42 protein-coding genes and 2 pseudogenes are annotated in these 43,551 nt (G+C 38.3%); 15 read left to right on the plus strand and 29 right to left on the minus strand.

Going from position 1 to position 43,551, the window contains the following annotated elements:
* Positions 1-182 precede the first annotated feature (182 nt).
* The 6 genes from VB713_RS23745 to VB713_RS23770 form a co-directional block, all read right to left on the minus strand.
* Positions 183-482, minus strand: coding sequence for a type II toxin-antitoxin system RelE/ParE family toxin (locus VB713_RS23745; RefSeq protein WP_323314006.1), 300 nt, complete (start codon positions 480-482; stop codon positions 183-185).
* Positions 482-706: an addiction module protein gene (locus tag VB713_RS23750; protein WP_323313968.1), complete on the minus strand. Its 225-nt coding sequence runs from the start codon at positions 704-706 to the stop codon at positions 482-484. The genes VB713_RS23745 and VB713_RS23750 overlap by 1 nt, the downstream gene beginning before the upstream one ends.
* A 301-nt stretch (positions 707-1,007) precedes the next feature.
* Positions 1,008-1,316, minus strand: coding sequence for a hypothetical protein (locus VB713_RS23755; protein WP_323313969.1), 309 nt, complete (start codon positions 1,314-1,316; stop codon positions 1,008-1,010).
* 159 nt (positions 1,317-1,475) lie between these two features.
* Positions 1,476-1,733: a DUF2281 domain-containing protein gene (locus tag VB713_RS23760; protein ID WP_323313970.1), complete on the minus strand. Its 258-nt coding sequence runs from the start codon at positions 1,731-1,733 to the stop codon at positions 1,476-1,478.
* Between the two features lie 7 nt (positions 1,734-1,740).
* Positions 1,741-2,343 carry a Uma2 family endonuclease gene (locus VB713_RS23765; protein ID WP_323314007.1) on the minus strand — a complete coding sequence of 201 codons (603 nt, stop codon included), beginning with the start codon at positions 2,341-2,343 and terminating at the stop codon, positions 1,741-1,743.
* Positions 2,344-2,755: 412 nt separating this feature from the next.
* Positions 2,756-3,871: a ferrochelatase gene (locus VB713_RS23770; protein ID WP_323313971.1), complete on the minus strand. Its 1,116-nt coding sequence runs from the start codon at positions 3,869-3,871 to the stop codon at positions 2,756-2,758.
* 129 nt (positions 3,872-4,000) lie between these two features.
* On the opposite strand from VB713_RS23770, the gene VB713_RS23775 reads away from it, so the two are divergent.
* From VB713_RS23775 to VB713_RS23795, 5 genes are all read left to right on the plus strand, one after another.
* A complete protein-coding gene (locus VB713_RS23775; protein WP_323313972.1) occupies positions 4,001-4,657 on the plus strand; it encodes a hypothetical protein in 657 nt (218 codons plus the stop codon).
* Positions 4,658-4,751: 94 nt separating this feature from the next.
* Complete coding sequence (locus tag VB713_RS23780; RefSeq protein WP_323313973.1) at positions 4,752-6,014, plus strand: MFS transporter; 1,263 nt, start codon at positions 4,752-4,754, stop codon at positions 6,012-6,014.
* Between the two features lie 134 nt (positions 6,015-6,148).
* Positions 6,149-8,065, plus strand: a complete 1,917-nt coding sequence (ilvB, locus tag VB713_RS23785) for a biosynthetic-type acetolactate synthase large subunit (RefSeq protein WP_323313974.1) — start codon at positions 6,149-6,151, stop codon at positions 8,063-8,065.
* 224 nt (positions 8,066-8,289) lie between these two features.
* Positions 8,290-8,757, plus strand: coding sequence for a hypothetical protein (locus tag VB713_RS23790; protein ID WP_323313975.1), 468 nt, complete (start codon positions 8,290-8,292; stop codon positions 8,755-8,757).
* A 230-nt stretch (positions 8,758-8,987) separates the two neighbouring features.
* Complete coding sequence (locus tag VB713_RS23795) at positions 8,988-9,353, plus strand: VOC family protein (protein WP_323313976.1); 366 nt, start codon at positions 8,988-8,990, stop codon at positions 9,351-9,353.
* Between the two features lie 19 nt (positions 9,354-9,372).
* Here the strand turns inward: VB713_RS23795 and VB713_RS23800 are convergent, their stop codons facing one another.
* The 3 genes from VB713_RS23800 to VB713_RS23810 form a co-directional block, all read right to left on the minus strand.
* A complete protein-coding gene (locus VB713_RS23800; protein ID WP_323313977.1) occupies positions 9,373-10,659 on the minus strand; it encodes a hypothetical protein in 1,287 nt (428 codons plus the stop codon).
* A gap of 428 nt (positions 10,660-11,087) precedes the next feature.
* Positions 11,088-12,350, minus strand: a complete 1,263-nt coding sequence (locus VB713_RS23805) for a proton extrusion protein PcxA (RefSeq protein WP_323313978.1) — start codon at positions 12,348-12,350, stop codon at positions 11,088-11,090.
* A gap of 239 nt (positions 12,351-12,589) precedes the next feature.
* A complete protein-coding gene (locus tag VB713_RS23810) occupies positions 12,590-13,681 on the minus strand; it encodes a DNA polymerase beta superfamily protein (protein ID WP_323313979.1) in 1,092 nt (363 codons plus the stop codon).
* A 513-nt stretch (positions 13,682-14,194) separates the two neighbouring features.
* Between VB713_RS23810 and rplU the strand changes: the two genes are divergently transcribed.
* The 3 genes from rplU (at position 14,195) to VB713_RS23825 (ending at position 16,229) form a co-directional block, all read left to right on the plus strand.
* The gene (gene rplU, locus VB713_RS23815; protein ID WP_323313980.1) at positions 14,195-14,605 is read left to right on the plus strand and encodes a 50S ribosomal protein L21; all 411 of its coding nucleotides are present in this window, start codon (positions 14,195-14,197) and stop codon (positions 14,603-14,605) included.
* A 31-nt stretch (positions 14,606-14,636) separates the two neighbouring features.
* Positions 14,637-14,915 carry a 50S ribosomal protein L27 gene (rpmA, locus tag VB713_RS23820; protein ID WP_323313981.1) on the plus strand — a complete coding sequence of 93 codons (279 nt, stop codon included), beginning with the start codon at positions 14,637-14,639 and terminating at the stop codon, positions 14,913-14,915.
* A gap of 261 nt (positions 14,916-15,176) precedes the next feature.
* Positions 15,177-16,229 (plus strand): retropepsin-like aspartic protease, encoded by a 1,053-nt coding sequence (locus tag VB713_RS23825; RefSeq protein WP_323313982.1) that lies wholly within the window; start codon positions 15,177-15,179, stop codon positions 16,227-16,229.
* Here VB713_RS23825 and trpD read toward each other — a convergent pair.
* The 3 genes from trpD to VB713_RS23840 form a co-directional block, all read right to left on the minus strand.
* Positions 16,159-17,211: an anthranilate phosphoribosyltransferase gene (gene trpD, locus VB713_RS23830; protein ID WP_323313983.1), complete on the minus strand. Its 1,053-nt coding sequence runs from the start codon at positions 17,209-17,211 to the stop codon at positions 16,159-16,161. The two genes, VB713_RS23825 and trpD, sit on opposite strands and share 71 nt — an antisense overlap.
* A 97-nt stretch (positions 17,212-17,308) precedes the next feature.
* Entirely contained in the window at positions 17,309-18,439 is a 1,131-nt protein-coding gene (locus VB713_RS23835) for an aldo/keto reductase (RefSeq protein ID WP_323314008.1), read from the minus strand.
* A 222-nt stretch (positions 18,440-18,661) separates the two neighbouring features.
* Positions 18,662-19,159, minus strand: a complete 498-nt coding sequence (locus VB713_RS23840; protein WP_015213953.1) for a bifunctional nuclease family protein — start codon at positions 19,157-19,159, stop codon at positions 18,662-18,664.
* A gap of 536 nt (positions 19,160-19,695) precedes the next feature.
* On the opposite strand from VB713_RS23840, the gene VB713_RS23845 reads away from it, so the two are divergent.
* On the plus strand, positions 19,696-20,352 hold the full coding sequence (locus VB713_RS23845) for a riboflavin synthase (protein ID WP_323313984.1): 657 nt from the start codon (positions 19,696-19,698) through the stop codon (positions 20,350-20,352).
* 464 nt (positions 20,353-20,816) lie between these two features.
* Here VB713_RS23845 and VB713_RS23850 read toward each other — a convergent pair whose 3' ends face one another.
* Together VB713_RS23850 and VB713_RS23855 are read right to left on the minus strand one after the other, a co-directional pair.
* Positions 20,817-22,424 carry a peptidoglycan DD-metalloendopeptidase family protein gene (locus tag VB713_RS23850; protein ID WP_323313985.1) on the minus strand — a complete coding sequence of 536 codons (1,608 nt, stop codon included), beginning with the start codon at positions 22,422-22,424 and terminating at the stop codon, positions 20,817-20,819.
* A 38-nt stretch (positions 22,425-22,462) separates the two neighbouring features.
* The gene (locus VB713_RS23855; protein ID WP_323313986.1) at positions 22,463-23,287 is read right to left on the minus strand and encodes a biotin--[acetyl-CoA-carboxylase] ligase; all 825 of its coding nucleotides are present in this window, start codon (positions 23,285-23,287) and stop codon (positions 22,463-22,465) included.
* Between the two features lie 65 nt (positions 23,288-23,352).
* On the opposite strand from VB713_RS23855, the gene pgeF reads away from it, so the two are divergent.
* Positions 23,353-24,150, plus strand: a complete 798-nt coding sequence (pgeF, locus tag VB713_RS23860) for a peptidoglycan editing factor PgeF (RefSeq protein WP_323313987.1) — start codon at positions 23,353-23,355, stop codon at positions 24,148-24,150.
* A 144-nt stretch (positions 24,151-24,294) separates the two neighbouring features.
* Positions 24,295-26,133, plus strand: a complete 1,839-nt coding sequence (locus VB713_RS23865) for a c-type heme family protein (RefSeq protein WP_323313988.1) — start codon at positions 24,295-24,297, stop codon at positions 26,131-26,133.
* Between the two features lie 142 nt (positions 26,134-26,275).
* On the opposite strand, the gene VB713_RS23870 is transcribed toward VB713_RS23865, so the two are convergent.
* The 15 genes from VB713_RS23870 to VB713_RS23940 form a co-directional block, all read right to left on the minus strand.
* Complete coding sequence (locus VB713_RS23870; protein ID WP_323313989.1) at positions 26,276-27,709, minus strand: bifunctional orotidine-5'-phosphate decarboxylase/orotate phosphoribosyltransferase; 1,434 nt, start codon at positions 27,707-27,709, stop codon at positions 26,276-26,278.
* Positions 27,710-27,798: 89 nt separating this feature from the next.
* Complete coding sequence (locus VB713_RS23875) at positions 27,799-28,539, minus strand: molybdopterin-dependent oxidoreductase (RefSeq protein ID WP_323313990.1); 741 nt, start codon at positions 28,537-28,539, stop codon at positions 27,799-27,801.
* Positions 28,540-28,562: 23 nt separating this feature from the next.
* On the minus strand, positions 28,563-29,156 hold the full coding sequence (locus VB713_RS23880; RefSeq protein ID WP_323313991.1) for a cytochrome b/b6 domain-containing protein: 594 nt from the start codon (positions 29,154-29,156) through the stop codon (positions 28,563-28,565).
* A 466-nt stretch (positions 29,157-29,622) separates the two neighbouring features.
* Positions 29,623-30,414: a hydrogenase nickel incorporation protein HypB gene (hypB, locus tag VB713_RS23885; protein WP_323313992.1), complete on the minus strand. Its 792-nt coding sequence runs from the start codon at positions 30,412-30,414 to the stop codon at positions 29,623-29,625.
* The gene (hypA, locus tag VB713_RS23890; protein ID WP_323313993.1) at positions 30,405-30,746 is read right to left on the minus strand and encodes a hydrogenase maturation nickel metallochaperone HypA; all 342 of its coding nucleotides are present in this window, start codon (positions 30,744-30,746) and stop codon (positions 30,405-30,407) included. The genes hypB and hypA overlap by 10 nt, the downstream gene beginning before the upstream one ends.
* 48 nt (positions 30,747-30,794) lie before the next feature.
* Positions 30,795-31,898 (minus strand): hydrogenase expression/formation protein HypE, encoded by a 1,104-nt coding sequence (gene hypE, locus VB713_RS23895; protein WP_323313994.1) that lies wholly within the window; start codon positions 31,896-31,898, stop codon positions 30,795-30,797.
* 72 nt (positions 31,899-31,970) lie between these two features.
* Positions 31,971-32,186 carry a 4-oxalocrotonate tautomerase family protein gene (locus VB713_RS23900; RefSeq protein WP_323313995.1) on the minus strand — a complete coding sequence of 72 codons (216 nt, stop codon included), beginning with the start codon at positions 32,184-32,186 and terminating at the stop codon, positions 31,971-31,973.
* A gap of 28 nt (positions 32,187-32,214) precedes the next feature.
* Positions 32,215-33,384, minus strand: coding sequence for a hydrogenase formation protein HypD (gene hypD, locus VB713_RS23905; protein WP_323313996.1), 1,170 nt, complete (start codon positions 33,382-33,384; stop codon positions 32,215-32,217).
* A 48-nt stretch (positions 33,385-33,432) separates the two neighbouring features.
* Positions 33,433-33,681, minus strand: a complete 249-nt coding sequence (locus VB713_RS23910) for a HypC/HybG/HupF family hydrogenase formation chaperone (protein WP_323313997.1) — start codon at positions 33,679-33,681, stop codon at positions 33,433-33,435.
* Positions 33,672-36,035 (minus strand): carbamoyltransferase HypF, encoded by a 2,364-nt coding sequence (hypF, locus tag VB713_RS23915; RefSeq protein ID WP_323313998.1) that lies wholly within the window; start codon positions 36,033-36,035, stop codon positions 33,672-33,674. The genes VB713_RS23910 and hypF overlap by 10 nt, the downstream gene beginning before the upstream one ends.
* 39 nt (positions 36,036-36,074) lie before the next feature.
* Positions 36,075-37,232 (minus strand): hypothetical protein, encoded by a 1,158-nt coding sequence (locus tag VB713_RS23920; protein ID WP_323313999.1) that lies wholly within the window; start codon positions 37,230-37,232, stop codon positions 36,075-36,077.
* Positions 37,233-37,365: 133 nt separating this feature from the next.
* A complete protein-coding gene (locus tag VB713_RS23925) occupies positions 37,366-38,208 on the minus strand; it encodes a NifU family protein (RefSeq protein WP_323314000.1) in 843 nt (280 codons plus the stop codon).
* A gap of 168 nt (positions 38,209-38,376) precedes the next feature.
* Complete coding sequence (locus tag VB713_RS23930) at positions 38,377-38,601, minus strand: hypothetical protein (RefSeq protein ID WP_323314001.1); 225 nt, start codon at positions 38,599-38,601, stop codon at positions 38,377-38,379.
* Between the two features lie 8 nt (positions 38,602-38,609).
* On the minus strand, positions 38,610-38,873 hold the full coding sequence (locus tag VB713_RS23935) for a hypothetical protein (RefSeq protein WP_323314002.1): 264 nt from the start codon (positions 38,871-38,873) through the stop codon (positions 38,610-38,612).
* A 12-nt stretch (positions 38,874-38,885) separates the two neighbouring features.
* Positions 38,886-39,866 (minus strand): hypothetical protein, encoded by a 981-nt coding sequence (locus VB713_RS23940; protein ID WP_323314003.1) that lies wholly within the window; start codon positions 39,864-39,866, stop codon positions 38,886-38,888.
* 924 nt (positions 39,867-40,790) lie between these two features.
* Here VB713_RS23940 and VB713_RS23945 point away from each other — a divergent pair.
* From VB713_RS23945 to VB713_RS23960, 4 genes and pseudogenes are all read left to right on the plus strand, one after another.
* Positions 40,791-41,753 carry a hydrogenase small subunit gene (locus VB713_RS23945; RefSeq protein ID WP_323314004.1) on the plus strand — a complete coding sequence of 321 codons (963 nt, stop codon included), beginning with the start codon at positions 40,791-40,793 and terminating at the stop codon, positions 41,751-41,753.
* Between the two features lie 95 nt (positions 41,754-41,848).
* Positions 41,849-42,358: pseudogene (locus VB713_RS23950) on the plus strand (nickel-dependent hydrogenase large subunit); the annotation flags it as partial.
* Positions 42,359-42,791: 433 nt separating this feature from the next.
* Positions 42,792-43,202: a hypothetical protein gene (locus VB713_RS23955; protein ID WP_323314005.1), complete on the plus strand. Its 411-nt coding sequence runs from the start codon at positions 42,792-42,794 to the stop codon at positions 43,200-43,202.
* A gap of 144 nt (positions 43,203-43,346) precedes the next feature.
* Positions 43,347-43,551, plus strand: a pseudogene (locus VB713_RS23960) (ATP-binding protein); the annotation flags it as partial.

Consider the following 43,551-nt stretch of genomic DNA (forward strand, 5'->3'; position numbering starts at 1 on the left):
TCAACCCAACCTACCATATAATAACTTTTGAGCCTTAACCGAGCAGTATTGGAACAACCGGGAATTATCAAGTTTCTCAGTAATCCCATTGTCGCAGCTAAATGGTTGGGCAATCGGAAGTAATAATTTATAATAATGTAGGGTGGGTAATGCTCACTCTACACGCTAATAATCAACTAAACTCATTTCTCAATTTTTCTATCTATCCAATAATTTGGCTTTCGTTGAAGGTGCATTACAGCTAAAATTTGAATTTTTTCACCATAAACTCTGTACACAATGCCATAAGGAAATCCATCAATATGGCAACGTCTAGCATTTTGGATCATTGGTGTCCAAGCATCGGGAAAATTAACTATGCGGTTAAGTGTTCTTTCCACCGCATCAAGAAAAGTATTGCCAAGTTTAGAACTAATGTTATCGTAATATAAAGTCGCTTCTTCAAGTTCTATTTGTGCATAAGGATCAAATTCAATTAACATCACCGATTCCTTAGTCTTTGTAATACTTCATCGGCTGGAATTAACGCGATTTCACCTTCATCTATTGCCTGTATGCGATTTGCAATTTCTGTTTCCCAAGCAGCTTCAACTTCAGGATTAATTTCATCAAGACTTTTGAGAAGATGTTCAGCAAGCATCGCTCTGTATAGAGGAGGTAAGGTTAATACTGCTCCAAAAATTTCGTCGTAAGTAACGTTAGCCATACAGAAAACTCCTTACAGAGTACGGTGATCGCATTTTAGCATAAATGCGCTTAACCCACCCTACAGGTTGAGAGTGAAAATCGCTTTTAAAACATCCAGGACTTCCAAATAAAAAGGGTGCGGCTCTTTTAGGAAGAATTGCGAGGAGATCAAACAACCATTGCTATTGGTGGCTATGTACGAAAGAGCCAAAAATGAGCGATCGCACTTTACCACTTTTCAAAGTGATTTGACTTTACAGGCCAGTTCAACCATTTCAGGATATGTATTTATACGCCCACAATATTGTCCAATTTCTTGACTAACCAAATTCAAACACACCACTAACTTGATTGATTGTATCATCAAAAAACTTTATTCTCATACGAGAATTACATATTATTTGCTCATATTCAAGTGATATTTCTTTGGCGTAATTTGGGAAAGCATTTTGAATATAATTAGATGATTCGACTATAAAAAGTGAGAGGTATGGCAAAATTTCAAAAATCAGTATAGGTGCTGATTTTTGTTTTATCAAGCGGAATATGAATTCAAAATAAAAATTAGCTTCACTTTTAATCAAGTTAATTTCAAAATCTATCGCTGCCGAATTATAACTACTGGACATAAACTTTATTTTCTAGTATTAAAAATCTGTTAATGTTGCTCTATTCAATCGTCTTCTGCTTCCAACACCTGCTCTTTTATAATTTTTAAAAGCTTATATTTTTCTTATAAACTTAAAAATGTAATTCCTTCAATTAACGATTCAAAAATAGCTGGTAGTCTAACCATTTTTATCATTTTCTCCTGTTCTTAATTCTGTCAAAACACCATCCAATTCAAGTGGCTCATCAAAATCTTCCGGTAGTGGTAAAACAAATATTCCCTTCATTGTTCCAGCAACACGACGCTTCTTTGTCGGTTCTTCTTGGGTAGAGTCTTTAGCGTGCTTATCTATCAAAAATTCAATGTAATGAAGTACCTCTGTCTGAAGAGACTCAGGGAGTTCTTCTAATTTTTCTAAAATAACTGGCTGTATCATTATATTTTCAACTCCAAACTTCGGTTAAATCCAACACAAACCCAGGTAAAATATCTTCCCCAGACAAAGTTACAGGATGATCCAAAATTTCCACATCTTTACCTGGACGATAAATTTCTACTCGTTGATTTTTGCGGTCAATCAACCAACCTAAACAAGCACCATTTTCTATATATTCTCTCATTTTGGCTTGCAACTTTTCGAGAGAATCAGTTTTAGAACGTAATTCCAACACAAAATCAGGACAAATAGGTGCAAAAGTTTCCTGCTGTTCTAAACTGAGAGCATCCCATCTTTCTTGACGTACCCAAGAAGCATCAGGAGAGCGGTCAGCACCATTAGGAAGATGAAAACCAGTTGAAGAGTTAAATGCTTTACCCAATTTGGTTTGACGGTTCCACAACCAAAGCTGGCCTTCCATATCCAGGTTTTTGTTTCCAGTATCGCTTCCCGTTGGTGGCATAATAATTAACTCTCCTGTAGCAGTTCGTTCTAATTGTAAATCTCGGTTAGCAAGTGCTAAATCAACAAACTGCTCATGGGAGATTTTCAACGTTATTGTAGTAGGGATATTCACAGCCATAGCTGGAGATACATTAGCTTGTGTCATCATTCCCTCCTGAAACTGGTACTTGTCTTGTAGTTATACTAAAAACGGGTTAAAAGTGTCATTCTGAACGAAGTGTTCGCGTAGCGTGCCGTAGGCTCTAGAATCTCCGAGATACTTCCCTGCACTACGTTACGGTCAGTATGACATAAGTTCAAGTTTGACCCGTTTGCAGTATAGTTCCAGATTAACATCCAAACTTGAGACAAGAAACACGAGCTAATCCTTAACATATCTCGTTTCCAGTCTCCGACCAGGAATTCTATCACAAAACGAAGGTAGAGCCTTCTATAATTCATTCCCATACAGAGTATGGGAACGAGAAATCATAAATGTAGGGGTTTAGCACTGCTAAACCCCTACCTGCTTGTTACATCACTAATAAATTGGATGATTTATTTTTTGTCAGAGATGTTTAATGGTGATGATGATGGTGAGTTATTGCCAATTCACGATTGACTTCCGTACCTTCCGCTTCCATTAATGTGGCAATATGAGTATTTGCCCATTCAGCAGCCATTGCTAAAAATTGAGGATGATCATTTACACAAGCCATTTGTAAATAATCAACACCAGAATACTGTTTTTCTAAATCATGAATGATGTGATGAACATCTAACAGTGTTTCATGGTTTTCTGTAGCAAAGCCAATAGGCATGAAGATGATTACCTTTGCACCCAATAAAATTAGATTTTGGGCTGCTTGGGTAGCATTTGGCTGAGTCCATTCAATTAGCGGTGTGTCGTGGTTGAGCCAACCTACAGAAATTAAAGGATATCTGTTAATTAACTCATTTCTGACCAATTCGTAAAGCGCTTGACTTTCATCAATTCCTGATGTGAATCCTTTGGCTTTGTGAGGACAACCGTGATTCATCAACACAATACCGATTTGGGAAGGTAGGTAAGCTGATGCTAGATTAGCTTGAATTTTCTCTTCAACCAAATGCGCCAATAAATGAATATATTCCGGTTCGTTGTAAAAGGAAGGAATATATCTTTGTGCTTTTACCCAGTGTTCATCACCATCAGCTAATTCAACCAGAGCATTGTTAACTTGCTCAATGGCAATACCACTAGTAAAGATGGAATCTACTACTAAGAGTGGGTAAATGAGAATTTTGCTAAAGCCTTGCTTTTTAATTTCGGCTAAAACTTGATTTGGCAGAAAAGGAGCGCAAAAGTTAAAGGCTTTGAAAACTTGGACACCACTGCCCCATTTGTGTTGTAATTCGTGTTCAATACCAGCGCGTTGCTGTTCAAAGATGGCATTGTGTGGGGAGATAAAATCGTGGTGAGTATGTCCCCATTCATGACGATCAAATAACGCCAACAGTTTTGCTAGGGGGGGATAAATCCAGGTGGGAACGGGAGCGAATTTTGCTGTAAGTAGATTTAAAGCTTGTTCGTTATAGTTAGCAAAATCTTCGTAGCTTTCGACTTCGCCATAGCCCATAAGTAACACGGCTACACGGTCTTGGCTGGGTAGATGCTCGTGGGTATGTTGCAGTTTTTCTGGAGTTGCAACCACAATTAAATCCTCAATATAACCAAAATGGAAATAGCGAACTAGGAAAATACTAGATCGTTCATCTTATTTGTAGCATAATATCCTACCCAGGGGGATAGGATAGGCATAAAACATCTGCCTTCTCTGGTTATGAGCATCATTATTATTTGTCCTGGAATCCATGCACCAGAATTAACGGAAAGCTTTATCAGAGGATTATTAAATTTAGCGCCTAGTGACTTGATGACGCTGGATATTCTCAATGCAGAGAAAATACTAGTTTTCCCAGGGCAGGGTATTTTAGCTTTATCAGCATTTCATATTTTACAGTTTTTGTGCGATCGCACTAACTTGTCAGTCCGCTTACAACAAACCAAAGATGACCTCTGGCATGATAAGTTAAAATCCCCTGTTATATTTATCAGCTATAGTGCTGGTGTGGTTGGTGCCATTATTGCGGCGACAAAGTGGCAAATGTTGGGCGGTACAGTCAAAGCCTTTATTGCCATAGATGGATGGGGCGTGCCACTATGGGGTAATTTTCCAATTCATCGAATGAGTCATGATTATTTCACCCATTGGAGTTCTGCTATTTTAGGTACTGGGGAAGATAATTTCTACGCTGAACCAGCAGTTGACCATTTATCAATGTGGCACTCCCCCCAAACAGTACAAGGCAAATGGGTAGACCGGTCAATAGGTTTGTCTTTACCCCAAAATTACCTAAATGCTGCTGAATTTTTGCATTTGTTGTTAAAAAGTTACGAAGAGAAGAGTCCGGACGACAAAGTTAGCAACCAGGAGTGAGAATTAGTAAGGACAATAGAAATAAATCAATATTTTTGCTGATCCTGCTGCCCTTTACTTCATCTACCATAGTTTATATTCCTACACATAGTTAATGTTTCCCACTGAACCTACTGCTGTTAATCACGGCTTTGGCACACTGTTAAAAAACAGGGGTTTTATGCTCCTGTGGATTGGACAACTAGTTTCTCAGTTGGCAGATAAGGTATTTTTTGTCTTGATGATTGCCTTGCTGGAGAACTACCCACCGCCACCGGGGTTAGCGGAAAACTCGATGTACTCAACTCTCATGGTGGCATTTACAATTCCAGCAATTTTGTTCGGTTCTGCTGGTGGTATTCTTGTTGACCGCCTACCAAAAAAGTTGGTTATGGTTGGCTCGGATGTGGTGCGAGGGCTTTTAACATTATTGATTCCCTTTTTGCCCAGAGAATTCCTGATTTTGTTAATTCTCACTTTTGCCATTTCTTGTGTAACACAGTTTTTTGCACCAGCGGAGCAAGCCGCAATTCCTCAATTGGTAGAACGAGAGAATTTACTGGCTGCCAATGCCCTATTTAGTACTACTATGATGGGTGCTTTAATTGTTGGCTTTGCGATAGGTGAACCAATATTAAGTTTGGCCAAAAGCTATCTAGGAAAAAACTTTGGTCAGGAAATTGTCGTTGGGGCATTATATTTACTATCTGCTGCAATTATGCAGCCTATCAATTTTAAAGAACATCAAGCAATTGAGGCGCATTTGGCGGGAACTCATGTTTGGAATGAATTTACAGATAGTTTGCGCTACATCAAGAAAAACCGTCTAGTTTTGAATGCTATGCTGCAACTAATGACCTTGTATTGCGTATTTGCAGCGTTAACAGTACTAACGATTAGATTAGCCGCAGACTTTGGCTTAAAGGAAAAACAGTTTGGTTTCTTCTTAGCTGCTGCTGGAGTCGGGATGGTGATAGGAGCAGGTATTTTGGGTCATTGGAGTGATAAATTACATCACAAACCTCTACCCTTGATTGGATTTTTGATGATGGCCTTGGTTTTAGGGGTGGTTACTTTTACCCACAGCCTCATCCTGGCACTGGGACTTTGTGCATTGTTAGGTATAGGTGCGTCTCTGATTGGCGTACCAATGCAAACTTTGATTCAACAGCAAACACCACCAACTATGCACGGTAAGGTTTTTGGCTTTCAAAACCATGTTGTGAATATTGCGCTTTCCCTACCTTTAGCTATCACTGGCCCATTAACTGATATTTTAGGATTGCGAGTTGTGCTAATGGTTATGAGTTTTGTAGTTGCGCTGATTGGTGTTTGGGCTTGGAAAAATACTCGCCGAGTCTTGCAAGATGTGATTTAAAGATTGTAGAATCATAATCCAGTCTTATGCTCATAGATGGAGATTATCTCAGCATTTTCTGGAATTTTTAAATTAGAATGAAATTTTAAATACAGAATTTAAGCGTTAATTTTAGCTATATTTTGAGGTTAACCGTGCGTTCACAAAGTATCTCCGCAGGAGAATCGCCTTCTCAAATCAGTCTGCCACAATCGGAAAATCACAAGCAATCCCCCATCTCTAATTCGTCAGTTGTCACTCCAAAACGGGCATCTGGCGGTTTTGCTTTGTTAGATAGTCTCGTCCGTCATGGCGTTGAGTATATTTTTGGTTATCCCGGTGGAGCAATTTTACCGATTTATGATGACCTGTATAAAGTAGAAGAAACTGGCCGAGTTAAACATATCCTCGTTAGACACGAACAAGGCGCTTCCCATGCCGCTGATGGTTATGCCCGTGCGACTGGTAAAGTGGGAATATGTTTTGGTACTTCTGGACCAGGGGCAACAAACCTAGTTACAGGCATTGCTACAGCCTACATGGATTCCATTCCCATGATTGTGGTGACAGGACAAGTAGCACGGGCTTATATTGGCACAGATGCTTTCCAAGAAACAGATATTTATGGAATCACTCTGCCCATTGTCAAGCATTCTTATGTAGTGCGTGACCCGAAGGATATGGCACGAATCGTGGCGGAAGCGTTCCACATCGCTAGTACTGGTAGACCGGGGCCTGTTTTGATCGATGTCCCCAAAGACGTGGCTTTAGAAGAATTTGATTATGTGCCTGTAGAACCAGGTACGGTGAAGTTACCTGGCTATCGTCCTACTGTGAAAGGCAATCCCCGACAGATTAATGGGGCGATTCAGTTGATTAGAGAAAGTCGCCGACCGTTGTTGTATGTTGGTGGTGGTGCGATCGCATCTAATGCCCACGCAGAAGTCAAACAACTGGCAGAATTATTTAATATCCCCGTCACTACAACTTTGATGGGTATCGGTGCATTTGATGAACATCATCCCCTCTCCTTGGGAATGTTGGGAATGCACGGAACCGCTTACGCTAACTTTGCGGTGACAGATTGCGATTTGCTGATTTGTGTCGGGGCTAGATTTGATGACCGGGTGACAGGTAAGTTAGATGAATTTGCCTCCCATGCGAAGGTTATTCACATCGACATTGACCCGGCTGAAGTAGGTAAAAACCGTGTGCCTGAAGTCCCTATTGTTGGTGATGTTAAGCACGTTCTCACGGATTTGTTACGCCGATGTCAAAACTCAACAAACAAAATTCCACCTCATCAAAATCAAGAATGGTTAAATTTAATTAACCGTTGGAAACAAGATTATCCTTTGGTTGTACCTCATTATCCTGACAGCATTTCCCCCCAAGAAGTAATTGTCGAAGTTGGTAGTCAAGCCCCCCATGCTTTCTACACTACAGATGTGGGACAACATCAAATGTGGGCAGCGCAATTCCTCAAGAATGGCCCCAGACGTTGGATTTCTAGCGCCGGTTTAGGAACAATGGGTTTTGGTGTGCCTGCGGCTATGGGTGTAAAAGTGGCATTCCCTGATGAAGAAGTGATTTGTATCAGTGGTGATGCTAGTTTCCAAATGTGTTTACAGGAATTGGGAACCCTTGCACAGTACGGCATAAACGTCAAAACTGTGATTTTAAATAATGGCTGGCAAGGAATGGTGCGTCAGTGGCAACAAGCCTTTTATGGTGAGCGTTATTCCTGCTCAAATATGGAAGTAGGAATGCCAGATATTGAATTTTTGGCTAAAGCTTATGGGATCAAGGGGATGGTGATTAGCGATCGCGCTCAATTATCCGATAAGATCGCAGAAATGTTAGCGCATAACGGCCCGGTAATCGTTAATGTCCATGTCACCAGAGATGAAAACTGTTATCCAATGGTAGCTCCTGGCAAAAGTAACGCCCAGATGTTCGGTTTACCTAAGCCCACACCCACAGCCGTCATTGAGCCAGTTTTTTGCAGTCACTGTGGAACAAAAAACCCACCCAGTCATAATTTCTGCGCTGAATGTGGAAATAAGTTGTAGTTAGACTCTGTGGGGGTTAAGCATTATGCTTAACCCCTAGTGCCGAATTGGTGTTGGTGGTTGCCGTATGACTCCTACGTCGTCACGCAAGCTATAGGCATAGGTGATAGATAATTCTCCACCTGCACCCTATAGGCTAGATGTATGAAAAAAAGTAACAGTCTCTGTGATTTTCTGCAATGATTTGGGAATCTTTATAAGTTAGATCAATCCAAAGGATCATCATGTCTAAAAGTCAGTTGCTCAACACCCCCAGCAGCACTTCAGTCAAGCTAGAACCAGAAGTAGCACTTGCTATCATTGGACTTTTTTCAGCCGCTGCTGATGGTGAAGGGATTATTTCCACCGAAGAATATCCATTACCGGAAATGTTTGATGGTATTGGAATGTTTGAAGATTACGCTGAGAAAGACTTTGAGAAGTTGACAACAAAAGTCAACACCGTGATTAAAGAAACAGAAGTAGGAAATTTGATTGCTGGTGCGATCGCATCTTTACCAGATAAAGATTACCGTGAAATTGCATACGTCACTGCGCTCTTAGTTGTAGGCATGGACGAAGAAACACTCGACGCAGAGCAAGAGTATCTCTTTGAACTTCAGGAAATATTGAAAATTTCCGATGAACGTGCAGAAGAACTAATAGATGAAGTCTTCGAGGAATATGAAGACGAAGAGGAAGAGGAGGAATAATAATTCTTGGTCTATCTAAATTTCTAGTATTACCAACTCTCAGCAGGTTATTTGCTTTGTCATTGTCAGCTAAATAAGTTTATATATATAGCTCATGGGTAGCATTTTTTAGGCTATCGTGGGCTTTTTGCGTGTCTAGCAAAGTGCTGAGTCCTGACATTGCACCCAACGCAAAAACGCTATATTTGATTTAAACGCTATTACCATCCAAATCAAAAGCGGAGGATGAGATGACCATTACTCTCAATCACACCATAGTACCAGCACAGAATAAAGAAGCCGCAGCAAGTTTCTTTGCAGAAATATTTGGACTAAAAGTTGAATCTTCTATTAGTCACTTTGCGGCTGTTCATGTTAACGACAAGCTGACCCTTGATTTTGCAGATAGAAAAGATTTTGAATCACATCACTATGCCTTCCATGTCACTGATGAGGAATTTGATACTATTTTCTCAAGGGTAAAACAGGCAGGTTTAGAATATAGTAGCGACCCTATGCACAAAAATAAAGGTCAGATTAACCATAGAAATGGAGGGCGTGGTTTTTATTTTTATGACATTGATGGTCATAATTTAGAACTGTTAACCCGTGCGTAAATATTTGGCTTGAAGCTTTCTACTTCTTCACCAAAATATATGCGGTAGCATAGGAGGGTAATTGCTGAATATGCTGCCCAAAATCTTTTTTATTCTCAAAAATACCAGCTAAAAAATCGAGTTGTCCCAGATTGGGTAAAAACGCTCCACCAGTATCTGCAAGTACTCCCATTTGTAGACGTTTTTTGCCACCTTGATTATATTCCATCACAATCACTCTTCCAAGACCAATATTCAAGACATCACCAGCAAAAGTAACACCTGGTTTGATAGATATTTTGGCATCTATCTTGTGTCCATAACCTTTAATTTCATCAACCTTTCTAAAATACCAATAACGCTTTTGTGATGTAGCTTTTAATCCTCTCACATAAGATATGCCATTGTTCCTATCTACATTAAAAAATGCTTTGGAACCATCTGTAAAATTAATGAGGATTGTTCCCTCCATCAAAGCTTCTTCTAAACCTTCACGGGTTAAATATGCTAGAGGCTCAACCTTACCAAATTCTTTACCACCAGGTTCATAAATACCTTTTAAAATATCCTGTTTGGTGTATTTAGTGTAGAAATTATCAGCGGCATAGTTATCTTTTAAACTATAAATTGGTATATTATATTTAGCTGTTTTTGTCCGAGAACCAGGATGAGTAAAAACGGCATATTTTGTAATTCTCAGTTGTTTTTGTTTGGGTTGTTCAGGATTATAAGCAGACCATTTGATGACTCGGAAGTTAGCATTGATAAAATTTGGATCTTCTAAACGAGTAGGGCGATGATTAGTAATATCCTCCTGTAAGACTACAATCATAAAATCCAAGGTTTTGAGAATGTCTTCTACTGTAACTCCTTGGCTTAATAACAATCCGTTTCGAGAAATATCTGGGTCTACTTGAGCATAATCTTGGTAATATTTTCTCGTATTAGTGAGAACCGTTAGTAAATCTGCCTGATTAAAATTAATTTTGGTAGTTGGTAACTTTCCTGGTTTTAAAACGTGTTTACCATTTACACTATATTTATATTTTTTCCATTCATCAATCACAGAATAGAAGATAGATGTAGCTTGTTTTTTTTGCCTAATATTTAAATCAGATATGGGCTGATTGCTTAAATTAATAGGTAGTGTTTCATTCCGAAGAACTTGAGTTTTAATATTCTTTTCAGGCTGAATGCTGCTTAAGTTAGATGTATTGCTTTGCTGAGGTTCTGGTTGTGCATATAGATGTTGATGAACCAAGCTAACTATTAAGAAACTAGCAATACCTGCTGTGATTTGGAATTTACGATTGCAGAAGATACTCATAAGCCTAAAAAGAAGTAAATTTCTAAATTTATCTGTATGTTGAAGGTAATGCTTAATAGTGCATTATACCTTTGTATTCTTAATTACTTTTGTCTGTGGCAGCAAAAGCAATTACCAATCCCAATTAGTAGCAGAAAATCTGAGAATTTGCACTAAATCTTTCTCTGGATTCATGAAAAATTGTTGATATCTGGATAAAATTGCTATAGCCTTTCCTTTGGGCGTGTTGTATTTAGAAAAAATTTCACTAATAGAAAATTAAGGCTTTTGAACCCACGTATCCCTTACGGGAATTTAGGAATAGGTAGGTTTTGTCTGTGTAGTCGCATACCTTTCGGGAAGCAAGCTATGCGCCAGTGTGCCGGAGGCATCTTTCTAATCGCCCAGTGAAGTATGAATGTAGACTTTTATTTGCAATACGAACTATATCATTCATCCATGTCTTTCAATGTAGCTAATGCTGAAGGAGATAAGCGACTGAGATAACGGAATATCCAGTATTTAAATATAGTATTTAAAATTACTGGAAATGTAGCGATAAAAAGAAAAATTCCGTTTCTAGTTGCTGATAAACCTAAATGTTTAGCTATTCCTTCCAAAAGAATTTCCCATCCATGTGGTGAGTGAAAACCAACGAACATATCTGTAAGCAAAATAATTAAAAAAGCCTTAGCACTGTCGCTTAACCCGTAGACAATTTCATCTATAAAAGACTGAACAAAAATAATATTTTTTTTATTAAAAGCAACAACTATAGCAAAGGAAATTAGTGATATTAAATCAGCAAAGACATTACTAATAGCACTGCTGCTTTGATTGCGAAAATCTTCTGCTACCTCAAAGGCTTTATTTTTAACCTGTGCTGCAATTTTTTCTGGTGAAATTTCTGGTGCTTGTTGTAATAGATTTTTAAATTTCAATAATTTTCCAAAATTATTTAATTCATGGAGTGCTTTTTCTTCCATTTCTGAATTCAGAAAAATTTGCACTGTATTTTCACCTCTAATGTGTTCCACAACAGGAATTACTAATAGTTGTTTAGAAAAATGATGAGTTAATAGCGGTATAATAATCAGCATTAATAAAAATTTGATTGATCTTCTTGTTCTATTTCTAGAAATCCGATAGTTTTTGACAAATTCTTCTTCCGCTTTTGGTGTAAATTCGTTAGTTATTTTACTAACTGTTTTACCAATTGAACTCGGTAATACACCAGTTTTTTCAGTAATGAATGGTGCTTTAATAATATCTAGATCAGATAAATTTGCATCGTTTTTAACTGTTTGGAAATTAACTTGTAGTTCTGGGGTATTTATTTCATTTTGTACGCTGTACTTAGATATGACTTCATCAATAAACTTAAGCTTTTCTAATAAATCTGCATCTGTAGTATTGAATAATTTAAGTCCCAATTTAAATTCTGCTAATCTCACTTTAATAATAGCTAAATTTCTATTCAGATTTCCTTGCCAGAAAGCCATCACATTTTCACTATACTTCCCTGATTCAGGCGCAATTTTTTTGCCACTAAATTGGTCAATTTCAATATTTTGAATCGCTTGAGCAGCTTGATAAGCTTCTAAGATAGCTCTTTCTGGAGTATTTAAAAACCAGCGATTAAATAAACGCCAGTATTCTGTCGTTTTTTGGCGAATTAATCTGATTTTTTGGATAAAATATGACTCTTTCATCGTAGATATTTTAAGACATGAACAAACTTTTATTTTAAATTATTATTGGCAATAGTTAGGAGCTAATTGCAGATTTTTTAACTATAGCAATCCTAAATGAAGAATGAACACATACAGCAGACTGCAAGTGGGCGTTGCATAAATGCAGGATGATTTCTATCACGCAGAGGCGCAGAGACGCGGAGAGGATAAAGAGTCGTTGTCTTTTTAGATATTTTTAGATATTATTACTCTATGCCCTATTGCCAACCTTGCATTTCAACTAATTCCATACACAAATCATTAATTTGCTCTAAATCAGGTTTATGAGGTAAAGTTGACTGGTCATAAAAACTATCCATTTGAGTAACTAAATTTTCAGCCATTTTCATTAACTGATCATAGGTATAATCTCCGCTGAGAATAGCTTTTAAATCATCAACATCACCAGCTATTTTTCTATCGACAATTACTTCTCCTTGCTGTAATATTTCCAAGCCGCTACGTAGTAGTCTAATACAGTGCATCCCATGTTTCAAGTCATAACCAGAATTTTTTTCCATTTCTGCTCTAGCCGGATTTCTATTTTCCTGCCAGGATAGATAAGCTTTCCATTCTCTTAACGCGATTTGATAACTTTGACTTTTTTGCAGCAACCGAATAAAATCTTTGCGGCTATTGGTTAAATTTTTTGTATATTCCAAAGCTTCATCTGCTAAGGTATATTGTTTCAATAACCCTTTAAAATCAACATCCGCTGTCAGTAATTTATATAATTGTTCAGATTCTTCTAGAAATTCAATTTTTCCTCTAATTAAGATATAAAGATATTCCAAAAAAGCATTTAGCTCATCTTTGCTCAATGGGTTTTCATCTTCTATGCCAAAATCAGAGGGTATGGGTTTCTTAGCTGGTGGATTTAACAACCACTTGCGATGGGTTTCCATTTTTTTAATTTGAGCAAAAGCATAACCAGAATAAGTATGTTTGACTTTTTTACTTAAAAATATTTGCCTGTTGTTAATTAAATGCTCGCCAATTTTTGTAATCATAGGATAGGTAGGCAACCAGAGTAATTCTAAAACATTGGGATTTGCTCCTGCGAGTAAATGCAAAACTTTTCTTAGTTCATAAATCACTGTATCTTGATTGCCATCTATAAACGGAAAAATGCCTGGTTCATCCCAACCTGTATCTTTTTGTTCTATACTATCGAATCCTAAATAGTAACGTTTAGGAGCAATAAATACTCCTCGATAGTCATAATCTGAATCGGGACGATTTAAGCCATAGCCGTGACTACCAGCTAAACCAACAAAAATAGTTCTTTGTTCAACTTCTATTCTTTTCATAAACCTTATTGCCTCTCAATACTTGTCGGTTAAGGCTAAAAAACGAAAATCCGTAGGTTGGGTTGAGGAACGAAACCCAACATTTACAGGCATTTGTTGGGTTTCACTTTGTTCAACCCAACCTACAAAAATTCTTAACCGAACAGTATTGTAGTGCCTCTACGGTTTATCTTAACCGAATCAGATTCTATGATAGAAGCTAAAAAAAATCCGAGCAACTCTAGCGGCTGCTCAGATGTATAAAAATTTTTTTCTGTCTGTGTCTGAGTTAACTACACAGGCACACTTCACCATTCCGGTGATGAGGTCAAATTTTGCAGACAAAATTTCTAATCATTAAGTTTCTTGACTTAATGGCATTGATTACAGTACAGTTTTAGATTGTCTGTCTAATTCCTGCTCGGATCAGGTAGACATTCTTAAAAAGCTGGCGAAAGCGATAAAAAGCTACAAATATTGTCTCTACAGGAGATAAAAGCCAGCTACCTGTACGGCAACTTCAAGGACAACTCGATGACTTACGCAATTATTGAAACTGGCGGTAAACAGATTAAAGTCGAAGCGGGTCGATTTTACGATATTGAACTGCTGAGTATCGAACCAGATGAAAAAGTTACAATAGACGCAGTATTACTGGTGCAGCACGAGGGTGAGGTCTCTATTGGACAGCCATTAGTGGCAGGTGCAACTGTAGAGGGGACGGTAATGCGACACTTTAGAGGTCGTAAAGTCCTGGTCTATAAAATGAAGCCGAAGAAGAAAACCCGCAAAAAACGCGGACATCGCCAGGAAATAACCAGACTTTTGATTAACTCCATTAACCTCAACGGTGCGGTTTTGGTGTATGAAGAAGCACCAACTACTGCGGAAACTCCCAATATTGTGGACAGCGCTCCTGCTGAAGAAGCTGTTGCTGCTGAATAATAAACAGAAGTAAATAAATTAAGAGGAAATTATGGCTCATAAGAAAGGAACGGGTAGTACACGTAACGGTCGTGACTCTAATGCTCAACGTCTGGGTGTAAAACGCTTTGGTGGTCAAGTTGTGCGTGCGGGCAACATTCTTATTCGTCAGCGCGGTACTAAAATTCACCCTGGTAATAATGTCGGTATTGGCAACGATGATACTCTGTTTGCTTTAGTTGATGGTGTAGTTACTTTTGAAAGAAAGGGCAAAACCCGGAAAAAGGTGAGCGTTTATCCAGTTGTTGCTGTTGAAGCAGTAGCAAGTTAAGTATTAGTTACTTAGTCATTAGTCAATGGTCATTAGTCAATAATTGATGATCATTGACAAAAACTTTGAGATTTAGAATTTTAGGTTTTTAAACTTGAGAGTATCAAGGGAAGGCCAAAAAATAAATTACCTACAAATTAGAGATGTTTGTTCAGGTGATTACTGAAATTAATTAAAAATTAAATAATTCCAGCTAGAGCATCTTTTTCTTTGGGAGGGGTACACTTGGAGAGAGCCAGGGCGGTTAACCTGAAAGTCATTATGCTTGAGTCTTTTTTATCCCGTGCAGCCCTTCTTTTTCTCTCCGGTAGTCTAGCGGTTGTGAGTGTTGCTTGTAGTGAAAACAAACAGATAACGGCGACCGATGGTGATAAGCAATCTGCGCCTATTGGTAATTTGGCAGCTGTACAGCCGCCTACCAGGAAGCCAATGCTGCTGCCAGCCAGCCCAAAACCACAGCGAACAGAAGAGTCAGTGACTGAACCTAGTGCTTTAGAATTGGCGCTGGATAAGGCTACTGGAGGGTTGAATATTAGTAAATCTGCTCAATCTTCAGATGATTGGAATTTGGTAGCGAGTCAGTTTCAGGATGCGATCGCTCTTTTGAAACAGGTACGACAAGACAGCCCCAATTTTCCCTTCGCGCAAAGACAAATTGCCGAATATCAACGTCAAGTTCAATTGGCCAAACAGAAAGCCAATCCTAGCAGCGTAGCATCTCCAGTTATACCCAGGCAAAAGGTTGTTGTTGTTGTTCCCCAACCAAAAGTAAAACGTTACTCAACTCCCTTCCCCACACAAGTGCAACCACTACCACCACCTCAGCCGATTTTCCCTTCATCGGAACTCCTCGCCCAAAATAACGAGGTGTTTATAGCACCTATTAAGCGGCGACTTGGTGGCACGCCCATTGTGGAAGTTACTTTTAATGGTAGACAGCGATTTGAGATGATCGTAGATACAGGGGCGAGTGGGACTGTGATTACTCAACAGGTAGCAAAAGCTTTGGGTATAGTACCAGTGGGGAAAGCTAGGGCTAATACCGTCAGTTCCAAATCTGTGGAATTTCCGGTTGGCTATCTGGATTCGATGGAAGTTGGCGGGGTGACGGTGAATAAAGTTCCAGTTGCGATCGCTGGTGTAGAACTAGAAACAGGACTGCTAGGACATGACTTTTTTGGCAACTACGACGTTACTATCAAACGCAATGTTGTCGAATTCCGTCCCCAACAACACTCAGAAATTAATCCCGCAGGAATTCAATTAACTGTACCAACTTTTTCCAGGGGCTACCGCTTTGTAAAATTTCCCTAGCTAAACTCACACCTTGAGCATGGTTAAGTAGAGGAACTGCACCAGCCACTTGTAAAGCTAAGGAAGCATTTAATGCCACAGCATCCTGTTGTGCTTGAGTTCCCTTTCCTTGCAATACGTCCTGGAGAATTTTGGCATTCTCTTGGACATCTCCACCCTTCAAGGCTGCTATTGGCGCAGGTGAGATCCCGATCTCTTGGGGATTAACAGTGGTTAAATGTACTTCACCATCTGATAATACTGCTAAATCAGTAATATCCCCTAAGCCCGCTTCATCTAATTTTTCTCGTCCATGCAGTACAATTGCCTGCTGTGTTCCCAACTGATTTAATGCTTGAGCGATCGTTTCTATCAGTTGGGAATCAAACACCCCAATCACCTGTCCAGTAGGACGCAGGGGATTTACCAAAGGACCAAGTAAATTAAACACAGTCCTTACCTTCAAACTTCTCCGCAACGGTGCAACCGCCTTTAGTGCTGGATGCCAACCGGGGGCAAATAAAAAGGTTATTCCCACCTCTTGCACTGCTGCTTGCACCTTGTCACTAGTAGCATTCAAATTAACACCCAATGCTTCTAAAACATCAGCACTTCCCGTCAAACTAGAGGCAGAACGACTACCGTGTTTCGCAACGGGTACACCAGCAGCAGCAGCCACAAAAGCCACCGCTGTAGAAATATTAAAAGTTGATGCCCCATCTCCACCAGTCCCACAGGTATCAATTAAAGTACCGAATACCGATTGCTGAGTACTGGGTACAGCAGAGAGAGATTTTAATACTTCAGCCATTCCTGTTAATTCTTCAGCAGAAACGCCTTTGAAGTGCAACGCCGTTAAAATTGCTCCCGATAACTCTGGGGGAATCGTTTCATTTATCCATCCTTGCATCAACCCTGCTGCTTGAGTGCGGGATAATGATTGACGGTCTAATAATTGTTGCAGCAAAATAGACCAATTCATAGGAACTGAGGAAGTAGTCATGACTTAGGTTTTCAGTTGATCGAACTGGGAGTTATCCTACCGAAAAATGGGTAGCTTTCGATTCTGATCAAGATTTTTGTTTTGTGCGATCGCTATATTAACCCCACAATCTTCTCCCTGCTTTTCCATTTAATCTCTCATGGGTATCTGCTAACAAAGCTGGAATATCTAAATTTTCAGGACATTTAGGCAAACAATCACCGCATTCTGTACAACGATTTCCCTTCATTCCTGGAAACCAATGACCGGCATTTTCAAACATTCCATAACGATATTTTCCATAATCGTTCATGTCATAAGCTACTGCCAAATTTCTCAATCTGAGAATTTCCGGAATATTGATATTTTCTGGACAAGGTAAACAAGCATAACACTGACTACATTTATCAGTATTTAAAATCTTTCTTTGTTGAGTTTCTAATTTTTTAAAAACATTAATTTCTGCTGATGTTAACTCACCAACATCATCAGCAAATCCTAAAGGTGTAATTAATTCTTCTGGAGTTGCCGCACCTAAACTCAAGGTTGTAATGCGGTTGTCACTCAACAAAAATCTATAGTTTAATTCTAAAGGTGTAAATGGTTGACAGAGTTCTTTTAAAGTTGAGGTTGGTGTATAAAGTCTTCCTCCTTTATCTGCTGGAGAAATAATAAAAACACCCATATCTTTTTTTGTAGCTAAATCAATAGCTGAAGCGTTGCGTTGGAAAAAATAATAATAATGTAAATTAATAAATTCAAACAAATCTGTATTAATTGCTGCCAGAATTATATCTAATGAAGCGTGGGTAGAAAAACCAACGTGTTTAACTCTGCCATCATTTACTGCTGCTTTTACAGACTGCATACAGCCGTTTTTAGATTGTACCCATTCTAGATGTTCTTGAGTATTTAAACCGTGGATACCCAAACAATCAAGATAATCTAAATTCAAGCGTTGTAATGATTCATCAATATACTGACCCATTGTGTCAGCGTCGGGAGTAGGGGGAATTTTAGTAGTGATATATAGTTGGTTTCTGGGGACTGATAAACCAGCTTTGATTGCTGCACCTAAATACTCCTCGCTTTTACCGTAACCTCTGGCTGTTTCAATGTGATTAATTCCCAAAAATAAAGCTTTTTCAATAATTTTTTGAGCATTTTCGACGTTATCCAAATAACGCATTGTTCCCAAAGAAAAAACGGAGAGGTGTAAATTAGTTTTACCAAAACGTCGATATTGCATAAACTGTTCGCGTAGCGTGCCGTTAGGCATATAAATCTAAAACTTAGATATATCAAAAGTTTGAAGGTTAAAAAGGTGAATCAGGTGCAAGTAATAAGCGTTGAAACTACCAAAAACCTATCACTTGACCAGATTCAAGACTCTTCTTCTCTTCTTCTAATTCTTCCTCCTGACTCCTGACTCCTGACTCCTGACTCCTAACTCCTAACTCCTAACTATTTATTAACTGTCACTATTATCAAATCGTTTAATTAAATCTTCAGGACGAAGATTGGAAATAAATTCGCGGAAAGCTTGCTGTTCAGCTTCATCAGCATCTCGATCAACGGGGATAGAAGCATCAGCTACCACCTCTTCCATCACCCAGATAGGAGTATTTGTACGGAGGGCAATTGCGATCGCATCACTAGGACGAGCATCAATTTCTTTTTTGACCTCACCTTGCTGCACAATCAAAGCAGCATAAAATGTATCCTTTTGCAAAGAATGAATAATCACCTTTTCTAAGGTCATATTCCAGACTTCCAAAATATTCACAATTAGGTCATGGGTGAGGGGTCTAGGTGGTTTTTGATGCTCCATAGCACCCATAATAGCCCTGGCCTGTTCTTGACCGATATAAATTGGTAAAGCCCGACGATCTGAGCCATCTTTCAGTAATACAATCGGGCTGCGGGTTATGGCATCTAATGCTATACCAGCGACTTTCATTTCAATCATTGGCTAACCCTCAAAAATTCTTTAAGTGCTTGAGTGCTATGTGAAAAATAATACCCTTGATTGGGTTTTTCTGAAACCGAAGTAAACATAGGGCTTTTCTTCTCTATAATTGCTTCTATTAAACTCCGAACTTGTAGTGAACACCAGAGCAAGAGACTTCCAACTAAAAAAAATATCCCGTCATTGTGACAGCAGGGGGCAGAGGGCAGGAATCAGGGGGTAGAAAAGTCGCTTTGATTTGGTGAACTTGGATAGCGTATCCTACGGAAAGCAAGCTACGCGGAGCGTCCCGGAGGGAACTGGCGCTGCTGCAAGCAGTACATCTTTTTTGTGGAGTTCTCTAAATCAAATGGCTCTACTAAAAGAATAATCGTCTTACCCAAGTATGCCTTGAGATTGATGTGAATGTGTTAATGTTCATCTACCAAAAAAAAATGCCAGAAATAATATTCAGAGTTTTTACATTTTTTGGCAGAATTATCAGTTAATTTCCGCCAAAATTAAGCAATAAATAGAATTAGTTTGGCAGAAAAACCGTGTTTACAGGATTAATTCAAGGATTAGGTACAATCAAACCCTTAGAGAACGATTTTTGGCAGATTACTTTTGTCAGCAAGTCAGATACAATTATGGCTGATTTGACTTATGGCGATAGTGTGGCGGTAGATGGCATATGTCTGACAGTCGAAGAAATTTTAAAAGACGGCTTTATTGCCACTGCTTCACCGGAAACCCTAAGCCGCACAACTTTAGAAAGAGAAGAAACCCAAGCCAGATATGTCAACATAGAAACGTCGCTGCGAGTGGGGGGTAAAGTAGGCGGTCATTTTGTCATGGGTCATGTAGACGGGATTGGTGAATTAATTTCTGTAGAACAAACAGCTAGTTCTTGGGAAATGACCTTTGCGGCATCAGCTGAGTGCGATCGCTATATCGTCCCCAAAGGTAGCATCGCTGTCAATGGCATCAGCCTCACCATAGCCACATATCAACCCGAACACTCCCATTTTACGGTAGCAGTGATTCCTGTAACCTATACCGAAACTAATCTCAACTATTTAGTTCCTGGCAGTTATGTGAATCTGGAAGGAGATATTCTCGGTAAATACGTTGAAAAATTCCTCTCTCCGGGTCAAAAACACCATCAAGAGGATGTTACACCTGCATTTTTAGCAGAACACGGGTATTTATAGGAGTTCAGGAGTTCAGGAGTCAGGAGTTCAGCAGTTCAGGAGTTCAGGAGTTCAGGAGTTCAGGAGTTCAGGAGTTCAGGAGTCAGGAGTTCAGGAGTTCAGGAGTCAGGAGTTCAGCAGTTCAGAAGTTCAGAAGTTCAGGAGTTCAGGAGTCAGGAGTTCAGCAGTTCAGGAGTCAGGAGTTCAGGAGCTTATTTTCCCTATCTCCCTATCTCCCTATCTCCCTATCTCCCTGCTCCCTGCTCCCTGCTCCCTGCTCCCTGCCCCCTGCCCCCCAGGGCTGTTTCATTCGATAAGGTATGTATTTTGTCAATATGATTGGCAATAAATATCAGAGCAAAAGTCATAAATTGGTGACCATTTTGATGCCTAAGATTGAATGCCAAGCTTATTTTTCATCTTCTAGACTCTTGCATTTGCAAGCCTTTTAGGGAATGAAACAGCCCTGCCCTGCCCCCTGCCTCCTATTGAGGAACTTGTGCTGTCCGTGTGTTTTGCAGCAAGTTGTTGAGACCGGCTTGTAATTGTACACCTGGGTCAACAGCAACCCAACCATTTTGGGTCATGTGGCGGACTTCAAAGTGCAGGTGAGGTCCAGTAGAGTTGCCAGTACTACCAACTCGGCCAATTACAGTTCCTGGTTCTACCCATTGACCAGGGGTAACAAAGATTTCTGACATATGTCCGTAGAGACTTTGTTGGGCAGAAGTGTGATTAATGGTTACTGCTAAACCATAACCACCCATCCAATCAGCAGTTTCAACTTGACCTTTAGCAGCTGCTAAAATTGGTGTTCCTGTGGGCGCACCTATATCTGTACCAGCGTGGAAACGTCTATCTCCTGTAATTGGATGAACGCGCCAGCCAAACAAAGAAGTAATGGGCGCAGGAACAGACAAGGGGAACATCATCCCAGAACCGCCACGATAGGCAAGGGTACTATTGTAAGAAACCTGTGGTAAAACCGATGCCAGTGCAAAGTCATAAGAGACAGTGCTGGGGCGGGGTGCAACCTTACCTTCAGCCATTGGTGCGGGTAAAGTCCCAAAGCTAGGGGCAATGGGGGTAGCGCTTACGGTTGTAGTACTACTAAATTCACTGGGCTGAGGAATAAACCGATTGGGACGATAAGCAGTTTTTGTATGAGTACTAGTACTACTTTTGGGAGAAACCCAACTCTTATTATTCACAGCACTAGCAACAGTCCGAACTATACTCTCAGTTTTTTGGTTAGAGTCAGTGGCTACTCGCTGAACGGTGGGCGCTTTTTCTAAACTAGCGGTTTCACTTTTTTTGATCCAATTGGGTGCTGATGTTTTGGGAGAATCAGCTACGCGGGGATTGTCAGTTGCTTTTTTACCGCAAGCACCAGCAGCAATTTCTCTCTGTGAAAAAACTGCTCGACAGCCACCAGCGCGTTCTGTAACAACTACAGAACTGGGTGCTTCATAGTTACCAGTTGCAGTACTGTTGTAATCTGTAGGATCAATGTAGGAGTTGTTGTAATCCTTGTTTTTTCTCGCCGTTGTGCCGTTATTTGCTGGTTTAGCAACTTCTGCGGCTTTTTCAGGTGCTGAGTTGGCAGGAATCTGAGGTTTTTCAGCCTGTGAATTTTCAACTTTAGGTTTAGAAGTTCTAACGGTGACTGTCGGTTCAGAATTTTCAACTTTAGGTTTAGAAGTTCTAATGATGACTGCCGGTTCAGAATTCTCTACTTTAGGTTGAGCAATTCTGACTGGTTTTGCTGATTGGGAAACATTTTCTTGGGTGAGTTTTTTTCTGAGTCTAACTCGGCGTTCTGCAAAATCGGGTTGCGATCGCACTTCTGATACAGGAGTATCTTTTTTTACGGGTTCTGCAACTGCGATTGGTTGAGAACTTTCAATAGTTGGAACAATGTTATCTACGGATGATTCCGTTTGAGCAAGAACGAAGCCACTACTAAGGAGGCTAACGCTACTCAAAAAACAGAGACTCCGTGCTGATAATTTAGACGCAAAGCGTCGTTTTGTTAAACCTTGAGTCCGCAAATAATCCAAGCGGTTATGGGCAGATTTATGGCGCTGCGTCATTTCTTCTCTCAGTTGTGTGTAATTTAAGTCTAAAAAAGTTAAACAGAAGTTTTGCAATAACCCAAGCTAATTGTACCGGGTTCGACAGAAATTTCTGGTGTTATCAGTTCCTGCGTATTATATCCAGCCATTTTTAAGCGGAGATTTCCTTGGGGTGTTACCCCCACTACAGTGCCTAAAAGATTATTCACATACACTTGATCACCCATGTTTGTAAGTAAATCAACATAACGAGACAAAAGTATGTTTATTCCTTCGATGGTAAGACACTCTAGACCGGATTCTATTCCCAGTAAAACTGTGGAGGCGAGAATTTCCAAACAAGGAATTGGTTGAAAACCCTGGGAACTCTGCCACAATTCTAAATTGATGCCGGTTTGGGGTACTGGGTTAGCCCAGTTAATACCAACACCAATTACAGCTTGGGTAATTTGTCCTTTGTGGATTTTTGTCTCCGTTAAAATGCCGCCTAGTTTGCGACCATCTAATACTAAATCATTCGGCCATTTTATCCCCACTCTCACATCACACTTTTGTAATTGGGCGGCAATTCCCCAGGCGGTAGCCAAGGTTAATTGGTAGCTTTCAGTAGCTTTTAGTTTAGGAGAGATGGCAACCGAAAGGTATAGTCCGCCAGAGGGAGATAGCCACTGTCTTCCCCATTGTCCCTTACCAGCGGTTTGTTGAGTGGCTATAACTACACATCCTGGTTTTGCTCCTTGCTGGAGCAGGTTCCACGCAGTCTGATTAGTTGAGGTTAAGCTGTCAAAAATATGTAGAGAAAATGGTAAATATGAATGTTCTCGCTCTGCTTTCAGAGTATTTACCAGAAGTTGCTGATTAAATTCCACAGCTGTTCCCATAAATCCCGTTGTTCACGTTAGCATTGATTGGCGGTTTTAAATTTTTTGTTTAGGTGAGGTTGAAGATGCACACTTGGCACTGGCGCAATTGGGAAGGTCTGCCTTATCTGACTTGTAATTTGTTAGAACCTTGGCCTCACGGTTTTTTTACTCAGCAATTTTGGCCTCGTCCGCCAGATGAGTTAACAAAAGTGCTGCAACCAGAGGCTTTAGCTTATCGTTTACAACAGGTACATGGCAATACTGTTCTCACTCCCGAAGAGGTTGATAGCCAGTTAAAAAGCGGTGAAAATAATTTAGCTTTGGCAGATGGCTTAATCAGTAAGCAAGCGTTACAAGCGGTTTGGGTAGCGAGTGCTGATTGTACACCTGTGTTGATTGGGGATGTTAAAATCGGACAGGTAGCGGCTCTACACGCTGGCTGGAGGGGTACAGCGGCAAAGATTGTTCCCCAAGCGATCGCTCGTATGCAATCCCAAGGCAGCGAATTAGCAGATTTGCGAATTGCTATGGGGCCAGCCATTGCGGGCGAAGTTTACCAAGTTTCCGTGGAAGTGGCTGCGGAAATTGGAAGCACCATTATACCACATAATGGACTGGAAAACATTGTTAAGGCTTTACACGATTTACCTGATTCACCTTTATTCGCAGATACAGAGCCAGGAAAGGTGCGTTTAGATGTGCGTCGAATCAATGCTTTACAGTTACAGCAATTGGGGATTAGTAGAGAACAAATTGCGATCGCACCCTATTGTACCTATCAAACCCCAGAACATTTCTTTTCTTACCGTCGGGAAAAAGAAAAAAAGGTGCAATGGTCAGGAATTGTCAGTTTATCTGAATCTGCTATCTACATTGATTGATATGTTACCGTTGTATTACTAAGTAACAGTAGCATTCCTACTTGATTGGCGAAAACTTTAGTTATGATAGCCAACACTCATCTAAAATAATCATGAATATTTTCACAAATAATTAGGAATAGCTATATTTATTTTTGTGAAAAAATGCGATACAAAAAAGTTGAAAAAATGCCAACTCAGGTGTTTACATTTATTAAACAATCTCAACCGAAAATTTCCATTAAATTTAAGTTCATAGTAGCAGTAATTATATCATTAATAATTGTCATGGGAGTTGGGGTCTGGAACTTGAACAGACTCCAAGCAATGGCTTTTAAACAAGAAGCCCGCATTCGCAGTCAATTAGTATTAAATTTTGGGCAAGCCAGTCGTAACTATGTCATTAAACAACTAGCACCAGCTGTAGAAAAGCACACACCAGAAATGATTCTTGAAGCCAAATCTAATGCTTTTGCCACTCGCGCTATTTTTGAACTATTTAATGAACAACTACCTGAGTATATTTATAAACAACCTGCTTTAAATCCCATGAATCTTGCTAATAAAGCAGATAAATTTGAGGTAGATACTATTAATTACTTTCAAGAACATCAAAATATCAACGAAAAAACTGGATATACAAACAAGGAAAATCAAGAATTTTTTTATGTAGCACAACCAATTAAAATGGAAACTAGCTGCTTAGAATATCATGGCAGACCAGAAAATGCACCTCAAACTATTATAGATAAATATGGTACAAGCAACGGTTTTAATTGGCCTGTTGGCGATATCATCAGTGCGCTCATGATTTATGTTCCCACTAAAGATTTACGCACTAATCAAACTTCTATGCTTCAGACGGTTTTAGGTACATTTATTAGCTTAACAATTGTAATCATCAGTCTCATATATTTATTATTTGATAAATTAGTAGGCAAAAGAATTTCTCAATTTTCCCAAGTGATGAGTCAAGCTGCTTTAAATCCTGGGGTTTCAGTCAGAATTGCACATAAAGGCAGTGATGAACTAGCAATGATGGGAAAAATATTTAATCACATGGCTGATTCTCTTGATGATGTTTATTCTAATTTAGAACAAAAAGTAGCAGAAAGAACCTCAGAACTAGAGCAAACATTGCAAGAATTAAAAATTACCCAAACTCAATTGATTCAAACCGAAAAAATGTCAAGTTTGGGACAACTAGTAGCAGGTATTGCCCATGAAATTAATAATCCACTCAGCTTTATTGATGGCAATATTAATCATGCTAGTAATTATACAACTGATTTATTGAAACTCATAGAGCTTTTTCAGCAAACATATCCTCAACCAGATTCTAAAATTCAAGAATATATTGATAAAATTGAATTAGCTTTTATATCTGAAGACTTGTCAAAGTTATTTAGTTCGATGAAAATAGGGAGCAATCGCATTACCGAAATAGTACTAAACTTGCGGAATTTTTCTCGGTTAGATGAAGCTGAAATGAAATCTGTCAACCTTCATCAAGGAATTGAAAGCAGTCTAGCAATTTTACAACACCGTTTGAAAGCTAATGCAGATCATCCTACAATTGAAGTGATTCCAAATTATGGAGATTTACCTTTAGTTGAATGTTATCCAAGACAACTCAATCAAGTATTTATGAATTTGCTCAATAATGCCATAGATGCCCTAATCTTTCCCTTAGAGAATAATACCATCAAAGATGAAAAAGAGACAAATTTCACTCCCCAGATTTTGATTCACACAGAAATGGAAAATACAGAATCTGTAAGGGTAAATATCACCGATAATGGATCTGGTATGACTGAGAAAGTAGTATCACAAATATTCAATCCTTTCTTCACAACAAAACCCATTGGGAAAGGAACAGGTTTGGGACTATCTATTAGTTACAAAATTATTGTAGAAAGACATCAAGGATTGATTTGGTGCAAATCACAGATAGGAAAGGGAACAACATTCTATATTCAGATTCCCGTTAGACAAATTCATTAGAAATAATATAGAGATATTCCATATAATCGAATACAGTTCAGTTAAGAAAATTTTAGGTTGGGTAAAACGAAGTGTTAGCGGAGCGTCTCAAAGAGAATGCATAACCCAACAAATCCAGAAAAATATTGGATTTTCTTCTTAATTAACTTTCTTGAAAAGCTAAAAATTGATCATCATTTATTCTTCCTGCTTGGTGCAGAGTGGTGACAATTTCTGAAATAGTTAGAACAGAATGAGCGCAATAACCATTTTGGCTTAACCTGTCTTTTACTCCTTGTTCATGGTCAATAAATACCACAATATCATTAATTTTCAATCCCGCAGATCTTAACTTTTCTGCACCTTCCATCACGCTTTTACCACTGATAAGAATATCATCAACTACCGCAACCGTTTCACCAGAATGAAAATTACCTTCAATAACTTTCCTTGTTCCATGTGCTTTTACCTCTTTTCGAGGAAAAATCATCGGACAATGAAGACGCAAAGATAAACCAGTTGCTGTCGGTAAAGAACCATAAGGAATCCCAGCTAATCTATCAAAAGTGAGATTTTTTAAAATTTCCTCATAAGCACTAAGCACTTGATTAAAAACTTGAGGATTAGAAATAATTTTCCGTAAATCAATATAATAAGGAAAAGTCGCTCCTGAAGCCTGAACAAATTCCCCAAACATAATGCAGCCAATATCATAAAGTTGTAAAATCAAATCTTGATGCGGCTGTTTATCTTTTACCGAAATATCAGGTAACCACACCTCACAAGTAGAAGCATCATGGATAACTTCACTTCTAAATTGATTAATTTCTGTACGTAATAATTGAATTTGTTGAGATAAATCAGCATTACCCAACATATCTTGAGGAACCGGAATTAGCAACCCATCACCATTACCATTTAACCCTGCGGCTAAGATTTTTTTCAGATTACCTTCCTCAGCCCAAATACTACGTGCCATAATAATTCTTTCTGGAGCAATTGACCGAATAGATTTGAAAATATCAGCATCTGTGGTTCCTACTTCCAAACCTAATTGTTCTGGTGTTCCCCATGTTTTTGATTCCTGTACTACCTGCAAATAAAAGGGTGAATTGTTGTGAGAATATTGCTGTAAAATTGCTGCACCTGGGTTAGAAGTACAACATAAAATAAACACTGCTTGATCAGGATAAACTAAAAATGGTGCTACATGATCTTGTCCAGTATAGGGACTAAGAGTAATAGCATCTACCCGCCATTCTGTAAATACAGTTTTGGCAAAAATACTACTTGTGTTTAAATCACTATGTTTAGCATCTAAGATAATAGGAATATGCGTAGGGATAGATGCTAAAGTTTTGAATAAAAGTTCTAAACCAGGAACACCCAAAGCTTCATAAAATCCCAAGGTTGGTTTATAAGCACATACAAACCCAGCCGTTTCTGCAATTATAAATTGTAACCAATTTTCCAAACCTGCAATAATATCTGATGATTGATAACTCGCAGGTATCATTTCTGGATTTGGATCAAGTCCTACAAATAGTAAGCTTTGATTTTGGGAAATATTCGTATTTAATTTATCAAAAAAGTTCATGTTTATTTAAATTTCCAAATAAAATGCTATTAATAAATACAGCAGAATACAGGTATCATGAGTGTGATAAAACTTTGTACCTCATGTATTTACAATCCTGCAAACCATTCATAACCTTGATCTTCCCAGTAACCTTTAAAAGCTGATAAATAGGGAGTCAGTGTAATTCGCGTTACCCATTTACTCTGTTTATAGCCGAGTTTAATTGGGGAAGCTAGACGCAAAGGTGCGCCATTTTCTACAGGCAATTTTTCACCATTTTTTTGATAAGCTAACAAAGTTTGAGGGTGTGTAGCTGAAGCTATATCCCAACTTTCATAATAACCATCTGCTGATTCAAAAAAAGCATACTTAACATTTGCCTTGGGTTGGGCTAAGGCAATAATATCACGTAAGCGTATACCTCCCCATTGTACGATCGCTGCCCACCCTTCTACACAAACATGACGAATAATCATGGAAGTGAGAGGTAAAGCCTGAATTTCTGCCATACTGAGGCTCAGAGGATTATTGACATCACCATCAATAATTAACCGAAATTTATCTTGATCAATAATTGGTGTATTGCGGAAAGTATTAATTATTAAAGCTTCTGGTTCAATAAGACTAGCAGAAAATTCTGGTACAAGTTTTTGGGGTTTAAAAATGAATTCTTCAACCTTCTGGTTCAGAGGTTCAGAAAGCTTACCAACTAAATCTTCAAATGCAGGTGTACCACAGCCACCCAGAAATAAGCTCATACTAGAAATCCCCGAAATCTGTAAGAATTTTCGTCGTGTTAACTGAGGTTGAATTAGATGAATTAAGTCTTTATTTTTATCAAAATTCATGGCTTTATTACCAATAATATAACTTACCAAAACATAGACTCAGTCAGCTTTTCTCCTCCTGCTTTCCGTCCTAAAAGCCAATGGATAATTACAAATAATACCACCAATGGCACAGATGCAAAATGCACAATTCTTAATGCTTGCCAATCACCAAAACTATTGACTATCCAAGGAAATTGAGCAGGTTTATACATCCCAATTCCTGTAAATATCGCCAGGAGTAATATAGGAATGATAGCGGTATAGACAATACGATGCCAAGCATAAATAAGACGTTGAGAATTTTGAGTTTTTTGTAATGCTTTGATGTCATTGACTCCCACAAAGCGATGTTGCCAACGTCGAGTTACGAAAATGTAAATTCCATAACCTAAAAGATTAAGAGAAAATAGCCACATAGCAGCAAAATGCCAGTGTCTACCTCCTGCTAACCAAGCGCCTAAAGTAAAAAGAGGTGGAATATGTAACCCTGCACGTCCACCAAAAACCGGGTTAGCGTTGTAAATTTGCAGTCCACTAGTAAGCATGAGGAAGAGACTAATGATATTCAGAGAGTGAAATATCTTAGCAGCTATAGCTTGGGTTGGTGATTTGCGAGGTTTGGTAGAAGAATTCATATAATTTCTTTGTTGTTAGTTAATTCCTGTTGAAACTAATTATTAATTAGTAGATGCTAATATTCATCTTGCCAATAAAGTTGTGATTTTTAATTGATAAACTTGTAGCTGCCATTGAAGTTTCATTGTATAAAAGCCTGATATTATTTATTGGCTCTAATTGATTAAGAAAGAGCTTTAAAATTATACCAGCTTTTCTAACTGAACTGAAATTTTAAATTTCTACCCATTCTGCCTGTGCTTGGGAATTACGAATTATATTTTGTAACTAAGATTCTACGCAAAACTGGAGCGGAAACTCTACCAAAAAAACTGGCAGCTTTTAAAAACTGCCAGGATTAGTTAAATATATAGCGTTTCCTAATCACATGAGGTATATCATAGCCCTCTCCTCGCTTGCGGAGAGGGGGTTGGGGGTGGGGTTCTTGTACCTCACTCAACCGATAACCGCTATAAATTAAATTAATTATTGTGTGAAGTAATTATACCAATCTTCCAAACCTACACCAGTGGTGGCGGAAAGCTGAAAAATCTGCATTTGCGGATTTACTTGTTTTGCATATTCAATACATCGTTGCACATCAAAATTCACATAAGGCAACAAATCAATTTTAGTGAGAATCATGACTTGACTAGCGCGGAACATATGGGGATATTTAATTGGTTTATCCTCACCTTCCGTCACTGATAAAATTACAACCTTAGCCTGTTCTCCTAAATCAAATAAAGCCGGACAAACCAAATTTCCGACATTTTCAATCATCACCACAGAGTCTAATGGTGGGTTGAGTTGTTGTAAACCTTTTTCTATCATTGAGGCATCTAAATGACAGCCTGTCCCTGTGTTGATTTGGACTACTTGACAGCCTGTGGCTTTAATTTTTTCGGCATCATTGGTAGTTTCTTGATCACCTTCAATAACACTAATAGACAATTTATCTTTTAAATCATTAATAGTGCGAGTTAATAAAGTTGTTTTCCCAGAACCGGGAGAACTCATTAAATTTAAAGCGAGAATATTTCTACCTTTAAACCAACCACGATTTTGGGCAGCTAATAAGTTATTTTTACCTAAAATTTCTTTTTCTAAAGATATGGTTGTATTATGAATTTTGGCATGAATTTGAGGCGTTTTATCATGACTGTGTGAATGGGTGATGATAGTCCCATCTGGTAAGGTGTGAGTATGATGATGTTCGGTTTCTAAGTTAGTAATTTTAGTTTCTCCGTCATCAGAACATCCGCAAGTTATGCACATAATTCCTCTACTTCTATTTCTTTTATTTTTAGTTCTTCACCAGATATTAAATCTAATCTGGTGCTACCACATTCACAAATACCAAAGGGTTTTTCTAGTGGAATCGTAGTACTACATTGAGAACATTTTGCCATTCCCGGTATTTCTAATATTTCTAATATTGCGCCTTCTAATATTGTATCTTTAGCACAAATATCAAAACAAAATTTTATGGCTTCGGGCATAATGGCGGAGAGTTGACCAATTTCTAATACTACTCTTTGGACTTTTTTATTTTGGGCGTGTTCACTAACTATGGCGATGATATTTTGGGTGATTCCTAGTTCGTGCATAGGGTTATGATTTTATCTCACGCAAGGGCGCAAAGAAAAGGAGGATTTTTAACAAATTCTTGGGAGTTGGTCGCCTACTAGCATATCAACTATTCTTTCTGCACCAAAGGCAGTTTTTAAAAGGACTATTCCTGGCGGTGTGGGTATAATTTCGCCAATTATAGCTGCTTGTTTTCCGGCTGGGTGGGTTTTCATGGTTGCTAAAATTAGATCAGCTTTTTCTTTGGGGGCTACTATTACTAGTTTTCCTTCGTTGGCTAAATATAAGGGATCTAATCCGAGTATTTCACATACTCCATTTACTTCTTCTCTCACGGGAATAGAGTTTTCATGAATGCGTATACCGACGTTTGCTGTGAGGGCAAATTCATTTAATACTGTGGCTAAACCTCCTCTAGTTGCATCTCTCATGGCGTGAATGTTTGGGCAAACATTGAGAATCTCGGATACTAAATCATGCAATGGTTGACAGTCACTTTCTATATCAGAATTTAATGCTAATTCTCCTCTCGCAATTAATATGGCTGTGCCATGATTTCCTATTTCTCCGTTAACAATAACGATATCTCCAGGTTGAATATGGCGGGCAGAAATGTCAATTCCTATAGGAATAATACCAATTCCCGCAGTGTTAATAAATAGTTTGTCGGCACAACCACGATTAACTACTTTTGTGTCACCTGTAACTATTTGTACTCCTGCTTTTTGCGCTGCTACTTGCATACTTTTAGCAACGCGACGCAATGTTTCTAATGGTAAACCTTCTTCTAAAATTACACTACAGGTAAGATATAAAGGTTTTGCACCACTCACAGCTAAGTCATTAATAGTACCATTAATAGCCAATTCTCCGATATCAGAACCAGGAAAAAATAAAGGATCTACTACATAAGAATCTGTGGTAAATGCTAATCTATTTCCATATTGAGAAAGACTAGCTAAATCAAATGTGGCTTGGTCTTCTAATTGCGAAAGAATAGGATGATTGAAGGTTTTAACAAATACGTCATCTATTAAATCACGCATGGCTTTACCACCGCTACCATGTGCGAGATTAATATGAGTATCTCTAACCTTACCTTGGCGGCGACGGACTTGTTCAATCTTTTGAAATAGTGGATTTTGAGATTCTTGATTTTTGTAAACTTCCATATTTAAATTATTTTTACTTGTCTTTATTTATTAATTGGTGCGTTAGCGTATAATGTAACGCACCCTACAAATTTATCTGCCAGTTTCTTCGTGTCTACCAGGGTGTTTATCAGAATGCAAAACACCACCAACTGCCCAATTATCTCGTTCAAATTCATCAATATGAATAGTTATCCATTCTGGCTTAGTTCCTAAAGCTGAAACTAAAGCTTCGGTAACAGCTTGAACTAATTTCCGCTTCTTTTCTATGGAGTGACCTTTACCAATTTGAACTGTAACAAATGGCATATAAACTGTCCTCGAATTTTACAAATATCTAGCCCAGAGGAACACCACAAGCAGGGAGAGGTTTTTGAGTGAAGCTAATTTTCGCTTTTTTAGCAATGGTAGAAAGTCGCCCATATTTATAATATGCTGCACAAGCACCTTCGGAGGAAACCATACAAGTTCCAATTGGTGTTTCGGGTGTGCAAGCTGTTCCGAATACTTTACATTGCCAAGGTTTTAAAACTCCTTTGAGAATTTCTCCACATTGACAAGCTTTATGATCTGCTACTTTTAAATTAGGAATTGAAAATTTAACTTCGGCATCAAATTGGGCGTATTCTTCACGGATTTTAAATCCAGAATTGGGGATTTCTCCTAAACCTCGCCATTCAAAAGTTTCACGCACTGTAAAAACTTGATTCATAGCTATTAGTGCATTTTTGTTTCCAGCTGGTTCTACTAACCGATTATATTGATTTTCAACTTGACAACGATTTTCTAATATTTGTTTTAATAACATCCAAATTGATTGAAAGATGTCTAATGGTTCAAAGCCAGAAATAACGATTGGTTTATAATATTGTTGAGAAATAAATTCATAAGGTTCAGTTCCTATGACCATGCTGACATGGCCGGGACCGACAAAACCATCAAGTTGTAAATCGGGGTTATCTAATAATGCTTGTAGGGCTGGGATAACGAGAACATGATTAGAAAACATACTAAAATTAGTGATGTTCTCGGCTGCTGCTTGGAGAATGGTAAAAGCGGTACTGGGTGCAGTGGTTTCAAAGCCTAAACCAAAGAAGACTATCTCCTTATTTGGGTTTTCTTGGGCAATTTTCAGGCTATCAAGGGGGGAGTACACCATGCGGATGTCAGCACCCTGTGCTTTGGCTTGTAGCAGGCTGGTGGTAGAACCAGGGACGCGCATAGCATCGCCAAATGTAGTAAATATGATGTTTGGGTATTGACTGAGTGCGATCGCATCATCTATTCTACCTTTGGGCATGACGCAGACTGGACAACCAGGCCCATGAATGAGTTCGATGTTATTGGGTAAGATTTCTTCTATTCCATATTTAAAAATTGAATGGGTATGTCCTCCGCATACTTCCATTATTTTGATATGTTTATCTATTTTTTGGCTGAGTTTTTCGATTTCTTGTTGTAAGGCGCGGGCTTTTTCTGGGCTGCGAAATTCATCTACGTATTTCATATTTTTATTTCTCACGCAAAGGCGCGAAGACGCAAAGAAAGAAAGGTTTTAAGTATAAGATTGGGCTATTTCTTGTAATAATTTTAATGTTTCTGCGGCTTCTTGTTCGTTGATTCGGTTCATTGCAAATCCAACGTGGACTAGTACCCAGTCTCCTATACAAGCTTCTGGGGGGTGTTGTTCGTCAACTATACAAGCTATATTGATTTGGCGTTTTACTCCTCCGACATTGACTATGGCTAGTTTATGTTCGGGATTAGTTATTTCTGTTATTTGTCCGGGTATTCCTAAACACATTTTTTAGTCGCCTTTTTCAAATATTTAGCAGCAGTAATTACAGCTTGTCCTAGTGACAAACCACCATCATTCGTTGGTACTATACTATGGGTAAGAACATTTATTTCTGATTTTTCTAACCGCATTTTCACCTGTTGTAATAAGATTCTATTTTGAAATACTCCTCCTGTTAGTGCTACTTGGTAAAATTCATGTTCTTGTTTCAGGTTATTAACTATATTGACAATGGCAATAGCTAAACTTTTATGAAATTTGGCAGCTATTTCTGGTGTGGATTTTTGCTGCTGTATATCGTTTAGTATCTGTTGCCACATTGGAGCAGAGTCTATACAATAAATATTATCTAAAATTTTAAATTCAAAGGGATAATTTGGCGTTTCTTCATCATTATTTAAGATATTGATATTTGCTATTGCTTCCATTTCTATGGCTGCTTGTCCTTCATAGCTAGATTCTTCTCGACAAATACCTATAGCGGCTGCAACTGCATCAAATAATCTCCCTACTGATGATGTCAATGGTGAATTAATACCTTTTTCTATGATTTGATTGAGTAGTTTGGGGTTCTTATTTTCTAAAAACTTTATGATTTCTAAATCACCGTATTTTTCCTTTATTTCTTTCCATGTAAATGCTGATATTAATTGGGAATAGGTATTACGCCAAGGTTGATAAATTGCTTGTTTACCTCCAATCATTGCTACTGATTTAAATGTAGCTAAACGTTGGAATTGGTGATAATTGGCTAATAAAAATTCTCCCCCCCAAAGTGTACCATCTTCCCCATAACCTAAACCATCAAACACTATTCCTAAAACTGGTTTTGAATCTAAAGGAATATTATTTTCTGCCATACAAGCTGCTATATGGGCATGATGATGTTGAATTTGATCAAATGGAATTTGGTTAGCTATTGCTAGTTCTTTACCTAATTTTGCAGATAGGTATTCTGGATGTTTATCAATGGCAATTATTTCGGGTTTATGGGCAAATAAGTTTAAATATAAATTTAATGTTTCTTGATAAGCATTAAAAGCAGCAGCGCTTTCTAAATCACCTAAATGCTGTGAAAGTATGGCTTCATTTGATCGCAATAAGCAAAATGTATTTTTCAACTCGCTACCCATTGCTAAAATCGGTGATACTTTCTCAAATCCTGGGGGTAAAATAATAGGTGCTGGTGCATATCCCCTCGCACGTCTTAGGGTTTGGATTTGATTATCAATAACTCTCACGACAGAATCATCGACTCTATTAATAATATCTCGATTATGGAAAAGAAAATAATCAGCTATTTTAGATAATTTATTTTTTGCATCTTCATTATTTATACATTGTGGTTCATCAGAAATATTCCCGCTAGTTAATACTATCGGGTGCTTCATGCGTTTGAGAATTAGATGATGTAAAGGAGTATAAGGTAGCATGAAACCAAGAGAATTTTGTCCTGGTGCTATGGAAACTGGTAATTTTCGATCATCTTTAATATTTAGTAAAACTATGGGTGCAGCCGGACTTGTTAATAATTCTTTTTCTAAATCATTAATATGGCAATATTCAGAAATAATATTTATATCTCTCGCCATTAAAGCAAAAGGTTTATGATATCGTTTTTTACGGTTTCTAAGTTTTTCAATTGCATTTTCTAAAGTTGCATCACAAGCTAAATGAAACCCACCTAAACCTTTAATAGCGACAATTTTACCCTTTTGTAATAAAGTGCAAACTGCATCTATATCATCTAACATCGAGAACATATCAGCAATAACAGGTTTATCGTCAGCCCTTTCTAACCATGCACGAGGTCCACAAGCAAAACACGCCACAGGTTGGGCATGAAAACGACGATTTTCTACATTTTGATATTCCCGTTCACATTCCTTACACATCGAAAAATTAACCATACTAGTGTTATTTCTATCGTAAGGAATAGCGCGAATAATGCTCAACCGGGGACCACAATGAGTACAATTAGTAAAAGGATAACGAAAATAACGACTAAAAGGATCAAAAATCTCCTTTTGACATTGGGGACAAGTTGCAGCGTCAGGAGAAATTTCTGTTTTTATAGTATTAGTAACACTACGAGAAATCACAAAATCATCAAAATCGAAATCGCCCAAATATTCACTTCTAATTAATTTGTTAATCCTTGCCAAAGGTGGACATTCTTGATATAACTTATTTATAAATTCTGTTATTTTTTCCTCACTTCCAGAGACACGAATTAAAACCCCTTCACCATCATTACAAATATCACCCTTTAACCCACAAACCTTAGCCAAACGATATACAGTAGGACGAAAACCCACACCTTGGACAGTACCACAAACCCTAATTTCTTCTATTCTCATCTTTGCCCCTTTGCCCCTTTGCGCCTTTGCGCGAAATAATTACAAATTCCATATTAAAACCCGATTATTCCCAGAATCAGAAACCACAGCAAATTCACCACAAACCTTAATTCCATAACACCAATTTAAACTTTGTCTTGTTGGTAGTCCAAAATTACGATTTTCGCTTTTACTAATAAAACTATCTTGTCCAATTACAAAATTAGCATTTGCACCATATAGTTCTAAAATAGAATCTCGTTTTTTCCATCCTAGCAAACGAGAATTAGCTGTATCTGCAACTATTAATAAATCTCCTGCTACATCTACCCCATAAGGCATACTTAAACTACTACTACTAGGGAAATATACTCCTTGATTCAATTCCACAAAATTGAAGTTTTTTTGTCCCAAAACCACCGCACAAGGGGAATTATTTTCTGTTGGTATTCCTTCCCAAATCATTACCCGGTTATTACCTGCATCAGTAACAACTAAATTATCTTCCCAAAGGGTGATATCATGACACCAACGCATACTAGCAGCAGTGGGAGAACCACCCCCGTTTTCATTGCGAGATATCATGTCTGGTTGTCCTAAAACTATATCCGCAGGTTGACCATTTTCTGTGGGTAAATTATTCCAAATTAATAAACGACGATTTCCAGTATCGGCTACAAATAACTTATCTTGATGATAGAAAACTCCATAAGGCCAATGTAAAGTATTAGCAGCAGGTTGTTGACTTCCTCGGTTTGGTTCGTTATCAATAAAGTTAGCTTGTCCTAATACTAAATCAGCAGGAAAATTACTATCTTCTGGAACATGATTCCAGATTAAAATGCGATGATTCCAAGCATCTGCAACGGCTAAACCATCACCACATTTACAAATACCTGTAGGGACACTAAATGTAGATTTTCCTGGTGTACCTTTGGCATTTTGTCCTTCAGTATAAAAATCTGGTTGTCCTATTACCCAGTCTGCTGGTTGATGATCTGTTGTGGGTAAATTTCGCCAACCTAATAAACGATGATGTCCTGTGTCAGATACCCATAATGATCCGGTTGGTGATAATAAACAAGCTGCACGGGGTCCAAACATTGTTGTGGGAGTAGGTGCAAGTGGAATTACTAATTGTTCTGGTGTGGTGGTGTTTCCTAAAATTACTTCTGCACCTTGGAGTGAAATTGGGGATTTGAAATTATTAATAATCATTTTTAAAAATGATAGGATTATTTAACACAATACGGTTTAGTATCAAGGCATTGTTGGGTTGCGCTGTCGCTTAACCCAACCTACAATTTTTCTCTTCCCTGAACTGTATTATTATTTAATACAGAAATAAAATTTATTTTTGGTTGGAATTTGGCACTTTTACATAAATTTTATCACCCTTGATTTTTACTGGATATGAATGGAGAGATATATCAGGTGCAGTTAAACATTTACCTGTTTTTAAATCATATTGAAATTGATGTGCTGCACAGGTAATAATCCCTTTTTCTACCTTTCCTTTATCTAGGGGATAACCTAAATGACTACAAGAGTTACGATAACAAATAATATTTTCACCTTGACGATTTAAGATTAAATCTTGATTAGCAATACGAACTGCAAAAACACTAGATTTATTAATTTGGTCTATAGTCGCAACTCTTACCCAATAAGAGTCTGTAGGTAAGGGGAATGGACTATTAAAATTAGTTGTACTGACATTAGGACTACTATTAACAGCAATTACTTTTGTGATTTCTGGACAATGCTTTTTAATTGCTTGTTCTACACCTTGGGTCAAGGTTAATGTTGAAGAAGGACAACTACTACAACTACCAATTAATTTAACTTCAACTGTATCTGGTGATTTAATTGCTACTAATTCCACATCTCCTTCATGGCTTTTTAAGCCTGGGCGTACTTCTGCGAGGGCGGTTTCAATTCGTTCTGCAAGTGGAGGCTTGACTAATTCGTGATATAGCAAAACTGCATACACAATTTCGTCAGATACGGCATCGCGTAAACCTGACATATTATCTTGCTTTAGGCTTTTAATTAAATTTGTCAATGCTGCTTTATGGAGTGATTCAATTGCCCTTTTAAGTCCTACGGCTACACATCTTTGGCTTTCATCCCATTCAGCGATAATAGCCTCGAAGCGGTTAATATCTTCTACTAGTTCTTCAAGTTTATTCATTGCTATTTTTATTAGAGATCAGGAAAATAAGAGACGAATATGTGTAGTAACTTTTGCTTAAAAATAGCTTTTATAGATAATCTTTATATTATTCAATCCCACAGACAAATAAATCTGTAGGAATTGATAGTTTTAAAGTTGTAATTTTCAATTTCCGACAAGAATGGCTCATTTCATTTTGAAATCCTTGAGCAGGAAAGGTGTAATTATACCTGTAGTTAAACTAGATACAGTTATAGGTATACATAAAGGAATATTTGCCTGTGCTAATAAGACTAAGATTAATGTACCAATGGTACTAGCAATTATGATTTGACCTAGAAAATACACGGGGTCACGAAATAGTTTACCTTTGAAAAATAATTTAATCGAAAACCAGCTAAGTTCTAACATAATGCCTCCTAATAATTAGCTAAAAAGTTCAGTAATAATAATCCTAAAATTAGGACAGGAATTACACTAGCAGGTGCAAATAAACTGCCAATAGTGGCAGCAAATTTATATCCTAAATCTTTGCCAGCTAAAATCATGCCACCAATAGCACCGCCAATCATGGAGATGATGACGGCAATGACTAACCAAGCTAATCCTGTAGTCAGATTTATATCTGTATTTAAACTGTGTAAAAATTCCCTCAAGGCTACATTATTAATGATGTCCCGCATATTTTTATCCTGTTAATTGACAACTGTAGCTTGGATCTCTGAGGCTATTTCTTGTAGGGTTGTAGCGATTATTTCTGCTTGTTCTAGCTGTTGATGTTCTGTAAATATTTGCCAAGCTTGCTGATAATAGCTTTGTGCTTGGAGGAGATTTTGCTGATTACCTAATTCTGGTTTTTCTGGGTTATCGGGTAAGTTGAAGAGAGCGTTAGCTTTGTTAGAAATTGTGTTAGCATACTCTACTGGCGTATCATGAGAATTGCGTACTTTCAAGGCTTCGTTGTAAGCCAAAATAGCCCGCAAATTGTTTTCTACAGGATGAGAACTGACTAAATATTGCAAAGCATTACCTAAGTTGTTTTGCAACATTGCATATTCTCTAGGATGCTCAATCAGGTTAATATGCTTGAGGGCGACTTCAAAGGACTGGACAGCAAGACCTTGACGCAGATATTCCCGTTCTGATGCCATCGGCATAGACAGATATGCGATCGCTATATTGTTATATAAAATAGCGTATTCTTGTGGGTAATCTTGCCACGTAAACACCCGCAAAGCCTCATGATAAGCTTGGATGCTGTCTGTTATCCGTGCTAAATTATGGGGAACTAACGACTGTAATACTAGCCCCAAATTCATCTGCACTTCTGCAACTTCCTCCGGCGCAGCTAACTGTTGTAGAGTAGGTAAAGCTTCCTCGTAGCCCAATCTCGCCTGTTGTAGCAGTTCAGTCCCCGTATCAGGAATCATCTGTAGAGTCCCCGACATACCTACTTGGGCGCGGGCTTTCAGTAGAGGATACTCTTCTCCACACATATCATAGGCACGATAAAACAAACCCACTGCATTTCGCAAATCTTGGGCAGTTTTCGGCTTCTTTTGAAAGCCTTGCGCCATTGAAATCAGCATTTGGATTTTTTCCTCTGCTGTCGCTGACTCGGAAGCAATAGCTGTAATAGCCGCTTTGACGGCTGAATCTGTAATACTAGGGTTCATATAATCGGCGTGCTTTAGCCAGTTAGGGAATTGAGTTATCAACGCCCACACACATAAATGTGGGGCTAGAAACTAAGCCGATTTACGCAGGTTTTGAGTCAAAAGATTCCCCAATCTCAGACTACTTTCACTAATTAGCAAATTGAAAAATACAGAAACTCAAATTTCAATTAGCGGGTATTTTTACCCAAAAATATCAATAAATGCTCTGCTATTTTTCAGAACTAATCTTCATCACTATAAAGCACTCTATTGATAAAATTCTAGAGGAAAATTACCAAATTTGAGATGAGTTTTAATTAATTTCAAGTTTCCCTAACCGTTTTTGGTATCACTAGTTTACCAATTAGGGTTAAATTGGATATTTTATAGACTTAAATAGATATTATTATCTTGATTATATCATCAAAGAATAACTATTGTCTCTATAAATTATTTAATATATTGCCTGATTTTATCTAAAAATCTGTTCCTTATATCCAATTTGTTTGAAAAATAACAATTATTTTATCTTTGAGGAAATAAATTTTTATTTAAGCATATTGTATTTAATTAAAAAATCCCTAAAATGAAAGTTATCCATATTAATAAGTAGGTTAGACTAATTCTCTAGGTGTAGCCATAGATGTGTCTAATAATTTGACAGCAAAGAACAGGGTTGAAAGTCTTTCGGTATATGGCTTTGTCTGTGAACTTTTGTACCACATTTACCTGAAATCTGCTGTAGGTTTTAGTATGAGAAATGAAAAACGAACCGCAAAGAAGCAGAGGACGCGAAGAAATGAAAAAATAAGCAATAATAAATATTATTAAACTCTACAATTTTTATTAGGTAAGAGGTTTATCGAAATGGGAGAACTGTACATATAGAACTTCTTGATTTTCTGGAACTGTGCATGGTAAACAATAGAAAAAATATGAACAATGACTAACGTACTCTGGCTACAAGGTGGTGCTTGTTCGGGTAACACCATGTCATTTCTCAATGCTGAAGAACCGACAGCTTGCGATTTAATTGCGGACTTTGGTATTAATATTCTTTGGCATCCTTCTTTGGGATTGGAATTAGGAGAAAATTTACAAACCCTACTTTGGGAATGTGTTTTAGGTAAAACTCCTGTAGATATTTTGGTATTTGAGGGTAGTGTAATTAATGCCCCTAATGGCACAGGTGAATGGAATAGATTTGCAGACCGTCCCATGAAAGATTGGTTAAACGATTTAGCCAAAGTTGCAAAATTTATTGTCGCCGTGGGAGACTGTGCAACTTGGGGTGGAATTCCGGCTATGTCACCTAACCCCAGTGACTCCAAAGGACTGCAATTTCTCAAACGGGAAGAAGGCGGTTTTTTAGGGAAAGATTTCGTCAGTCAAGCCGGCTTACCTGTGATTAATATTCCTGGTTGTCCCGCACACCCTGATTGGATAACGCAGATATTAGTAGCGATCGCCACCGGACGAATTGATGATATAGTTCTCGATGAACTTCACCGTCCCCAAACCTTCTTCAACACCTTTACCCAAACAGGTTGTACCCGCAACATTCACTTTGCATACAAAGCCACAACCGCCGAATTTGGTCAACGTAAAGGCTGCTTATTCTACGACTTAGGTTGTCGTGGCCCCATGACTCATTCTTCCTGCAACCGCATTCTCTGGAACCGCGTCTCCTCCAAAACCCGCGCCGGAATGCCCTGTTTAGGTTGTACAGAACCCGAATTTCCCTTTTTTGACCTCAAACCCGGAACAGTCTTTAAAACTCAAACCGTCATGGGAGTTCCCAAAGAAATACCCCCCGGAGTCAACCACAAAGATTACGCAGTCCTCACCGTTGTTGCCAAAAACGCAGCCCCAAAATGGGCAGACGAAGACTTTTTTACCGTTTAGGAATTGAGGATTGGGGACTGGGAAAAAGAGAATAAATTTTCTTACCAACTACCCATCACCAATTACCAATTACCCATCACCAATTACCCATCATTATGCCAATTAAAACCTTAGATATTTCCCCCGTCGGTAGAGTCGAGGGAGATTTAGATGTCCGTGTCGAAATTGATAATGGCTATGTCACAAATGCTTGGACTCACGCTGAACTTTTTCGCGGATTTGAAATAATTTTACGCGGAAAAGATCCCCAAGCAGGATTAATTGTTACACCCCGAATTTGTGGAATTTGTGGCGGTTCTCACCTCAGTTCTGCATCTTGGGCATTGGATACAGCTTGGGGAAATGAAGTTCCTCGCAATGCAATATTGGCAAGAAACTTAGGTCAAATTGTCGAAACAATGCAAAGCATTCCTCGCTATTTTTACGGATTGTTTGCAATTGACCTAACTAATAAAAATTATCGCCGTAGTTACTTTTATGATGAAGCTTGTCGGCGCTTTGCTGCTTTCACCGGTAAATCCTATGAAATTGGCATTACCATTTCTGGTAAACCTGTAGAAATCTATGCTTTATTAGGTGGACAATGGCCGCACAGCAGTTATATGGAAATAAATTCAGGAATTGCTTATATAGTCAGGATTTCTGATGATAAGTGCGATTATTCCCTGGATTTTCCTTAAAATAGACGATAAACTCATCGTTAGCTACATCAGAAGCGGAGATAGCAAGCAGTAAAGTCATTTATTTTTCTATGATTTGGTTTTCTCCGGCGTTACCTAATTTTTCCCTAACCCCAGATTAACGTAAGTTGCTAGTTAGGGAAAATGTCAGAATCAGGATGTCCAGGATTAAAGGATTTACAGGATTAAAACAGAAAATTACTCACCAATAACCCATTACCAGCCTCAACTAGATAACTAGCAACTTGAGTTATTAGCGATTCCTACGGAGCGCTTCGCTATCGCATAACTATGATAAATTTTTAGTAAGCAAAGAATAATCCAATTTACCCATCCTCTTTTAATCCTCTTCCCCATTATGAATTTCAAACGATGGCAGGAACTCAAGCAAATCCTCACTGAAGAAAAAGATTTATCTAACATCTGGTCATATTACATGGATCATTTTGCGGATCATCCCAAATTCATCGAATTGGGTCAACGTGTCCAGAATCAATATATAGATGCAGTTGTCAAAAAAACCTGTCAACAACTATTTGGTCAAAACGTCAAAATTACCGATTCTCTCCTCATCCATATTCCCCGACAGCAATTTTTTCATGGACCATTCCAAGCAAGCAAACGAATTGGCGGTGTGATTTTTTTTGAGGATATCAAAGTTGGTTTAATGGCTGTTTCTGCACAGTTTCCCCCAACTAGTGAAGTTAAATATTCCCGGTTTACCGAAGTCATGGATCTATCACCACCAACAGGTCATGATTTAAACTGAACGAGATATAACCTTTCCTAATTTAATGAAGCACAAAATTATCTGTGTTCATCTGCGTTTATCTGCGTTTGATTCTGACTTCCCAGCCATCCTTAACCCCAAAATCGTCTAATCTTAAAGAGTTCCCTAACTGCCAAAATCATCATGACTCGCTGGTTTAATATTGCAGGTCCTTGTAACCCCGAAAAACACTATACCATCTCAGCCACAAGTCGTCTCCCTGACTTATCAATGCTGATTGAACAAGAAAGTTATTTTGTCCTTCATGCACCGCGACAAACGGGAAAAACAACCGCAATGTTAGCCCTAGCACAGCAACTTACCGCCACAGGACGTTATGCAGCAGTAA

This window comes from Anabaena cylindrica UHCC 0172, assembly GCF_034931625.1.
GTDB classification, from domain to species: domain Bacteria; phylum Cyanobacteriota; class Cyanobacteriia; order Cyanobacteriales; family Nostocaceae; genus Anabaena; species Anabaena cylindrica_A.

What these genes read in the sequence shown, in the direction of transcription:
- VB713_RS23865 (WP_323313988.1), top strand. Translation starts at nt 24,295, where the DNA reads ATGCGATACAAAAAAGTTGAAAAAATGCCAACTCAGGTGTTTACATTT.
- VB713_RS23930 (WP_323314001.1), bottom strand. Translation starts at nt 38,601, where the DNA reads ATGTTAGAACTTAGCTGGTTTTCGATTAAATTATTTTTCAAAGGTAAA.
- VB713_RS23875 (WP_323313990.1), bottom strand. Translation starts at nt 28,539, where the DNA reads ATGAATTTTGATAAAAATAAAGACTTAATTCATCTAATTCAACCTCAG.
- VB713_RS23910 (WP_323313997.1), bottom strand. Translation starts at nt 33,681, where the DNA reads ATGTGTTTAGGAATACCCGGACAAATAACAGAAATAACTAATCCCGAA.
- hypD (WP_323313996.1), bottom strand. Translation starts at nt 33,384, where the DNA reads ATGAAATACGTAGATGAATTTCGCAGCCCAGAAAAAGCCCGCGCCTTA.
- VB713_RS23835 (WP_323314008.1), bottom strand. Translation starts at nt 18,439, where the DNA reads ATGCAATATCGACGTTTTGGTAAAACTAATTTACACCTCTCCGTTTTT.
- VB713_RS23760 (WP_323313970.1), bottom strand. Translation starts at nt 1,733, where the DNA reads ATGATACAGCCAGTTATTTTAGAAAAATTAGAAGAACTCCCTGAGTCT.
- hypE (WP_323313994.1), bottom strand. Translation starts at nt 31,898, where the DNA reads ATGGAAGTTTACAAAAATCAAGAATCTCAAAATCCACTATTTCAAAAG.
- VB713_RS23805 (WP_323313978.1), bottom strand. Translation starts at nt 12,350, where the DNA reads ATGAAAGAGTCATATTTTATCCAAAAAATCAGATTAATTCGCCAAAAA.
- VB713_RS23955 (WP_323314005.1), top strand. Translation starts at nt 42,792, where the DNA reads ATGAATTTCAAACGATGGCAGGAACTCAAGCAAATCCTCACTGAAGAA.
- VB713_RS23925 (WP_323314000.1), bottom strand. Translation starts at nt 38,208, where the DNA reads ATGAATAAACTTGAAGAACTAGTAGAAGATATTAACCGCTTCGAGGCT.
- rpmA (WP_323313981.1), top strand. Translation starts at nt 14,637, where the DNA reads ATGGCTCATAAGAAAGGAACGGGTAGTACACGTAACGGTCGTGACTCT.
- VB713_RS23850 (WP_323313985.1), bottom strand. Translation starts at nt 22,424, where the DNA reads ATGACGCAGCGCCATAAATCTGCCCATAACCGCTTGGATTATTTGCGG.
- VB713_RS23900 (WP_323313995.1), bottom strand. Translation starts at nt 32,186, where the DNA reads ATGCCATTTGTTACAGTTCAAATTGGTAAAGGTCACTCCATAGAAAAG.
- VB713_RS23945 (WP_323314004.1), top strand. Translation starts at nt 40,791, where the DNA reads ATGACTAACGTACTCTGGCTACAAGGTGGTGCTTGTTCGGGTAACACC.
- VB713_RS23920 (WP_323313999.1), bottom strand. Translation starts at nt 37,232, where the DNA reads ATGATTATTAATAATTTCAAATCCCCAATTTCACTCCAAGGTGCAGAA.
- VB713_RS23795 (WP_323313976.1), top strand. Translation starts at nt 8,988, where the DNA reads ATGACCATTACTCTCAATCACACCATAGTACCAGCACAGAATAAAGAA.
- VB713_RS23940 (WP_323314003.1), bottom strand. Translation starts at nt 39,866, where the DNA reads ATGAACCCTAGTATTACAGATTCAGCCGTCAAAGCGGCTATTACAGCT.
- VB713_RS23825 (WP_323313982.1), top strand. Translation starts at nt 15,177, where the DNA reads ATGCTTGAGTCTTTTTTATCCCGTGCAGCCCTTCTTTTTCTCTCCGGT.
- rplU (WP_323313980.1), top strand. Translation starts at nt 14,195, where the DNA reads ATGACTTACGCAATTATTGAAACTGGCGGTAAACAGATTAAAGTCGAA.
- VB713_RS23750 (WP_323313968.1), bottom strand. Translation starts at nt 706, where the DNA reads ATGGCTAACGTTACTTACGACGAAATTTTTGGAGCAGTATTAACCTTA.
- VB713_RS23755 (WP_323313969.1), bottom strand. Translation starts at nt 1,316, where the DNA reads ATGTCCAGTAGTTATAATTCGGCAGCGATAGATTTTGAAATTAACTTG.
- hypF (WP_323313998.1), bottom strand. Translation starts at nt 36,035, where the DNA reads ATGAGAATAGAAGAAATTAGGGTTTGTGGTACTGTCCAAGGTGTGGGT.
- VB713_RS23840 (WP_015213953.1), bottom strand. Translation starts at nt 19,159, where the DNA reads ATGATTGAAATGAAAGTCGCTGGTATAGCATTAGATGCCATAACCCGC.
- VB713_RS23800 (WP_323313977.1), bottom strand. Translation starts at nt 10,659, where the DNA reads ATGAGTATCTTCTGCAATCGTAAATTCCAAATCACAGCAGGTATTGCT.
- VB713_RS23765 (WP_323314007.1), bottom strand. Translation starts at nt 2,343, where the DNA reads ATGACACAAGCTAATGTATCTCCAGCTATGGCTGTGAATATCCCTACT.
- VB713_RS23780 (WP_323313973.1), top strand. Translation starts at nt 4,752, where the DNA reads ATGTTTCCCACTGAACCTACTGCTGTTAATCACGGCTTTGGCACACTG.
- VB713_RS23935 (WP_323314002.1), bottom strand. Translation starts at nt 38,873, where the DNA reads ATGCGGGACATCATTAATAATGTAGCCTTGAGGGAATTTTTACACAGT.
- VB713_RS23745 (WP_323314006.1), bottom strand. Translation starts at nt 482, where the DNA reads ATGTTAATTGAATTTGATCCTTATGCACAAATAGAACTTGAAGAAGCG.
- pgeF (WP_323313987.1), top strand. Translation starts at nt 23,353, where the DNA reads ATGCACACTTGGCACTGGCGCAATTGGGAAGGTCTGCCTTATCTGACT.
- VB713_RS23870 (WP_323313989.1), bottom strand. Translation starts at nt 27,709, where the DNA reads ATGAACTTTTTTGATAAATTAAATACGAATATTTCCCAAAATCAAAGC.
- hypB (WP_323313992.1), bottom strand. Translation starts at nt 30,414, where the DNA reads ATGTGCATAACTTGCGGATGTTCTGATGACGGAGAAACTAAAATTACT.
- trpD (WP_323313983.1), bottom strand. Translation starts at nt 17,211, where the DNA reads ATGACTACTTCCTCAGTTCCTATGAATTGGTCTATTTTGCTGCAACAA.
- VB713_RS23775 (WP_323313972.1), top strand. Translation starts at nt 4,001, where the DNA reads ATGAGCATCATTATTATTTGTCCTGGAATCCATGCACCAGAATTAACG.
- VB713_RS23810 (WP_323313979.1), bottom strand. Translation starts at nt 13,681, where the DNA reads ATGAAAAGAATAGAAGTTGAACAAAGAACTATTTTTGTTGGTTTAGCT.
- hypA (WP_323313993.1), bottom strand. Translation starts at nt 30,746, where the DNA reads ATGCACGAACTAGGAATCACCCAAAATATCATCGCCATAGTTAGTGAA.
- VB713_RS23855 (WP_323313986.1), bottom strand. Translation starts at nt 23,287, where the DNA reads ATGGGAACAGCTGTGGAATTTAATCAGCAACTTCTGGTAAATACTCTG.
- VB713_RS23880 (WP_323313991.1), bottom strand. Translation starts at nt 29,156, where the DNA reads ATGAATTCTTCTACCAAACCTCGCAAATCACCAACCCAAGCTATAGCT.
- VB713_RS23790 (WP_323313975.1), top strand. Translation starts at nt 8,290, where the DNA reads ATGTCTAAAAGTCAGTTGCTCAACACCCCCAGCAGCACTTCAGTCAAG.